This window comes from Pseudoalteromonas sp. CuT4-3, assembly GCF_035666335.1.
GTDB classification, from domain to species: Bacteria; Pseudomonadota; Gammaproteobacteria; order Enterobacterales; family Alteromonadaceae; genus Pseudoalteromonas; species Pseudoalteromonas atlantica.
The window spans coordinates 2246831-2304501 of sequence record NZ_CP142030.1; the positions used below are offsets into that span (position 1 = coordinate 2246831).

At 39.5% G+C, this 57671-nt stretch carries 57 protein-coding genes, 4 pseudogenes and 1 other annotated feature (1 of these 62 cut by a window edge); of the genes and pseudogenes, 23 read left to right on the forward strand and 38 right to left on the reverse strand.

Translation table 11 applies throughout. From position 1 onward, the window contains the following. Nucleotides 1–85 precede the first annotated feature (85 nt). From VOI46_RS10260 to nth, 8 genes are all read left to right on the forward strand, one after another. Nucleotides 86–2029, forward strand: a complete 1944-nt coding sequence (locus VOI46_RS10260; protein WP_324738000.1) for a GGDEF domain-containing protein — start codon at nucleotides 86–88, stop codon at nucleotides 2027–2029. A 214-nt stretch (nucleotides 2030–2243) separates the two neighbouring features. Next, entirely contained in the window at nucleotides 2244–2825 is a 582-nt protein-coding gene (gene rsxA / locus VOI46_RS10265; protein ID WP_004589478.1) for an electron transport complex subunit RsxA, read from the forward strand. Between the two features lies 1 nt (nucleotide 2826). Continuing rightward, nucleotides 2827–3381 (forward strand): electron transport complex subunit RsxB, encoded by a 555-nt coding sequence (gene rsxB, locus VOI46_RS10270; protein WP_324738001.1) that lies wholly within the window; start codon nucleotides 2827–2829, stop codon nucleotides 3379–3381. A gap of 8 nt (nucleotides 3382–3389) precedes the next feature. Next, nucleotides 3390–5633, forward strand: coding sequence for an electron transport complex subunit RsxC (rsxC, locus tag VOI46_RS10275; protein WP_324738002.1), 2244 nt, complete (start codon nucleotides 3390–3392; stop codon nucleotides 5631–5633). Beyond that, nucleotides 5630–6688: an electron transport complex subunit RsxD gene (gene rsxD / locus VOI46_RS10280; protein ID WP_004589481.1), complete on the forward strand. Its 1059-nt coding sequence runs from the start codon at nucleotides 5630–5632 to the stop codon at nucleotides 6686–6688. The genes rsxC and rsxD overlap by 4 nt, the downstream gene beginning before the upstream one ends. After that, nucleotides 6685–7323, forward strand: coding sequence for an electron transport complex subunit RsxG (gene rsxG / locus VOI46_RS10285; RefSeq protein WP_004589482.1), 639 nt, complete (start codon nucleotides 6685–6687; stop codon nucleotides 7321–7323). The genes rsxD and rsxG overlap by 4 nt, the downstream gene beginning before the upstream one ends. Then, nucleotides 7320–8018, forward strand: coding sequence for an electron transport complex subunit E (locus VOI46_RS10290; RefSeq protein WP_004589483.1), 699 nt, complete (start codon nucleotides 7320–7322; stop codon nucleotides 8016–8018). The genes rsxG and VOI46_RS10290 overlap by 4 nt, the downstream gene beginning before the upstream one ends. A 44-nt stretch (nucleotides 8019–8062) precedes the next feature. Continuing rightward, nucleotides 8063–8725 carry an endonuclease III gene (gene nth / locus VOI46_RS10295; protein ID WP_004589484.1) on the forward strand — a complete coding sequence of 221 codons (663 nt, stop codon included), beginning with the start codon at nucleotides 8063–8065 and terminating at the stop codon, nucleotides 8723–8725. A gap of 363 nt (nucleotides 8726–9088) precedes the next feature. Here the strand turns inward: nth and VOI46_RS10300 are convergent, their stop codons facing one another. The 3 genes from VOI46_RS10300 to VOI46_RS10310 form a co-directional block, all read right to left on the reverse strand. Next, a complete protein-coding gene (locus VOI46_RS10300; protein ID WP_076916053.1) occupies nucleotides 9089–9304 on the reverse strand; it encodes a GDCCVxC domain-containing (seleno)protein in 216 nt (71 codons plus the stop codon). Next, nucleotides 9292–9681, reverse strand: a complete 390-nt coding sequence (gene merC, locus VOI46_RS10305) for an organomercurial transporter MerC (protein WP_024601094.1) — start codon at nucleotides 9679–9681, stop codon at nucleotides 9292–9294. Before merC ends, VOI46_RS10300 begins: the two co-directional genes overlap by 13 nt. A 65-nt stretch (nucleotides 9682–9746) precedes the next feature. Beyond that, complete coding sequence (locus tag VOI46_RS10310) at nucleotides 9747–10124, reverse strand: MerR family transcriptional regulator (protein WP_010557530.1); 378 nt, start codon at nucleotides 10122–10124, stop codon at nucleotides 9747–9749. A 1033-nt stretch (nucleotides 10125–11157) separates the two neighbouring features. On the opposite strand from VOI46_RS10310, the gene VOI46_RS10315 reads away from it, so the two are divergent. Beyond that, complete coding sequence (locus VOI46_RS10315; protein ID WP_013463092.1) at nucleotides 11158–11730, forward strand: YolA family protein; 573 nt, start codon at nucleotides 11158–11160, stop codon at nucleotides 11728–11730. A 43-nt stretch (nucleotides 11731–11773) separates the two neighbouring features. On the opposite strand, the gene VOI46_RS10320 is transcribed toward VOI46_RS10315, so the two are convergent. The 3 genes from VOI46_RS10320 to VOI46_RS10330 form a co-directional block, all read right to left on the reverse strand. Then, complete coding sequence (locus VOI46_RS10320; RefSeq protein ID WP_013463093.1) at nucleotides 11774–12211, reverse strand: hypothetical protein; 438 nt, start codon at nucleotides 12209–12211, stop codon at nucleotides 11774–11776. A gap of 240 nt (nucleotides 12212–12451) precedes the next feature. After that, entirely contained in the window at nucleotides 12452–12832 is a 381-nt protein-coding gene (locus tag VOI46_RS10325) for a hypothetical protein (RefSeq protein ID WP_024606317.1), read from the reverse strand. Nucleotides 12833–13004: 172 nt separating this feature from the next. Beyond that, nucleotides 13005–14224, reverse strand: a protein-coding gene (locus VOI46_RS10330; protein ID WP_223230517.1) for an IS3 family transposase whose coding sequence is annotated in 2 segments (ribosomal slippage) — nucleotides 13005–13936 and nucleotides 13936–14224 — 1221 coding nt in all. Because the reading frame shifts where the segments join, the coding sequence is not laid out codon by codon here. Next, nucleotides 13830–13946: a sequence feature (AL1L pseudoknot), on the reverse strand. Its footprint overlaps the gene before it by 117 nt. 239 nt (nucleotides 14225–14463) lie before the next feature. Here VOI46_RS10330 and VOI46_RS10335 point away from each other — a divergent pair. Both VOI46_RS10335 and VOI46_RS10340 read left to right on the forward strand, forming a co-directional pair. Further along, nucleotides 14464–14955 (forward strand): hypothetical protein, encoded by a 492-nt coding sequence (locus VOI46_RS10335; RefSeq protein ID WP_282338754.1) that lies wholly within the window; start codon nucleotides 14464–14466, stop codon nucleotides 14953–14955. A gap of 106 nt (nucleotides 14956–15061) precedes the next feature. Then, nucleotides 15062–15781 (forward strand): hypothetical protein, encoded by a 720-nt coding sequence (locus VOI46_RS10340; RefSeq protein ID WP_024606314.1) that lies wholly within the window; start codon nucleotides 15062–15064, stop codon nucleotides 15779–15781. Nucleotides 15782–15819: 38 nt separating this feature from the next. Here VOI46_RS10340 and VOI46_RS10345 read toward each other — a convergent pair whose 3' ends face one another. Continuing rightward, nucleotides 15820–16005 carry a hypothetical protein gene (locus tag VOI46_RS10345; RefSeq protein WP_282338748.1) on the reverse strand — a complete coding sequence of 62 codons (186 nt, stop codon included), beginning with the start codon at nucleotides 16003–16005 and terminating at the stop codon, nucleotides 15820–15822. A 113-nt stretch (nucleotides 16006–16118) separates the two neighbouring features. On the opposite strand from VOI46_RS10345, the gene VOI46_RS10350 reads away from it, so the two are divergent. The 7 genes and pseudogenes from VOI46_RS10350 to VOI46_RS10380 all read left to right on the forward strand — a co-directional run bounded on the left by VOI46_RS10350 (nucleotide 16119) and on the right by VOI46_RS10380 (nucleotide 21890). Further along, complete coding sequence (locus tag VOI46_RS10350) at nucleotides 16119–16376, forward strand: hypothetical protein (RefSeq protein ID WP_282338746.1); 258 nt, start codon at nucleotides 16119–16121, stop codon at nucleotides 16374–16376. A gap of 4 nt (nucleotides 16377–16380) precedes the next feature. Then, a complete protein-coding gene (locus VOI46_RS10355) occupies nucleotides 16381–16971 on the forward strand; it encodes a DUF1629 domain-containing protein (RefSeq protein ID WP_024605456.1) in 591 nt (196 codons plus the stop codon). 21 nt (nucleotides 16972–16992) lie between these two features. Next, nucleotides 16993–17170 (forward strand): annotated as a pseudogene (locus VOI46_RS10360) (integrase); the annotation flags it as partial. Between the two features lie 247 nt (nucleotides 17171–17417). Next, a complete protein-coding gene (locus tag VOI46_RS10365; protein WP_039972460.1) occupies nucleotides 17418–18953 on the forward strand; it encodes an ISNCY family transposase in 1536 nt (511 codons plus the stop codon). 226 nt (nucleotides 18954–19179) lie between these two features. After that, on the forward strand, nucleotides 19180–20499 hold the full coding sequence (locus tag VOI46_RS10370; RefSeq protein WP_282338411.1) for a hypothetical protein: 1320 nt from the start codon (nucleotides 19180–19182) through the stop codon (nucleotides 20497–20499). An 8-nt stretch (nucleotides 20500–20507) separates the two neighbouring features. After that, a complete protein-coding gene (locus tag VOI46_RS10375) occupies nucleotides 20508–20702 on the forward strand; it encodes a hypothetical protein (RefSeq protein ID WP_282338409.1) in 195 nt (64 codons plus the stop codon). Between the two features lie 633 nt (nucleotides 20703–21335). Further along, on the forward strand, nucleotides 21336–21890 hold the full coding sequence (locus VOI46_RS10380; RefSeq protein ID WP_282338407.1) for a DUF4879 domain-containing protein: 555 nt from the start codon (nucleotides 21336–21338) through the stop codon (nucleotides 21888–21890). A 58-nt stretch (nucleotides 21891–21948) separates the two neighbouring features. Here the strand turns inward: VOI46_RS10380 and VOI46_RS10385 are convergent, their stop codons facing one another. Together VOI46_RS10385 and VOI46_RS10390 are read right to left on the reverse strand one after the other, a co-directional pair. Further along, nucleotides 21949–22392 carry a hypothetical protein gene (locus VOI46_RS10385; RefSeq protein WP_024604508.1) on the reverse strand — a complete coding sequence of 148 codons (444 nt, stop codon included), beginning with the start codon at nucleotides 22390–22392 and terminating at the stop codon, nucleotides 21949–21951. Nucleotides 22393–22807: 415 nt separating this feature from the next. Continuing rightward, a complete protein-coding gene (locus tag VOI46_RS10390) occupies nucleotides 22808–23440 on the reverse strand; it encodes a recombinase family protein (protein ID WP_263972598.1) in 633 nt (210 codons plus the stop codon). Between the two features lie 85 nt (nucleotides 23441–23525). On the opposite strand from VOI46_RS10390, the gene VOI46_RS10395 reads away from it, so the two are divergent. After that, nucleotides 23526–24038: a hypothetical protein gene (locus VOI46_RS10395; protein ID WP_024604506.1), complete on the forward strand. Its 513-nt coding sequence runs from the start codon at nucleotides 23526–23528 to the stop codon at nucleotides 24036–24038. A gap of 120 nt (nucleotides 24039–24158) precedes the next feature. Further along, entirely contained in the window at nucleotides 24159–24833 is a 675-nt protein-coding gene (locus VOI46_RS10400; RefSeq protein WP_013463096.1) for a hypothetical protein, read from the forward strand. Nucleotides 24834–25338: 505 nt separating this feature from the next. Here VOI46_RS10400 and VOI46_RS10405 read toward each other — a convergent pair. The 24 genes and pseudogenes from VOI46_RS10405 to VOI46_RS10520 form a co-directional block, all read right to left on the reverse strand. Next, entirely contained in the window at nucleotides 25339–26367 is a 1029-nt protein-coding gene (locus VOI46_RS10405; RefSeq protein ID WP_004589647.1) for an IS630 family transposase, read from the reverse strand. A 273-nt stretch (nucleotides 26368–26640) separates the two neighbouring features. Then, a complete protein-coding gene (locus VOI46_RS10410) occupies nucleotides 26641–26991 on the reverse strand; it encodes a hypothetical protein (RefSeq protein ID WP_004589646.1) in 351 nt (116 codons plus the stop codon). A gap of 50 nt (nucleotides 26992–27041) precedes the next feature. Beyond that, nucleotides 27042–27413, reverse strand: coding sequence for a hypothetical protein (locus VOI46_RS10415; protein ID WP_028834964.1), 372 nt, complete (start codon nucleotides 27411–27413; stop codon nucleotides 27042–27044). 10 nt (nucleotides 27414–27423) lie between these two features. Next, nucleotides 27424–27846 (reverse strand): hypothetical protein, encoded by a 423-nt coding sequence (locus tag VOI46_RS10420; protein ID WP_004589270.1) that lies wholly within the window; start codon nucleotides 27844–27846, stop codon nucleotides 27424–27426. Then, nucleotides 27830–28495 carry an isoprenylcysteine carboxylmethyltransferase family protein gene (locus VOI46_RS10425; protein ID WP_004589269.1) on the reverse strand — a complete coding sequence of 222 codons (666 nt, stop codon included), beginning with the start codon at nucleotides 28493–28495 and terminating at the stop codon, nucleotides 27830–27832. The genes VOI46_RS10420 and VOI46_RS10425 overlap by 17 nt, the downstream gene beginning before the upstream one ends. Then, nucleotides 28488–28823 (reverse strand): annotated as a pseudogene (locus VOI46_RS10430) (DUF2933 domain-containing protein). Before VOI46_RS10430 ends, VOI46_RS10425 begins: the two are co-directional and overlap by 8 nt. 9 nt (nucleotides 28824–28832) lie before the next feature. Next, the gene (locus VOI46_RS10435; protein WP_004589267.1) at nucleotides 28833–29186 is read right to left on the reverse strand and encodes a cupredoxin domain-containing protein; all 354 of its coding nucleotides are present in this window, start codon (nucleotides 29184–29186) and stop codon (nucleotides 28833–28835) included. A gap of 11 nt (nucleotides 29187–29197) precedes the next feature. Next, nucleotides 29198–31441 (reverse strand): heavy metal translocating P-type ATPase, encoded by a 2244-nt coding sequence (locus VOI46_RS10440; protein WP_004589266.1) that lies wholly within the window; start codon nucleotides 31439–31441, stop codon nucleotides 29198–29200. Nucleotides 31442–31542: 101 nt separating this feature from the next. Beyond that, nucleotides 31543–31956, reverse strand: coding sequence for a MerR family transcriptional regulator (locus VOI46_RS10445; RefSeq protein WP_004589265.1), 414 nt, complete (start codon nucleotides 31954–31956; stop codon nucleotides 31543–31545). Between the two features lie 306 nt (nucleotides 31957–32262). After that, on the reverse strand, nucleotides 32263–32685 hold the full coding sequence (locus VOI46_RS10450; RefSeq protein ID WP_004589264.1) for a hypothetical protein: 423 nt from the start codon (nucleotides 32683–32685) through the stop codon (nucleotides 32263–32265). A gap of 624 nt (nucleotides 32686–33309) precedes the next feature. After that, the gene (locus tag VOI46_RS10455) at nucleotides 33310–34170 is read right to left on the reverse strand and encodes a copper resistance protein B (protein ID WP_004589262.1); all 861 of its coding nucleotides are present in this window, start codon (nucleotides 34168–34170) and stop codon (nucleotides 33310–33312) included. Further along, nucleotides 34167–35990, reverse strand: a complete 1824-nt coding sequence (locus tag VOI46_RS10460) for a copper resistance system multicopper oxidase (protein WP_039972484.1) — start codon at nucleotides 35988–35990, stop codon at nucleotides 34167–34169. Before VOI46_RS10460 ends, VOI46_RS10455 begins: the two co-directional genes overlap by 4 nt. Nucleotides 35991–36017: 27 nt before the next feature. After that, nucleotides 36018–36488 carry a nuclear transport factor 2 family protein gene (locus tag VOI46_RS10465; protein ID WP_008467847.1) on the reverse strand — a complete coding sequence of 157 codons (471 nt, stop codon included), beginning with the start codon at nucleotides 36486–36488 and terminating at the stop codon, nucleotides 36018–36020. 15 nt (nucleotides 36489–36503) lie between these two features. Beyond that, complete coding sequence (locus VOI46_RS10470) at nucleotides 36504–37391, reverse strand: CopD family protein (protein WP_004589259.1); 888 nt, start codon at nucleotides 37389–37391, stop codon at nucleotides 36504–36506. 19 nt (nucleotides 37392–37410) lie between these two features. Continuing rightward, nucleotides 37411–37758, reverse strand: a complete 348-nt coding sequence (locus VOI46_RS10475; protein ID WP_004589258.1) for a copper resistance CopC family protein — start codon at nucleotides 37756–37758, stop codon at nucleotides 37411–37413. Between the two features lie 24 nt (nucleotides 37759–37782). Continuing rightward, nucleotides 37783–39615: a 2Fe-2S iron-sulfur cluster-binding protein gene (locus tag VOI46_RS10480; RefSeq protein WP_004589257.1), complete on the reverse strand. Its 1833-nt coding sequence runs from the start codon at nucleotides 39613–39615 to the stop codon at nucleotides 37783–37785. After that, nucleotides 39615–40226 (reverse strand): PepSY domain-containing protein, encoded by a 612-nt coding sequence (locus VOI46_RS10485; RefSeq protein WP_232311327.1) that lies wholly within the window; start codon nucleotides 40224–40226, stop codon nucleotides 39615–39617. Before VOI46_RS10485 ends, VOI46_RS10480 begins: the two co-directional genes overlap by 1 nt. A gap of 88 nt (nucleotides 40227–40314) precedes the next feature. Further along, nucleotides 40315–43479 carry an efflux RND transporter permease subunit gene (locus tag VOI46_RS10490; protein ID WP_004589255.1) on the reverse strand — a complete coding sequence of 1055 codons (3165 nt, stop codon included), beginning with the start codon at nucleotides 43477–43479 and terminating at the stop codon, nucleotides 40315–40317. Between the two features lie 14 nt (nucleotides 43480–43493). Continuing rightward, a complete protein-coding gene (locus VOI46_RS10495) occupies nucleotides 43494–45236 on the reverse strand; it encodes an efflux RND transporter periplasmic adaptor subunit (protein ID WP_004589254.1) in 1743 nt (580 codons plus the stop codon). After that, nucleotides 45236–46663, reverse strand: a complete 1428-nt coding sequence (locus tag VOI46_RS10500) for a TolC family protein (RefSeq protein WP_004589253.1) — start codon at nucleotides 46661–46663, stop codon at nucleotides 45236–45238. Before VOI46_RS10500 ends, VOI46_RS10495 begins: the two co-directional genes overlap by 1 nt. Continuing rightward, on the reverse strand, nucleotides 46663–47160 hold the full coding sequence (locus tag VOI46_RS10505; protein WP_004589252.1) for a DUF411 domain-containing protein: 498 nt from the start codon (nucleotides 47158–47160) through the stop codon (nucleotides 46663–46665). The genes VOI46_RS10500 and VOI46_RS10505 overlap by 1 nt, the downstream gene beginning before the upstream one ends. A 107-nt stretch (nucleotides 47161–47267) precedes the next feature. Next, a complete protein-coding gene (locus VOI46_RS10510; RefSeq protein WP_004589251.1) occupies nucleotides 47268–47627 on the reverse strand; it encodes a hypothetical protein in 360 nt (119 codons plus the stop codon). Between the two features lie 119 nt (nucleotides 47628–47746). Next, nucleotides 47747–48922, reverse strand: a pseudogene (locus VOI46_RS10515) (IS4 family transposase). 852 nt (nucleotides 48923–49774) lie between these two features. Continuing rightward, nucleotides 49775–49981: a hypothetical protein gene (locus VOI46_RS10520; protein WP_004589247.1), complete on the reverse strand. Its 207-nt coding sequence runs from the start codon at nucleotides 49979–49981 to the stop codon at nucleotides 49775–49777. Between the two features lie 808 nt (nucleotides 49982–50789). Between VOI46_RS10520 and VOI46_RS10525 the strand changes: the two genes are divergently transcribed. Next, the gene (locus VOI46_RS10525; protein WP_004589246.1) at nucleotides 50790–51668 is read left to right on the forward strand and encodes a hypothetical protein; all 879 of its coding nucleotides are present in this window, start codon (nucleotides 50790–50792) and stop codon (nucleotides 51666–51668) included. Between the two features lie 16 nt (nucleotides 51669–51684). Here the strand turns inward: VOI46_RS10525 and VOI46_RS10530 are convergent, their stop codons facing one another. The 3 genes from VOI46_RS10530 to VOI46_RS10540 all read right to left on the reverse strand — a co-directional run bounded on the left by VOI46_RS10530 (nucleotide 51685) and on the right by VOI46_RS10540 (nucleotide 54164). Next, nucleotides 51685–52653 (reverse strand): replication initiation protein, encoded by a 969-nt coding sequence (locus VOI46_RS10530; RefSeq protein ID WP_282338425.1) that lies wholly within the window; start codon nucleotides 52651–52653, stop codon nucleotides 51685–51687. Nucleotides 52654–53357: 704 nt separating this feature from the next. Next, a complete protein-coding gene (locus VOI46_RS10535; RefSeq protein ID WP_004589244.1) occupies nucleotides 53358–53642 on the reverse strand; it encodes a hypothetical protein in 285 nt (94 codons plus the stop codon). Nucleotides 53643–53771: 129 nt separating this feature from the next. Then, complete coding sequence (locus VOI46_RS10540) at nucleotides 53772–54164, reverse strand: hypothetical protein (protein ID WP_004589243.1); 393 nt, start codon at nucleotides 54162–54164, stop codon at nucleotides 53772–53774. Between the two features lie 578 nt (nucleotides 54165–54742). Here VOI46_RS10540 and VOI46_RS10545 point away from each other — a divergent pair. Beyond that, entirely contained in the window at nucleotides 54743–54946 is a 204-nt protein-coding gene (locus VOI46_RS10545) for a hypothetical protein (RefSeq protein ID WP_004589242.1), read from the forward strand. A gap of 77 nt (nucleotides 54947–55023) precedes the next feature. Here the strand turns inward: VOI46_RS10545 and VOI46_RS10550 are convergent, their stop codons facing one another. Next, nucleotides 55024–56673, reverse strand: a complete 1650-nt coding sequence (locus VOI46_RS10550) for a recombinase family protein (RefSeq protein ID WP_004589241.1) — start codon at nucleotides 56671–56673, stop codon at nucleotides 55024–55026. Between the two features lie 71 nt (nucleotides 56674–56744). On the opposite strand from VOI46_RS10550, the pseudogene VOI46_RS10555 reads away from it, so the two are divergent. Beyond that, nucleotides 56745–56984, forward strand: a pseudogene (locus VOI46_RS10555) (endonuclease III); the annotation flags it as partial. A 49-nt stretch (nucleotides 56985–57033) separates the two neighbouring features. On the opposite strand, the gene VOI46_RS10560 reads toward VOI46_RS10555, so the two are convergent. Beyond that, a protein-coding gene (locus VOI46_RS10560; protein ID WP_004589240.1) for a hypothetical protein crosses the window boundary here: on the reverse strand, nucleotides 57034–57671 show its 3' portion. It continues 22 nt past the right edge of the window; the window shows 638 of its 660 coding nt (coding positions 23–660); its start codon lies beyond the right edge, outside the window; it ends in the stop codon at nucleotides 57034–57036.

The following is a 57671-nucleotide window of genomic DNA, read 5'->3' on the forward strand; positions in this document are numbered from 1 at the left end:
ATAATATCTATTCTAATATGTTGCTATTAGTTGAATGATCAAGGACCTGATTCCTTTCCTTTTGAACTATTAAAAGATTGATAACATGGCTGGCTTTAAAAAACTTATTTTTATACAAATCCTGTCTTGGCTTGTATGTGTTGCGGCTGGAAGCTACTTCATATCTGTAAGCTTTAATAATGCAGTAAGTGAAGCACAAACTTCAGCGCAAACCAGTGTAACACGTTACATTAACAGCTTAACAAGTGATGAGCTTTCGCCTGAAAGTATAAAAAAAGCGATTGGCGATGGTAAAACGTTTTCAAGCTTTATACTAAGAGATTATCAAGGGGCTGAGGTATTTTCAGTTAACTCCCCTACCCAGCTACCCATGTTTGCTGAATTTATTCAATCTAGCTTTAATTCGGTTCGCTCACAGTTTGCCGTTAACGACGCTGCAGATATAAAAGTAGAATTTACCCTCAACATTGAACGTTTAGCGCAGCAGCTACAAACCTCGTTATTTATAGTTATATTTATTTCTGCTTTTTTAGTGATTATTCCTATCATATTAATGAAGTCTATTTTTCATAGCTTAAATAAAAATATCAGCATGACCGTTGCCGATGTAATAGACATTTACATTAACCAAAATCAAATTGGCGACGACTTAGACACCGCACTTGATGCAAGTAAAATGAAAAAGCTTGGTAAAGATTTAGTCCCGAGCTTTAATCGCCTTTCGCATTTTTTAAAAAATAAAAATGATGATATTCAAAACGCTGCCCTAAGTATCAAACAAGAAGCCTATAAAGATGTAATTACCGAATTAGGTAACCGTAATATGTTTGTTGAATATTACGAAAAACACATCGAAAACAGTGAACGCAGTACGTTTGGTTCGTTAGCGCTTGTACGCTGTAGTGAGCTGCAAACTATAAACCAAAGCCGTGGCTACCAAAAAGGTGATGACTACGTTAAAGGTGTGGCGGATATAATTAAGCATATAAGCGGCACTTACACCGGCAGCCAAGTATTTAGGCTAAATAGCTCAGACTTTGCCATTGTACTACCTAATACCCCACTTAAAGAAGCTGAGCGTTTTGGTGAAAACCTGCAATCGCGCTTTACTCAATACCAAAAAAATCAAGAGCTAAGCTCTGTGGCTAACACAGGTATTGTGGGCTACGAAAAAGGCAAACCGCTGGGTGAGCTATTATCGGTTGTCGATAACGCAATGAGCATGGCGCAATCTAAGCAAGTAAATGCATGGCATGTGCAGCGCGAAACCGATTTGGTTAATAATGTTAGTGCTGGGTTTGGTAACCAAAACTGGCGTAAAGTGATTAACGAAGTGATTGAATCAAAACGTGTTCACTTAGTAATGCAAAATATTATGCCGCTGGGTAAAAGCATTAAGGCGTATGCAGAGATACAAGTGCGCTTTAAAACCGAAGATAACCAAGTGCTTCCTACGGCTTCGTTTTTAGCCATGGCTGAAAAACTCGATATGGCCATAGAAATTGACCGCTTAATTATTGACTCATCACTTGAAAAAATTAAAAGCCGTAATCTCTCTGAAAAGTTTTTTGGCCTGAATGTAACCGCCTCAAGTGCACATAACGATCAATTTGTTATTTGGTTAGAGCGCCGCTTATTAAAAGATACGCATATAGCCTCTAAATTAGTATTTGAAGTAAGTGAGTTTGGCCTACAGCAAAATATTAAAGCCAGTAAACGCTTTATTGATATGGTGCATCGCGTAGGTGCCCGCGTAACGGTTGAACGCTTTGGTGTAGGACTAACGTCGTTTAAGTTTTTCCGTGATTTAAAACCAGACTTTATTAAAATGGATGCAAGTTACACCCGCGGCCTAGAAGATGATAAAAACAATCAATACTTTATGCGCCTAATGGTTGATTTAGCCCACCGCATTGGTGTGAGTGTGTTTGCTGAGGGCGTTGAAAGCCAAGAAGAAAAACACATAGTAGAAACGCTTTGCCTAGACGGCGTACAAGGTTATTACATAGAAAAACCTAAAGATATTTAGCACCTCCCCTTAATTAAAGTAAAAAAGAGCACATGTGCTCTTTTTTGCGTTTAGCTGTTTAATTTTTCGCTTACTTTAAAATCACATAAATTTTACAGCTTTGTGATCGCTTAATTATTTTACTGTGTTTATTTAACTGATAACGACTCGCATATGTTGTTTATCGGGGCAGAAAAAAGGATAATACACAGGATTTTAATAGCGCGAGGCACACATGACAGAATATGTCTTGTTATTGATTGGAACCGTTCTAGTTAATAACTTTGTATTAGTACAATTTTTAGGCTTATGTCCATTTATGGGTGTATCAGGCAAGCTTGATACCGCTATTGGCATGTCTTTAGCAACCACGTTTGTGCTTACTCTTGCCTCTGTTACAAGCTATTTAGTTAATCAATATATTTTAGCGCCGCTAGATATCGAATTTTTACGCACCATGAGCTTTATTTTAGTGATTGCCGTTGTGGTGCAATTTACCGAAATGGTTGTGCGTAAAACTAGCCCGACTTTATACCGTTTACTGGGTATATTTTTACCGCTGATCACCACTAACTGTGCGGTATTAGGTGTTGCGCTTCTTAACATAAAAGAAGATCACACCTTTTTACAATCGGCCGTGTATGGTTTTGGCGCAGCCGTTGGCTTTTCATTAGTACTTGTATTATTTGCAGCGCTGCGCGAACGCCTTGCTGCTGCAGATGTTCCTACCCCGTTTAAAGGCGCCTCAATAGCTATGATCACCGCCGGCTTAATGTCGATGGCGTTTATGGGTTTTACCGGATTAGTGAAGTTTTAATATGACCTTAATGTATGCCTTGATAGCGCTTGGCTCGCTAGCGCTTGTTTTTGGACTTATTTTAGGCTTTGCAGCTATTCGCTTTCGTGTAGAAGGCGACCCAATTGTTGAGCAAATAGATACCATTTTACCGCAAACCCAGTGTGGCCAGTGTGGCTATCCGGGCTGTCGCCCCTACGCTGAGGCAATTGCCAACGGGGATGAAATTAATAAATGCCCACCAGGCGGAGAAGCAACGGTTAAAAAGCTAGCCGATTTAATGGGCGTAGAGCCTAAACCGCTTGCCGGTGGCGAACAAGCAGAGCCGATAAAAACAGTGGCCTATATTCGCGAAGACGAGTGCATAGGCTGTACTAAGTGTATTCAGGCATGCCCTGTGGATGCCATTGTTGGTGCTACACGCCAAATGCACACTGTACTAATAGAAGAATGTACCGGCTGCGATTTATGTGTAAAGCCCTGCCCTGTAGATTGCATTGATATGCTGCCTGTAGCCGAAACAAAACAAAACTGGAAATGGCAACTTGATGCTATTCCTGTCACGCAAATAGATTAGAGGTTTGAGTGGAAAAGTTACTTGAACAAATTAAAAAAGGCACTGTTTGGGCATTCCCGGGCGGCGTGCATCCACCACAACAAAAAACACTCTCTAACAGTGCGCGTATTGCTAGGCTTCCTCTACCTGATAAGTTAGTTGTACCAATTAAACAGCACATTGGTGCTAACGGTAAATTAATTGTAGAAAAAGGCCAACAGGTATTAAAAGGCCAAGCACTTACCGTACCCGTTGCGAATTGGTCTGTGCCTGTACATGCGCCCAGCTCTGGCACCATAACAGATATTGCTTCTATGCCTTCGGCACATCCATCGGCTTTACCTGAGCTAAGTATTATTATTGAGCCTGATGGCAAAGATCAATGGTGCGAACTAACCCCAACACCTAACCCAAGTGAGCTTAGCCACGATGAATTAGTCGATATAATTCATCAAGCAGGTATAAGTGGTATGGGTGGAGCAGGCTTTCCTACTTATGTAAAAGCCGATATAAAACAACCTATTGAGTTTTTAATTGTTAATGCTGTTGAGTGCGAACCATACATAACAGCCGACGATGTGTTAATGCGTGAACATGCCAAGCAAGTAGTGCAAGGCATTGAGCTAATGCAACAAATTTTAAACCCGACACTGTGTATTGTTGGCATTGAAGATAATAAGCCCGAAGCCATAGCGGCTATGAAAAGTGCCGCAGAGCACAACGCCAATATTGTTATTCAAACGGTGCCTACTGTTTATCCATCGGGTGGCGAAAAACAATTAATTAAATTACTTACAAACCGTGAAGTACCCAGTGGCGGTATTCCTGCCGATATTGGTATTTTAGTACACAACACAGGAACTTTGTTTGCTGTGCAGCAGGCAGTGTACGAAGGTAAACCGCTTATTGAACGCGTTGTTACAGTAACAGGTAACACCATTCATAATGCGGGTAATGTATGGGCATTATTAGGCACCGAAGTTAAGCACCTGCTTGATTGCCAAGGTTTTTCACCCGTACCCCAGCAGCGCGTTGTAATGGGCGGGCCGATGATGGGCTTTACCTTACCGACTGTGCGTATTGGGGTAATTAAAACCACCAACTGTATTTTAGCTCCCGATCATAAAGAGCTGGCAGAGCCTGGCCCTGAAAAAGCCTGTATACGTTGTAGTGCCTGTGCAGATGCCTGCCCAGCTTCGTTATTACCCCAGCAATTACAATGGTTTGCAAAATCAAAAGAATACGACAAATTACAAGAGCACAACTTATTTGATTGTATTGAATGTGGCGCGTGTGCGTATGTATGCCCAAGCGAAATTCCACTGGTGCAGTATTACCGCGTAGCAAAAGTAGAAATAAAAGAGCAACAAGCCGAAAAAATTAAAGCCGATAGAGCAAAAGAGCGCTTTGACGCCCGTAAAGAACGCCTAGAGCGCGAGCAACAAGAACGTCAAAACCGCCATAAACGTAAACCAGCGGCAAAAACATCAGATGAAAAGCAAAAAGTAGCGGATGCCCTTGCCCGCGTTAAGAGCAAATCATCAGATGGCGATGAAAAATCAGCTGTAGCCGCTGCAATTGCCCGCGCCAAAGCAAAAAAACAGCAAGGTGAAGAGCTAGAGCCAGATAACAGTGAAGTAGCTAAAGAGCGTGCACTACGTAAAGAAAAAGCACGTAAATATAAAGAACAAAAAGCTGCCGAGGGCGAGTCATCACCAGCATCTGATGATAAAAAGTCAGCCGTAGCTGCTGCTATTGCCCGCGCTAAAGCGAAAAAAGCGGCGCAAGCTGAGCAAAATGCTGAGCCACAAAACGATGAAGCAACCGCCCCAGCTGATGATAAAAAAGCTGCGCAAGCTGAGCAAAGTGCAGAGCCACAAAGCGATGAAGCTCCCGCCCCAGCTGATGACAAAAAAGCAGCAGTAGCTGCTGCTATTGCGCGTGCTAAAGCTAAAAAAGCGGCGCAAGCTGAGCAAAATGCAGAACCACAAAGCAATGAAGCCCCCGCGCCCGCAGATGATAAAAAAGCAGCGGTAGCTGCTGCTATTGCCCGTGCTAAAGCAAAAAAAGCCGCTAAAGAAGCAGAGCAATCAGCAGCAAGTGAACACAGCGCACCTGAACACAGCAATGAGCCACAAACCAGCAGCGGTTCAGACTCTGAGAAAACGGCCTCTGAGCAAACTGCAGCAGAGAAGAAAAAAGCCGCCGTGGCCGCCGCAATAGCGCGCGCCAAAGCTAAAAAGTTACAAAAAGAAGGAAATGATCAGTCATGAAATTAACCATGGCCAGTTCGCCGCACAACCATAGCCATAAGTCGTTAACGCGATTAATGCTAACCGTAATTGCTGCGTGTATTCCTGGGCTAATAGCGCAAGTGGTATTTTTTGGGACTGGCGTACTTATTCAGTTAGTACTGGCACTTGTTGCTGTAAGCGTATTTGAAGCAGCCATTATGTTAATGCGTAAACGCCCTGTTTGGCCTGCATTGAGTGATGGTAGTGCTTGGCTTACTGGTGTGCTGTTAGCACTGAGTATTCCGCCGCTGGCGCCTTGGTGGGTCATTATTATTGGCTGTTTATTTGCCATTGTGATTGTAAAGCAACTTTATGGTGGGCTTGGGTTTAACTTATTTAACCCAGCAATGGCCGCATACGTACTACTTTTAGTCTCGTTTCCGGTGCAAATGACCGCTTGGTTACCCGTTACCGATTTACTTAATGCCCCAATTGGCTTTATTGACCAATTACGCCTTATATTTACTGATTTTACCGCTCTGGGCTTTAGTGTTGATCAAGTCCGTGCCGGCGTTGATGGCCTCACCATGGCCACCCCGCTTGATACAGTTAAAACCGATGTAGCTCATGGTCTAACTGTTAGCGAAAGCATGCAAAAACCGATTTTTTCTCAATGGGCTGGGCTTGGTTGGCTATGGGTTAACCTAGGCTTTTTAGCCGGTGGTTTATACCTTTTAAAAGCTAAAATTATAAACTGGCATATTCCAGTAAGCTTTATAGGCTCACTAGCGCTGTGCAGTGCCATTGGCTATATTGCCGCGCCGGGTACCGAGCCGGGTATGGTATTTCACCTATTAAGTGGCGCGACCATGATGGGCGCATTTTTTATCGCCACCGATCCTGTTTCGGCTGCAACTACCAATAAAGGGCGCTTAATTTATGGCGCATTAATTGGCTTGTTGGTGTATTTAATTCGCACCTTTGGTGGCTTCCCTGATGCGGTAGCCTTTAGTGTATTATTAATTAATATTGCTGTACCGCTGATTGATTACTACACCCAACCACGCACTTATGGCCACGGAGCAGTAAAATGATTATTTCATCAATGGCTAAAAATGGCGCGATATTAACCGCCTTTGCACTGATAACAACAGGCTTAGTTGCCTCAATTGATGCCTTTACCGCCGATAAGATTGCCGAGCAAGAACGCTTGCAACTAACCTCACAATTACAAGAGGTATTAAACCCAAGCAGCTACGATAATCAGCTCAATACAAATTGCGTAATTATGAGCGATGAACAACTGGGTCCTTACCCCGAGCAAGTTATTTACCGCGCTTATAAAAATCAGCAACCTGTTGCACTTGTAATAAGACACATAACACCTAGTGGTTACAGTGGCGATATTAACTTATTAACCGCCGTACTTGCTGATGGCACTATTGCCGGCGTTCGTACTACTAAGCACGAAGAGACGCCCGGCTTAGGCGATAAAGTAGAAGTTAAAAAGTCGCTGTGGATCACTACATTTAACGATTTAACGGTTCAAAGTGAAGACGATGCCCGTTGGGCGGTAAAAAAGGATGGTGGCCAGTTTGACCAATTTACCGGCGCAACAATTACCCCTCGCGCCGTGGTAGGCTCGGTAAAAAATGCCGTATTATTTGCAAAAACTAACTTTGACGCCATTTTTAAACAGCCTAATGCTTGCCAAGAGGTAACACAATGAGTGAGTTAAAAACCTTATACAAAGAAGGCGTATGGGCTAATAACCCCGCGCTAGTGCAGCTACTCGGTTTATGCCCGCTTTTAGCTGTTACATCAACTGTAACCAACGCGCTCGGCCTAGGGTTAGCCACTTTATTAGTTTTAGTAGGCTCTAATATTACTGTTTCAGTTGTGCGTAATTGGGTGCCTAAAGACATTCGTATTCCGGTATTTGTCATGATTATTGCAGGCTTTGTGACCATAGTTCAGCTACTTATGAATGCGTACACCTTTGGCTTGTATCAATCATTAGGCATATTTATTCCACTAATAGTAACTAACTGCGCCATTATTGGCCGTGCAGAGGCATATGCCTCTAAAAACCCTGTTCACCTGTCTGCATTCGACGGCCTAATGATGGGCTTAGGCTTTATGGCCGTACTGTTAGTGCTAGGTGCAATGCGCGAACTGATAGGCCAAGGTACATTATTTGATGGGGCCGATTTGCTCCTAGGGCCATGGGCACAAAGCCTACGCTTGGAAATATTTAGTTTCGATAGCCAGTTTTTACTCGCTATTTTACCACCCGGCGCCTTTTTAGGGCTTGGGCTGCTAATAGCAGCAAAAAATGTTATTGACGCACAAATAAAATCAAAACAAGTAACGCCGCCAGAAGCCGAAAAAGGCCCACGCGCACGTGTTACTAGCTTAACTTAAGGGGAAAACGCATTAACGCTATTAGCTAATGCGTTTTAAGTTGCATGAATAAAGAAAAACGTCACCAAATACTCTCGCGCTTGCGCGAGCAAAACCCGCATCCAGAAACCGAGCTTGAATACTCGAGCCCATTTGAGCTACTAGTAGCCGTTACGCTCTCTGCACAAGCCACCGATGTAGGGGTAAATAAAGCCACCCGTAAATTATTTCCGGTTGCTAATACGCCACAAGCCATTTTAGATATTGGCCACGATGCGCTTCGCGATTATATAAAAACCATTGGCTTATTTAATTCAAAAGCCGCAAACGTGTACAAAATGTGCCAAATATTGGTTGATCAACATAACGGCATTGTTCCCGAGAACCGCGAAGCTCTAGAAGCCCTACCCGGTGTTGGCCGAAAAACCGCAAATGTCGTGCTCAACACAGCCTTCGGCTGGCTAAAGGATAATGAAGGTAGATACTTTTTAGCAGTAGATACTCACATCCAACGTCTTGCAAACCGTTCGGGTTACGCTAAAGGTAAAACTGTTGAGCAGACAGAACAGGCCATAATTAAAAATACGCCAAATAAAAAAGAGTTTATGTTTAACCTCCATCATTGGTTTATTTTACATGGGCGCTATACGTGTACAGCGAGAAAACCAAAATGTGGAAGCTGTATAATCGAGGATTTGTGTGACTATAAAGAGAAAACTGAGTCATAGCTAAGAGTAGTTACTTTTTAGTTAGTATAAACCTTTTAACAGCCACATTTTTTAGTTTCCATTTAATAAGTTGGCTATTTGGTTCTCATATGAGCCTTTATTAGGCCAGCACCAGTTAAATTGAAAATTTGCGTTAACTTAAGAATAATTTGAATTTAAGCAAGGTGTTGCAATTAGATTATGATTTATTAATTAGAGCCCAGCTTAAACCTAAAATTTAAATACAGAATTCATTGGAAGCTATTTCTGGTTTGTGCCAAAAGCAGCCCTTGAGTGACTTAGTGATAAAGGCTGCAATGATACGATTGCTGACATTTCACTATTTCTTTTTATGCCTTCTCATTGCCATTAATAGACTGTCATTTAGCTATCGCAACAACTTTGACCTTCTTGAATTGGCGGGCATTTCACTGTTCCATAAGAGCAATATACGCAACAATCGCCTTTCAAAGGCTTTAGGAGAACTTTGCAAGATTCACATTCATAATACCACTGGCAAGCGTTGGTTGGCATTTCTTCAGTTTTACTGAAGCCACACTCAGGGCAAGTAATGGTAGAATTTAACTCTATACTTTGCATGTTTGCTCCTTCAAAGGTTTAACAATGTCTAATACGGACATTACAATCATCAAACAAATACCTACATAAAACAAATAAGTGCTCCATTCGTATTGCCATAGTGGATAGAGGGTTAACAAAACCGCTATAGGGCCAATAACCCCAAGAATACCTCTCGCATGATTTTGGTTTTTATACCAGTTATACAAATTTACCAACAATGCCAGAGTTGCAAATATAGGTAACAAGGTATTTACAGCAATTCCCTCAAAGTGAGAGAGAAAGCCTAATCCTAATGCTGATGCTAACGAGCCGAGTGCGGGGAAGCACCCCGTACAACTAAGAGCCGCAAGCCAAACACCACCTGAGCTAACTTTATCTAAAATCTTATTAATCATTTTTAACGTCTAACATTATTTGAATGATTTGAGTATGAACTCCGTAGGTAGGTACGGAGTCAATACTATTTTAGCGAATCGATTATTGGGCAGTGGGATTGATCGTTATTGTTGCGGCATGAATTAGTCATTTCTTTTATGACGACTTCTAAGCGTTGAAGGTCAGCTATCTTATTTTGAATTACGTTCAATTTCAGCAAGCCTAGGGATTCTACTTTGGCACAATCGCCATCCATTGACATCAATGAAGCCACTTCTTTTAGAGTAAAGCCAAGTGCTTTGGCCTTACAGATGAATTGTAATTGTTTGGTGATTGAGTCGTCATAGACACGATAACCATTTTGAGGTTTTTGAGGCTGTTTTATCAAGCCTTCCCGCTCATAAAACCGTATAGTTTCTACGCCTATATCAAGTTCTTTAGCCAACTTGCCTATTGTTTTCATCGTCCAACCATAAAATCAACTTTAATCATGACATTAGTATATCAATACGAAGTAAAATTGCTCGAACTACAATGACTGGTTTTCGCTCTTTTGAGGCATTCGCCTCAACACGTTTTGGGGCAAAGGTGAGTTATATTGATAAATCGTCGATGGACAGAAACGTGTCAGGGACTTTTCTAAATTAGCAACGCACAGATAGCAATACGTACGGCTGTGTTTATCAGACCTGTTTATTCAATAACTTTATCGAGTCCGTTCAAAAGTACCGTTCACATCACGCGTGTAACTTTCCCGTGTGCAATTCGTTATTAGCGCTTACATGGCAAGGCCTCTAGGTTAATACGACAGTGTAACCTAGAGTGCCGCCGCACCTGTTTTTAATGTGAAATGGTAGATACACCGGCAATTATTTTAATAAATACTCACCTTTTGCTTATTCGTAAAAGTGCTATGCGTTAAATTATGATTAAGCGGAACTAAGGCGACAGGTTAATTTTTTCAGCGCCGCAGATAGTTAAAAAATTTTGTTAGTATCAAAGAAACATAAAAAATGAAGGTAACCAGGCACGAGGCCTGGTTGAAAATCAACGATAGTAAAATGGCATGGATGCCACGTTCTAACCGCCAATCTTTTACGGCAATTTAAGATTACACTGCGGTTGGGGCACTATCAATATTAATGAGCACGCGAATGAAAATAGATATTCATTATAAAGTGAAAGTAGAAGGAAGGTTTTCTATTAATTTAATTTCCCTAATTTCTGTAGCCCAATTGGTTATAAGTTTAATAGGTTAATTGTTAGGTAGGGGGTATTGCAGGTCAAAGTGTGATACCCCATTATTTTAGCCGCTAAAATTAAAGTTTCACCGGTGAAACTCAGTTGTTGGATGAAGGTCTTGTGTTTGATTTTCTGCTATCAGTTAACAAATATAAAAATTAATTATTTATCATTATGTTTTCATTTTTTGACAATGCTAAAGGCGTGAACTATAAATACCTTTCAATTGATATTAAAAGGGAAATTCAAGGACTATGAAAATAAATTTAATTAATTGCCTGCTATCTGTAGTCATAGCAACTGGTGTAAGTAATATGAGTTATGCTGAGGAAGTTCCGCGCAGTCAACAAGTAATTACCTCCCTTCCTGTACTCACTAGTCAGAATGCTCCAGCTCCTGCCGAAATCAAAAACATCCGCATGGAGTCTGAATTAATGGCTCGAGCATCAGCTCCGCCGCTATCTTCAATGTGGGTATATGCTGTTGGTTCAACTGATTGTGGGTGGGAGTCCACTGTTGGTATGACAACAACTGCATGTGATCATGGGGGAGAGCAGCTGCGTACTGCTGTTTTAGAAATTGGTTATGGTTATAATCATATTGCTTGGATGAACGGTGGGTTACTTCCGAGTTCCACAATGTACTCAAGTACGCCTGTTTGTGTGACTGGTAGTAATTACACATGGCCTTGTACCGCTGGGCAAACTGTCGTGGGTTTCCTCAATGAATACAATGTCGATGGTCATCAAAACGGATTATTCAAATACCAAAATACTTCGACTAATTCGCCATGGAATACTATGTCAGTCCAGATCAGTATTCTTTGATTTATTAATGATGTAGGCCAGACATTCTGGCCTTTTTATATTTCTAAATACGAATGTTAACACCAGTACTTTTGTCTTGCATGATAGACATAGCTGATTCTAACATCTTCAAAGTAGTCTCGTCATTGCGTGACAGTGCGCCTTGGATGCCATCACGCGTTTTTTGAATGAAGTTATATCGTGTTTCATCACTGTGTGCACCTGCCAGTTCGCCTCCATTTACGGGTATTTTCATAGTCATAGCCATGAAAGGCCTGCCGTCATCGAGAGACATTTCTCCATTGCGGATTTGAGTGTTGGCCCAGTCCCGCATTTCTTGCCGGGTCATACTAGTGAAATCCGCCTGTTTTGTGCTGCTGTCAGTCTTATCATTGTCTGTTTGTGCTGCTGTTAATGCAGCCGAAAATGACGTTGAGGCCTCTGTTGAAGGCTTGGTACGCTGGTTCCCATTAAAATAATGTACGTTTGCATCAACTCGCATAGGTTCTTTTCCTTAGTATGATCGTATGAGTGATATTAACTGCAAAACCTGCGCCATAATTATACACTTATAGTCTTTTGAAAACGCCTTTAAAAAGTTTATTTAAATTAAGTTGTTGAAGGTAATTCATCGTAAAGTGAAAAGCTTAATACAGAGGTGTTGGACGGCAAAGGCTTTCCGGTAACTGGAATATTTACTAATAGGCTTGGCTCATAGGCCTTAAATTATTCAGGATAAAGCCTAATAAAAGAAGGTTTTGAAATAAGCAATATTAAAGTGAAATATTGGGATCGAGATTGATACAAAGATGAGGGATATAGAAATCAATATCCATTTCAATTTTTTGATTTCTTTTAAGTGATTTGCATTTTTAAGCGATTCATTTAGCCGCTGAATATTTAGTTCAACTTCGTGTACAGTCTCCTGAGAGACGAGCGCTAAATCTTTAATACTATCAACAGAGCTTTTTAAGTTTTTCTCTGTTGCTAGTATATGAGTATCAACGCTCTTAATTTCCAGTGATTTCTTCACATATTCAGATAAAGAAATACCTTCCTTTTGCGCCTCACTACTTAAAGACTCTTTTAATTTATCGTCAATTCGGATGCTTAGAATAGCCATTCTAAAATACCTCTGATGTATACGGGTGTAAACAAAGCGTATACGCCTATTTTTAAAGGCGCAACAGGTTATTTTAGATGAAAACTGTGTATGACAAAATGAGATAATAGGCACGCTGTCGAATGTATACAAATGAATCGCCCCGAGTTCATCGGAGACCAGTTTGTTTAAGTCAGGCCACTTTACCTGACTCGTTTAAATTATCATAGTAGTCTGTTTCATATTGAGCTGGTGAAATATACCCAATTGAAGATAATAAGCGTTGATTATTAAACCAATTGACCCACTCTAACGTTGCGTATTCAACAGCATCAACATTCTTCCACGGGCCATTTCTGCGAATAATCTCTGTTTTAAATAATCCATTTATTGTTTCAGCCAATGCATTGTCATAAGAGTCACCCACACTGCCTACAGACGCTTGAATTCCAGCTTCAGCAAGTCGCTCAGTGTATCGTATAGACAAATATTGGCTGCCTCTGTCGCTGTGGTGAATTAACCCTTCGGGGTTGCCACGATGCCAAATAGCTTGCTCTAACGCATCAAGAATAAGCTCTGTGTGCATTGTCGTTGATACACGCCAACCTACAATGTATCGTGAAAAAACATCTATCACGAAAGCGACATAAACAAACCCACTCCATGTGGCAACATAGGTGATGTCAGCTACCCAAAGTTGATTTGGCTGCTCAGCAGTAAATTGACGATTAACTAAATCAAGTGGCTTATCTTGTTGCTCGTCAGGTATCGTTGTCTTATGTGCTTTACCCCGACGAACACCTTGAATTCCCATAACTCGCATCAATCGTTCGACTGTACAGCGGGCGACTTGATGGTCGTCAAGCTGTAGCTGCTTCCATATTTTTCTTGCACCATAAACTGACATATTATCCTCCCACACTTCGCGAATGAGTATTATCAGCTCAGCATCACGCTTTTTGCGGTTAGACAGTCGCTCAGGCTCTCTTTGTATCTGTTTATGAGAATAATACGTTGATGGTGCAATCGGCAATTCCTTGCAAATTGACTCGACACCGTAATGCTCTCTGCAAGCATCAATAAAATCCACTATTACTTCTGTTTGCGGTCGAGCTCCGCTTGGGCGAAAAAAGCGGCAGCTTGCCTCAGGATATCATTCGTTCGCTTGAGCTCTTTATTCTCGCGCTCTAAGACGGCAAGGCGTTCTTCAGTTGATTGCGTATTAGAAGAGGGTTTAGACGGTTGAGCTTGAGATTTCTTGACCCATGCTCTAAGTGTTTCTGGGGTACATCCCAGTTTATCTGAAATCGATACTAGCGCAGCCCAAAGAGAAGGGTATTCATGCTGTTGTGTGGTAACAAGCCTAATTGCACGTTCACGAAATTCTGATGTATAGCGATTTGATTTTTTCATAGTTCCAGTTTCTCAAGTTATTGAGTCTCTGGCAAACACGGGGCGATTCAGGTCAGCTACGCTGGATAACACCGCTTAAATTATATCATCGTACTCATACAGGTTTTGGCATGCAGTATTGTCCCCTATGCTTAGCTGAAAGTACAGACGCTTATTATCGAATTGCTTGGCGAGTGGCTTTTTATACTTTTTGCCCAAAACACTTAATACTCATGGAAGATAGGTGTAGACATTGTGGAATGGCAGTTGCTTTTCACCGAATAGAGCTTGGAAAATATCACCAGTTAGATGCTCCAGATCTAGCGGTGTGTTGGAAATGCGGGGTAAGTTTAACTGATTTCACTCCTATTCCTGTTAATATTTGGCACCAGAACGTACATCGAAGGTGGAAATGGAAGTTAGCGGTATTAGACCGTGGTTTTGTTAATTCAGGTCAAGTAAAAACTCAGAGGCTTAATTTACTGCATCAGCTTTGTAGAATTATTGCCTCACACTCATTGGCTCCCGATTTACAACAATACTTATGTGACAAAACAAATATGCCGTATCAACATATAAGTGATGTAAAAATAGCATTTGAGCAGCGCTCTTTATCTGAGCGGCATTATATTTTAGAGCTCGCATGGTGGTTAATCGAAAAATACCCAAGGAAGATAAATGAAGCCATTAAGTATAAAAAACTACGCCCACATTACCTCTACAAAGATATGCCGAGTCTAAGATTTAAGTAATGCTTATTATCTATGTATATTAAGTTAATTTTTCTTATTAGAAACAACTAAAGTAAGATAATAACCTGCCGATAACTAGTAATAAATAACGAACAAGGAAAATGATATGAAAGTTAATTCAAATGATACTAATCTAGCATCGCAGTTTATATCGAACGGTTCAGAAGTGAAAATTAATAAACCTGTAAATGGTAAAGAACAAATAAATAGTGAAATGGAGCGACTAGCTAAGGACATATATCATAATGATCAGCCTAAAGAGCCTAAAGCGACCTATGATAAGCCAATGAATATATCAACAAATAATGTTGTATCAACAAGGGAAGCAGAAGAAAAAGCGTTAAATAATATTCGAATCGCTACTGTGAATCTTTATATGCCGGGTGGTGAAGTTTCCAACTCTGTTGAAAAAATGTTTACTCAGTATGACAATATTGTGGCTGAAATAGCGGCCGAACAACCATCATTAGCGAATAAAGACTGGGGGATATCAATCAGTCAATCAGGTGAGCTAGAAGTTACAGGTTCTATTAATGATAAAGAGAAAAGTCTGATATCTGAAAAATTAAATGACAACGGGGATTTTGTGGCCGCAGCTAACGAGTTTAAATCGAGCTTTCTAGAGCACATTGACTTGGGAGTTAGGGGGTGGTCAAGTTACGACGTAAACGAAGATAATTTCTCAAAAATATTTGATTTAAAAGAAATTCTGGATAATTCACAAGGAGGAGAAAGCTTTAAACAGGCTTGGAATAAGGACTTTAGTTGGCTTGAGTTAAACGATAATATCTCATCTCAACTTAGAAGAAATGCAGAACGAGAGTAATTTATTGCGAAAGGGCCTCATTTAGAGGCCCTTTTAAATTATGAAGGTTCGCTAGAAATTAAATCCTGATCGCAAATATGACCAAAATATACATATGGCACATTATCGCCACCTATCCCAATAGTGTCTATTTCTCCATTTTCATCAAGGCCTCTATTTGTTGGTATTACAATTTGCCAAGCACCAACTTCGACATCTGATTCCCAAACATTTTTATACCCCAAGCTATATTCCGTATGTAAAATACCCTTAACATTCGGAGTGCAAGAGTTTAAATTTATTTGATCTGATATCTTTCCGTTAGTATTTGATAACGCTTGATATGAGGTTGAAGTATTTGCTTGATCATGAAGCTAATGGCGTATATTTACCATTACATAAAGCTCACGTTCCTCTGGAGTCAATGCCTGACGCTTATGCACACGCAACCATCCATACGAAAAAATATTATTTGAATGTAGAGTTTCTTCTTGACCAGTCAATCAACAAGGGATTAGGACACAGAGGGATAATTGAAGCATTACGTCAAATTTCAGATGGCCTTGAAGATGGTGAATTCCCAATCCATACAAAACTAAGTGGAACTCAGGTTTAATAATATGAAAAGTTTTAATAAAGTATATGGTTTTAATATAAACCCTGATTTATACCTTTACCTCAATGAAACAGGTTTCGAGCAAACGATGCAATTAACAGAAGGCCAAATTTTACTTTTTGATGGCCATTCAATGACAGATAACTGGCGCACTCTTGGAGTTAACTGGCTCATTGATGAGCATGATGTAAACGCTGGGCTTCAAATACCAGATATTGCAGGACTAGGAGCTACTTCTTATGTTTTATCAAAAGAAGTTAAAGCAATAATGGAACCTAATTTAGGACACAATGTTGAATATCTTAAATGTGATTTGCAAGGTGAAACTTGGTATGCGCTAAACCTAGTTGGTTTTGAAGATGCTCTAAACCACGACCTTACTGAGCACAATTATAATAAACGTGGTGAAATAAAAATGATAAAGCCGTTCAAGCGCTTAGTAATAGATAAGTCAAAAGTAGAAAATACAGCTTTATTTCGCACAAAAGAAACGGGATTGAGTTACATAACTACAGATGCAGAAAATAGTTTTTACTCTTTAATAAAAGAGAATAACCTTACTGGAATCGATTTTCATGAAATAGAAGCTATCTAGCTTTACAAGAAGCTCAAACATGTAGATAAGACCCAATATGGTACTCATTCAATGAGACGTACCAAAACATCACTAATTTATAAAAAACTAAAAAGCCTTTCAGCTTCTACTTGGCCATAGAAAACTAGAAAGAACTGTCAGGTACTTAGTAATAGAAGTTGATGATGCGTTAGACCTCTCAGAACAGATCGAAGCTTAATTTGAATCTAAGTTAAGATCTGGCATGTGCCAATCTTTGACTGTCAGATTTAATTGAGCCCTGTTAATCGAATCTGAAAGATGAAACTAAGACTTATGCATTTTAGTGTTAACACCAAGCGACTTTGTCGTATCTTAATTACCAAGCGATTCTGTCGTAATCGCTAATTACCAAGGGAATTTGTCGGTCACTTTTTTACGTGTCTGTTAGTGTTTTGTTTTTGGAATACTAATAAGGCATGTTGAGGATGATTGTGATGGATTCAAAAGCTCAACTCACTGTTGATATTATTGCTAAAGTAGCAGAAAACAGAATAACAATTGGCAATGCAGCAAAGTTACTTAACAAGTCACGACGTACAATTGAACGCTACGTCAAACAATATCAGCAAGTCGGTATTCAATTTGCTATTCATGGTAATCGTGGCAAAGCCCCGCCAAATAAAACACCAGTATCAATTAAAAAAGCCGTGCAAACTCTGATTAAAGAAAAGTATTTCGACTTGAATCTGCTTCACTTAGCTGAGCAGTTAGCAATCAATGAAAACATCGTAGTTAAGCGCGAGACCCTACGAAGTTGGGCGCATGATATCCACCATGTTAAACGCGCTAAACGAAGACGTAGTAATGTTCGCAAACGCAGAGAACGCATGGAAGCTCCGGGGTTAATGATGCAAATGGATGGTAGCCCTCATCGTTGGTTTGGTGATAAAAAGCACTGTTTAGTTATCATGATTGACGATGCTACTAGTGAAGTATACGCCGAGTTCTTTCCTTCAGAAACGACCGTAGGTTGCTTAAAGGTAATGCGAGACTGTATTGAAACCCAAGGTGTGTTTAAAACGCTTTATGTAGACAGAGCTGGTATATTCGGCGGGCCAAAGCGTTGCAACTTCTCTCAAATGCAACGCGCCTGTGAAGAATTAGGTATTGAAATAATTTTTGCTAATTCACCACAAGGTAAGGGGCGTGTTGAGCGTGCGTTTGATACCTTCCAAGACCGACTTGTGCCGGAGCTTAGGTTAAATAATATCAATGATATTGCTGGGGCTAATGCTTACCTTAAACATGTCTTTATTCCTCAATACTGGCAAACTAAAATACAAGTGAAATCGAAACAACGTTCTGAGTTCACACCATTATCAAAACACACCAACCTAGACGATATCTGTGTCATCAAAGATCACCGTAAAATACGTAATGATCATACCTTCAGCTATGACAACAAATTTTACTTGATTGATTCACCGCTCAAATACTCGATTGCCAATCAAAAAATAGAAATTAGAAAAACGAGCAAGAAAGAGTTTACTGCTCACTTCGCTGGACGACAGCTTAAAATATCAGAGGTAAACGAACCAAGTAAACTTGCATCAGAAGACTTGGCTGTACAGAAAAAGCTTGAAGTATTAGCGCTAATTGAGGAGCTTGGAAGTGTCAGTGCAGCCTCACGTCAAAGTGGCGTATCGCGAGATACTATTCACCGTCACTTAAAGCTGGTTAAGCAAGGAGGGGCTGATGCTTTAAAACGTCAAGAGACTCCAAACCTGCGACATAAAAATTGTGTAGATCAAGCGATAGAAGATGCGGTTGTGCAATTCTCAATTGAGCATCCACATCTTGGTCAACAGAAAGTCGCAATGAAGCTGACTGAGTCACTTGGTGTTGATATTAGTGCAGGTGGTGTGCGCAGCATGTGGCTTAGAAATAACTTGAACACTACCGCACTGAGAGTTGAAAGATCGCAAGTGTTACAAGAAACCGCACAAACTGTAGCCCGTTAAATAACTGGCTGGTATGCTATTTACGTCAAAGTCGCTCGGTAATTAGACCGACATAATCCCTTGGTAATCACACTTATGCATTTTAGTGTGCATTTTAGTAGATTTTTACATTTTTGTATTTATTTCTAGACAAAAAAGTATGTTTAGTACCTAAAATAGGTTTGCATATTAATCATGTGAGAATATGGTGGTTTAGGAAATAAAATTAACTATAAGGACATATCATATGAAAAAAATATTTCTCCCTTTGATTTTACTATTTGGAGCTAGCTTTCAGACTCAAGCTCTAGATGTAGAGCCTATGAATAATAAATACTCTCAAACTAAGAATATGGAATCGTTTGAGTTAAACATCTTACAAAGAAGCACGCTGGAAGATATTATACAGAATGCTAATTCAGATAAACGAATTGATGCTGAAAGTGAAGATGGACTTAAAGACACATTCGGAGATTTAAGTCGAAAAGTTTCTTATTCGGGTGTTGAAATGCTAAACATGAATTTGAAATTTGAGGGAATAGCTTCACCTAACATCTCTTTAAAGCCAACTAATCTAACGTATGGCAGAGATTTAAAGTTAAGAAGTGTTGAGTTCAAATCACAAAACAAAAAAATAAAAGCTAGGCTGTATTCATTCGAGGAGAGTAATGAAAGTGCTGAGCCATCTGAGCTTTATTATGAGTTAATTGTTAGCACTAATGAAAGTGAAAAATTCATAAGGTTTTCAGCGGATTGGGAAGTTATTAGTGCTACAGAGACAAAGCGACTGCAAAAGCCCTCCCAATCGGGTGATCACACAATAGAAGTAAGTGATGGGTTAATTAAAGACAACTTAGTTGCTGCTCCTGTTAATTCTTATGCATCAAAGTCTATTAATGGCTGGGCTGTAAAAATGCCGTTAGATCCAAAAACATCTCTAGAAAACACAATAGGTCCTGGCGTCTTGTGGTTAATACATCCAAACATAGCTAAAAGAATGAAAGAATATAAATTCAGACAGTATATGCCTGTCCCTGTTTTGAGAGGCATAACTGATATTATAGATGGAGAAGGTAATATCAGTGGAATGAGGTACTATACAGCTCATGAAAATACTAAATTCGGTACTGAGCGGTACGCGTATAGTTTACCGCCGGAGGATGTTTGTCCACAAGGTAGATGCAGTAGGAATTTTTCTCAGTTATTGTCTAAAATGGCCAATAGTCAAAAGCTAAGAGAGATGCGTAAGGCATGGAAAGCAGACGTAGTGCTATTTATTCACCCTTTCTTTGATTCAGTAAGTGGGGTCGCCGGAAAAGCCTATAAGCCAGTTAGGTCGGGTGATAGAAATAATAAACACTTGGCTTTTGCTGTAGCCAGCTGGGGTTTTAACACTTATGCGAACGAATACTACGCTATGCATGAGTTATTTCATTTGATTGGTTTAGGTCATTCAGCGCATAGCTCAGGACAGCCAGGCGTATCTCCGGCAAGGGCTTTTATTGGTAAGTACACAGACAGTGACAAAGATAAAACCACTTATGGCGTAAGAAGTTTTATGGCGTAAGAAGTTTTATGGCGTATGAAGATGTATGCAAAAGGGTAGCAAAAGCAGATATTTGTGAGAGGCATGATCATTTTTCTTCAACTAGTAGATATATTGAGTTAAGTAACGGAAAAAAGCTAAAGCTTGGATCAAGTTATGATGACAATAGCTTTACAGCTATCAAGTTTATAAGGGAAGTGGGAAATTATAGCAAAAAGTTGTAGATATAACCCTTGTGCTCTCTGTATTTTTTAAATTGATAGCCAAGAATAGTGGTAACTTTTATTTATGGCTATCAATATAACCACCAGCGGTGAGTGAAAAAACTAATCAAATGAATTAAGAACGTAAAGCCTTTTTATTAAGTAGTTATTTAAATTAACCTTACAGCTCTTGTTGATGTACTGTTTCAATGGTGATATCGCTGCGGGTGCATCTCCAAATATGATTGTTGGGGTATGCGCATATAGCATTACGCCTTTAGTGTCATCTTTAAATGAAACATTCAGCTTGGGAGCTACGGGTAAAGGTCGTTTAATTTTTATTGTTTCTGCTCTTTCTGCCTTAATAAGCTCTATCTCTTTAGAAACATAAGGTTGCCATTCCGCTTTATTTGGGGTTTTGTGCCCATCCCCTCGAAATGAACCTTAAGCCTGTTTTTCAACCAATTTTTGAATTTATAGTTAATATGATTAACCAAAATAACAGTTCAAGTGAAAAGGTTTTTCTGCTTTAATAAAAATTGAGATATTAACCTCATATCTCAAGATACTTTCCCTTAAATATTTAAGGGAATAATTTAACATGGATAAAAGGATGTTTGTTATGAAAATGAAAAAACGTTATTAGCTCTTGCTTTGCTTTCTAGTGCTTTTTCAGTAAATTTACTGGCTGCTGATATTGAAGCAGGTGTTGTGAAAAATGTTGTAGACCACTCTGCTTTAATACAGAATGATACACTATATTTTTCACCTTCAGATTTGCAAGGCATTGAAGTTGAAGCTCCAAAGCTAGCCACAAGTGTCAGTACAAGAGCTGCCGCACAAGGAATTACTTATTTCGAAATTGGAGCCGTACAATCGGTTTCCTATCCTAATATAGACCCTGTATCAGCTAATCAGTTCTCAACCACTCAAAATCATGGCGGTGGCCAAGTTAGAGTTTATGTATTTCAGTTCGGTTACGGTAATACAAACAACGCAACGTTTGCAGGTTCTAGTGTATCTGCCACATCTAGCACTCCTAGATGTGGAGCAAACCTAAGTACTTGTAGTGCAGGCCAAACAGTTACTGGATTCCTCCATCAATTCGATTTTTTTGGCGCATCAAATATAAGTGGTACTGTTAATATTTCAGCAAATTCGATAGCATCACCATTTGGTTTTTGGAGTGATTCTGTTTTCGTTCAATAATTAACACACAAGAATTAGAGCACAACCCATGTTCACAATGACACACGAACATGGGTATTTAACCAATAAGTTTTACAATATCAAACACTCTAGACTTAGCTTCAATTGCATTTCTCATTTGAGCTGACCCGTCACTATGTAATTTTAGGCTTTCCAATTCCTTAGTCACGTGAGCTACATAATTAACTTTTTCATCTAAATTAAAATCAATACTTGGTGGTGTATACATATCAAGCATTTGACCGCTAGAAATTAACTTATTGTCATAAAGCTCTTTAGCCATTCCCATTACTTCATTTCCAGAAATATTGGTCATATCGTATTTATTTGCAATTTCTTGCCATTTAGCTTCAGCATTGCGACCGGCAGAGCTGATTGAAACGGTGTCTGTTTCGGTTTTCTTGGTTGTGTTAGTAGCCTGTCCATCATTTATTCTTGTGCTTAACGCGCTATGTTGGGCTGACTCAGCATGATTAACATACGGTGTATTAGTAATTTGCATATTTGCTCCCTTATTAAATATTGCAACGACAATGCTTATATCAGAGCAAGTAGCAGGCCAACAAATCGAAACCTGTTATTTGCAACAGGTTTTTTAGAAGTATTAATACTAATCTCACAAACTAAGTGATCATTTATATGGGTTAAAACCACTAACTACTGCGTTATTTATTTAATTATTAGAACAGCTAGTTATGTAAAAAAGCCTTGTGTTTAATGATTTTCCTCCGCCTAAAATAGATCACTTAATTAATGAAAGTGGTATAAGCACGAAAGTACACATCGAGGTAGAAATGTCAGTGATTTTAGCCAACAGAAGCGGCAAATGGGAAATAGTATGGTTTAATAACGGCAAACTATTGCCGATTAAATAAGGGGATAATTAAGTATTCATTTAAATCTCGAATGAATGAGATCTAGCCTAGCGATAATTTTGTTGCTTCAGTTGATACTTTTTCAAATACATCATTCAATATTCTATAAATCGTAGCCGAACCCAAGTCATAATCTTTTGCCAATTGACCAATGGGTACACCTTCTTTCCTTTTATTATAAATTTCTAAATCTATTTCATCGGTTCTTTTTGTTGGTCGACCAAATTTAACGCCGTGCTCTTTAGCTTTAGCAATACCCTCTAGTTGCCGCTCAGAGCGTAAATCAGTTTCAAATTCGGCAATGGCTGCTAACATGTTAAACATTAACCTTCCAGTGGGAGTAGATGTATCAATTGCTTGGTCAATTACTACTAGATCAATATTTTCTGCCTGAAAGCGCTCCGCAACTTGTGATAAGTGAATAACGGAACGCGCAAGACGGTCTAATCTGGTGATAACAAAAGTGTCCCCTTCCCGAAGATAATTCATGCACTTTTGAAACTCTGGTCGAGCCGCTGTTTTACCACTTTGCTTTTCATGATAAATTTTATCGCAGCCAACTTGATTTAACTTATCAAGTTGCACTTCTAAACTTTGACCTGTTGAGCTTACTCTCGCGTATCCAATTTTTGACATTTTTTTATCGTATACTTTAAGATGTTTTGATAAAAACATTATGAGAGTACTTTTGATAATAGTCAAATATAGTTATCATAAAGTATAGCTTTTTGTAAACTAACTCAATAAAGGATTTTAAGTTATGAAATATTCACATTTACTCCCTGCAACAATGTTTGTTGTTGCTGCTGCAAGTTTTTCTTTCAATGCAATCAGTGCTGATACTTCGGTTACAGAGTCATCTTCGATTCAAGTACAAGAGCAACATGATCAAGTTGCATCATTGAATTCTATTCTTGATTTTGAAGAAGCAGCTAAAAATGAGCAAACAACCAGTGAATATGAACGTTGTAGCCCTACAATTTACACTAGATACACTAGTCTTAAATTGGAGCAGACTCGAACTATTGCAAGCTTTACTTATGATGGTGGTAATTGCCGTAGATACGGTTTTGCAATTTTAAGAAACTATGACGGACATGATTTCAAAGTGACTTTGGTTGATAGCAATGGAGATAGAGTTGCTGGCGGATATAGCGTAGCAGTTTCCACTTCTATCTTTAATGCAGGCACTTATTATTGGGAAGTTGAAAATAAAACAACAACTGGATCTACTTATGGTGGAATTACTTATGAAGTAAGATCTGGTGGCTAGTTAAACTTTCTATTAACGACTCAGCCCTATGAGTCGTTAATAGAAAACAATCTAAAATAAAAGCTTAAGTTTTATAAAATTATGTCGATAAAAGAAAACGACATATGAAAAAGGATTTTTATGAAAATCAGCACCAATCTACTACCTACTCTATTTGAAAGTAAAATATCTATTTTTACAAACAGTGATGATGAAAAAATAAAAAGCTTTTCTACTAAAACAAGCGAAAGTGGCTTAAAAATTAATATAAACACAACTCACCTTGATCCTAAAGTTAAAGAAAAAAAAGACAATAATGCTTTTGATTCATCATTAATTGAGGGAAGTGCATATGAAAAAGTATTTAAAAAAGAAGAGCTCAACTTTTCTAATATGAGTATAAAAGAACTTCATAGTATTGTTAAAAATGTGAATGAAATGGAACGAGAATACACACAAAAATACGATAGTGATGAACCAGTTAGATTAGGTAAGTCAGGAAACCCCATAATATCCAAAAAAAGAGAAGATATGAATAGTTTAGAGTCTAAACTTAGGATCCTTTCTTATGGTGGAGGGGATGTAGATCCTGATAAAAAAATTAATGTTATGGAGTATTTTTCTAATAGTTCAGAGAAATTAGATGGACTTGCTAAAGAATATCCTGAACGTCAGACTTATCAAGTAAGAGCCTCTTACATGAAAGAAATAATTAATACGTTTGATAAATTTATATCAGACGATACTTTTGATTTATATCAAGAAAAGGCTGCTTTATTGTTAACCGACAAAAAGAAAGTCGATGTTTTTATTTGAAAAAAGCCTAGAACATAGCAAAACAGCTTATTGAACACCATTTTGGTGGTTTATAACACACCGAAACGGCGTATATTACATACCCTGATAATTTCACCAATAATTACCTTTGTAAACAAGTAATTAAAACAGCTAGGAATTAAGCATGTTATTTTGCCCCAAAACGGCGTTTAATAATGTTATTGGACAAAATTAGATTTCTACTTAAAACACAGGAATAAATTTAACTTTTTCAGTGTCCGGTTATCGCTCAAAGCCGACCTATAGAATAATTGCTTTAACACGTTTTGGGGCAGAAACGAGTTAATCATGAATGACTGCTCATGGCACTTAGCCAAACTTCGGCAAAGAGCGAATAGCGGACATCAACGTTCACTTCAGCATTACCGAATACTGAACGGTTTTGAGCTAAAGTTTTTGCGCGGCACATGGAAAAGAACTGCGTAGAGTTTGGTGCCAGATGCAAGTCCATGCTAGGGATTTACTGCTGACTAAATAACTGATCCTAATTGTGATACACCTGCTTCAAGCCATGCTTGCCACCTGGGAACGGAGCCGCTGTGTCCATAAAGTGGTATACCTGCTCCAGTAAGTCATCCATGTTCTTACACTGATGGTTACGGGTTATCGTTTCATGCAACGCATGCCATAGCTTTTCAATTTTGTTGTGCCACGGGCTGTATACCGGTAAAAACAAGAGCTTGAACTTTGGGTTCTCATTCAGCCATTTCTGCGTTTTTTTGCTCTTATGGATGATGTAATTATCCACAATTAGCGTGATACTTTTCGCTCGCCGGTATTGCCCTTTCAGTTGCTCCAACAGCGCAATAAACAAATCACTGGTCTTGCGCTCACCACCAACATAACTGATTTGTCCTGTCTGGCTGTGCAGTGCCCCCGCCAGATAGTGTTTCTTATTCTGGCCGGGTGTAGCTACCTTACGCTGTTTACCTTTAAAGCCCCAGTCGGCACCAATCTTCGGATTCAGGTGGATATCCACCTCATCCTGATAAAACACCGGATGGTCCACGCTGCAATTTTCAAGTGCCTCCCGCATGGCTGCTAACTTAGCTTCTTTATCTGGGTCTTGGATATACAGCGTCGGTGCCGCACGACGCCAGACGATGCCGACTTGTGGCAACCACCGCCTGAGAGTTGAGCTATGAATAACGATACGGTAAAGCTTATGCAGTAGCAGTGCGAATAATTCACTACTCCAACGCGACCGCTGATAACCCAGTGTCCTCACCAACAGTTTTAAAACACCGCAGATAAAGCCTTTGGGCTGACTTGGTGGTCGCCCAGCACCCTTGGTTTTAAGGCCATCTATACCTGCTGCTTCATACCAGGTTACCCACCGGTTTACTGATGAACGGCCTGCTTGCAAAACACGGGCTACTTGCGACTTGGTTTCACCTTTTAGCACCAATAACACCGCATTTGCCCGGCGGCACAGGTCTTTATCTCGGGTTTTATGTACAATTTTCTTCAAGCGGCGGGTTTCTGCGCCGTATAAAAATGCTATTTTGTTCATACTCAATGCGGTTGTTGATTGGTTATGTTTGGCGACTGATCTGATCGCGCAAACCGCATTGAGTTCCCTTCCTCGGGTGATCTACTATTTGGAACAGCTATTTAGGATGCCAGCCCATACCTTTCTAATTCATATGTAACATTTTTTCTGTCGTACTGGCATCAAGATAACCAGAACTGAGCAAACAATCTCAAAGGTTGTACAAAATAACACTAAAGTTTTTTCATTAAGTTTTATTGTTATGCTCTTGTGGTGGCTTTCGCCACCACTTTATTAGTTTTCAAGTTCCACCATATCTTTCGCTGCAATGTCACCAGACACTAGCTTTACAGTTGCGAAATGATCATTCACAATTTTAGTAATTTGTACCGTTCCTACCTTTTCGATAGTGTAGGGATCTTCACCTTCACTCAATACTATTCTTTCATGGAATCTAATAACACTGTATTTTTGCCCAACCTCTGCGCCATGCTTAGCACCAATACAGATTAGAGTTCGATTATCAGAACTTTCTACTACCTGACCTCTCATCATGTATTTATGATAAAAAGTGGTATTGGAACAACCCACTAAATATAAACCGAATGTAAGCAATAAAAGAGCTTTTATATAGGGTGTTTTCATCACTGTTACCTCATTTGACTAACTAATTATCTATACACTTTTTTATGAATTCATTTGTTTTTCCGGCCAGCCCCCGAAGGTGCTTGATGACAACTCCAAGGCTTATGAACAGAGTTATCTTTGATGTTCCGATCAACAAATTTATAGTAACTTTCTTTAGTATGTGTCCACCAATCATCATGAACATCTGCGCCATACTTACGGATTACCTCCTCAATCCCATCAAGGCTTACGTTTGCGGCATCATAGGCAAGGTGTATTTCACCTTCTTTGATGTTGTAACTAACTTCATCTATACCAAAAAGCTGATCTATTTCTTTTACTAACTCGTCACAGCTTTCTTCTGTGACATTGCTAAGCTTTAGATTTCGAACAACTAAATTTTGCTCTCTAACGCCAACTCTATGATTTAAATCGCTCATAATTTTTCTCCTAATGTTTGTGTGAATGCTGTTGATTGCTATCTTTCATTTCTTCCATTTTGCGGTTCATCTGCGGCATCATGTTCCCCATCATTTCTAAATGATGTTCAGCCATCTTGATTTGTTGATGCATTGGCATTTCTTCCATGTTTTTATGCATGGATTGCATCATCTTCATCATTGAACGGTGATGTTCAACCATCATCTGCTGTTGCTTTTCAGGATCTTTTTCAGTTTTAATGACATGGACTTCCTTTTTCATTTCCATCATCTTTTTGTGCATTTCTCCCATGTTCTCATGTGGTATTGCCATGCCTTGATGCATATCAGCTTTGTTCGCACCTTCATGTTTATGCTCATTGTTTTGGGCAAATGAGCTAGTGGTTATCAGTAGTGAACTAATAAATAAAATTGATTTAGTTAACGTTTTCATGATTTTTACCTTCTACACTTTTATTAAAATTTGGGATCCAACTTGGTGTCGATTCCATATACCTGTGGTACTCCGAACCAAACTCAGCAATCGCTTGTGCTTCTTCGCGTTTCGCTAGCTCGACGTAAACAACGACTAAGATCGGAAACATCGCAAGTGTTGGGATTGTCGGCCACTGCAATAAAAAGCCGAACATGATTAGAATGAAAGCTACATACTGTGGGTGGCGACACCTTGCATACCATCCAGTTGTAGCCAATTGATGATGTTTTTGCGCGTGATGCAATACATTCCATGCTGAAGACAACATAAAGAAACCTGCAACAATAAACACCATACTCACTATATGAAATGGGTCCCAATGGGCATCACCTTGAAATCCAAAGAAAGTATGTAATAAATGCCCATTTTCATGCGCAAAGAAATTTACTTCTGGATAGGTCTCCGTCAGCCACCCCGACAGAAAATAGATAGTTAAAGGAAAGCCATACATTTCAGTAAATAGGGCAACAATAAAGGCAGAGAACGCGCTTAGACTTCTCCAATCAGTTGATGTTTTTGGTTTGACAAAACTAAAGGCAAAAAAGATAAAAATTGCTGAGTTCAGTATCACCATTGACCATAAGCCATAATCATATGTTTCATTCATCACTGCTCTCCTTTTTATGTGATTCCTTACGTGCCTTTTCTAACCCTTGTATGTAGCCATCGTGATAGGCTGCATTTTTATCCGTGAGTTCTTAAGAGCTCTCTTCCTTTTTTTCATCAGGCGCATGTGAATGATCGTGACCATGTTTACCATGACTGCCATGCATAAATACGTGCATCAAGGGGCATAGCAATAAAATCAAGTAGGGAAGAAATTGCAGCATATGTTGACCATGCTCAAGCACTAAGAAGTAGGTCACTGCGGCAATAAGTGCCAGTGCAGCCCAGCCTGTAGGTGTTGACCAAAAATTAGGGTGTTGATTTTTCATATTGCCCTCCTAAACGACTTTTAAGACACCGCGATACATTTGCATCTGACAGTGAAACTCATGCTCTCCCGGTGATAAGTTCAATAGGGTAATTTGAGTAATTTCATTTAATTTAAGCTGTTCGCTTATATCCAATGAAGGAATAAGCATTGTTTCAGCGCAGGGGGATTGATCTTTGCGCATAAACTTCAGAGTGACAGGTTGGCTAGCAGACACCTGAATTGAGGATGGGGAATACACACCATCCCTCACTTCAATGAGTACTTCATTACCTTGAACGATTGTTTTATTGGGTTTATATAGCCAAAACCACCAAACAATCAGCGCGATTAACATTAAGCCTAATAAGTTAATAACCATCATTGTGATTCTCCTTAATGCTCTTTTGCTTTAAAAAAGCGAAGTCGATTTGCATTTGACACTACAGTCAATGACGAAAACGCCATTGCAGCACCTGCAATTACAGGGCTAAGCAGAATGCCAAAGAAGGGATATAGAACCCCCGCAGCAAAAGGAATCCCGGCTACGTTATAGACAAACGCGCCAAACAAGTTTTGTTTGATATTTCGTAAAGTAGCTTTGCTTACCGCTATGGCATCAGCAAGGCCATGAAGTGAACCACGCATTAGGGTAATGTCAGCACTTTCGATAGCTACATCAGTCCCTGTGCCTATGGCGAAGCCAACATCGGCTAACGCTAGCGCAGGAGCATCGTTGATGCCATCTCCTGTCATACCAACAATTTCGCCGCCTTCTTGTAGCTCTTTCACCTTGTTGGCTTTATCTTCTGGCAGCACTTCAGCAAGAAACTCACTAATACCCACTTTTTTAGCTACGGCGGCAGCGGTTTCCTTGTTATCACCCGTTAACATGATGACGCGTATACCATTAGCCTGAAGCCGTTTGATAGCAGAGATTGAGTCTGACTTGATAGGATCTGCAACAGCAATGATTGCTGCAAGTTCACCATCTACAGCAAAGTACATAGGTGTTTTGGCTTCTTTGGCTAAAGACTGTGCTTGTTCAACAAAGCCTGTGAGGTCTATGCCTTTTAACTTCATTAGTTTATCGTTTCCGAAAAGCAGGGCTTTGTTGTTGCAGCTTGCTTCTACACCAAAACCCGTAATGGCGTTAAAGGCTTCAATTTTTAGTAACTCAATATCCTGATCTAACGCACTTTCAACAATCGCTTGCGCTAAAGGATGCTCTGAGCCGCTTTCTAAACTTGCTGCAAGCTGTAGTACGTCTTTTTCGTCAGTAGCTTTTGCTAAAATAATATCGGTTACCTTAGGTGCCCCTTCAGTAATAGTGCCCGTTTTATCTAAAATCATGGCAGTGATTTTAGAGGCGGTTTGCAGTGCCTCACCGTTGCGAATAAGCACTCCGGCTTCTGCTGCTTTTCCTACTCCCACCATGACAGACATGGGTGTTGCCAAGCCTAAAGCACACGGGCAGGCAATAATAAGCACAGTAGTTGCTGAAACGATGGCAAAAGCAATGGCTGGCTCAGGTCCAAAGTTAAGCCATGCTAGCGCACTTAACACAGAGGTAATCATCACGACAGGTACGAAAAAAGCTGAAATAACATCGGCCAAACGGCCAATCGGCGGTTTTGAATTTTGTGCTCGTTTCACCATATTGATGATCTGTGCAAGCGCCGTGTCTTTACCAACGCGTGTGGCTCTAAATAAAATCATGCCTGATTTGTTCAAAGTACCTGCGACAACCTCATCTTCTTCAGCTTTTTCAGCAGGCATAGGTTCGCCTGTCAGCATGGACTCATCAATAGAGGTGTGTCCTTCCAATACCACGCCATCGACGGGAATTTTTTCACCCGGTTTTACCTTCACAATATCGTTAAATAAAACCTGCTCAATACCTATCTGAACTTCTTTGTTGTCACGAACCACGGTTGCTGTTTTGGCTTGCAAGCCGATAAGACGTTTAATGGCCTCAGAGGTTTTACCTCTGGCTTTGATTTCTAATGCTAAACCTAAATCAATTAAGCCAATGATCATGGCGGTAGCTTCAAAATAAACATGCCGTGCCATCAATGGAACAGCGTCAGGTGCAAACACGACAACCATCGAATACAACCAAGCCGTGCCTGTTCCTAAAGCAATTAGGGTGTCCATATTGGCTGAATGATTTTTGAAGCTCTTCCATGCTCCTACATAGAAATGCTTGCCTGAAAAATACATAACACCAAAAGTTAAAATGCCTACAACCAACCAAGAAATTCGTTCAAGGTTTGTTTCAACCGTCATTTCTCCAACTACAATGCTGTAGATCATCAAAGGAACGCCGAGTGAAAGGGCAATAAACGTATCGCGCATTAGCTTCTTATAATATGCCCAATCAGCCGCCTCTTTCTCATCAAGCGCATCTGTTGCTGAGCTATCATCAATTGGCTTCGCGTTATACCCCACTGACTCAACAGCTTTGATCAATTCTTTTGTTTTAGCTGTCCCATAAACTGTTACTGTCCTATCAGCAAAATTCATTTCCGCACTGACGACTCCAAGAGTTGCCTTCAACGCCCCTTCAATTTTGCCTACACAGCTAGCACACCCAGCACCTTCAATGATAAGCTGTTGGTTATGTGATACTTTCTCCAACGTATTCTCCTTACTTTTACACGAAGAGGATTGAGCTTTTGCCTGACAGCAACAGCCTGATTCAGTTTTTATATTTGTGTTAGTAGCCACCCTTTTTCCTCCTATGCTTTTTTAATTTGCTCAAAGTTTTCGATGAGATGACAAACCATGTTTGCAGTCGGTGCTTTGTCTTCCATTTCTTCCCATCGAGAAAGCGCAGAAGACATTTTTCCTCGAAGTGCCAACATTGCTTGAAACTGCTTTTCTGTTTCTTCAAGCCGCTCTTTGATCAGGCTTCTGACTAATGGGCACGCACTTTTACCATCTTCAGATTCATTAATAATTTCCTTGATATCTGCAACAGAAAAACCAAGGTTTCTGGCACTTAAAATGAATTTAAGTCTCGATACTTCTTTATTCGAGTATGACTTGTAGCCGTTCACTGACTTAGCAGGTTTTAACAATCCCAATCGCGAGTAATAGCGCACCGTATCAGCAGTCGTTCCAAGGCTTTTTGCCAGCTCTGCAACTTTCATGTTCACTCCTTAGTTCTTCACCTAAGTTTGTAATCTCACCTACAGCTTAGACCTGTGTCTAAGACACAGGTCAAGTGATTATTCGTGATTAATAATGCAAAAGCTAAAAACTAATTTTTGGTAAAAAGAGGAATCTCGGCCAAAATCGACAGTATTAATTACTGTAAATGGCAATAACTTGAGCATTTTCATAATGCCTTTCCAAATATCGTACTAATCGTTCAAAACAATTGATTATTTAAATCAATGAATAAGTCATTCTATTTTTGATGGGAGTGGCGAAAAAAAGACGCACTGATCCTGTGATTAGCCAATAATTGGTGGACGATAAAGTAAGAGATGGATACCAGATTTTGGTAGGGGTGTACGCTGTAGAATTAGCTCAGAATGAATATTGCAAATACCTTCGTCTTGCGCTTCCACAAGATAGGCATTTAAATGAAAGCTTGTACAAAAACCGCCTTCACAACAAACACAATCACCAGCTTTACATTTTTCACAGTCTTCATCACCATGACGGTTTTTAGAATCTTGCGAATTTTCAGTGTGATAGTGACTATTGTCAATCATTGATTGATGATGCATATTTTTGCTTGGTTGTATAATATGCGTGTCGGATGAGCCATTATGATGCTCTTCACAATTCATTGGTTTAGCAATAGCAAAGCCATGCTGCGTAAGCAACACAGTTATTATTACTATTTTAAACCACCTGAAAAGTCCAAACATTATCATTCCTTCTTTAGCACCTACAATATTAGCCACTTTGTAAAAATAATTTTATGATCTTGATCAAACTTTGAACTAAAACCTAAACTTTTTACTTTTTACTTTTTACTTTTTTAAACAGCTTAAACTTAACAAGTATAAAAGGGGTGTCTAATTTATACTCATGAGATTGAAGCCAAGCATGAGCACCATTAAAAAAAATAAAAACCCTACGCTCATAACTAGGTATTGAGTAATGGATCATTTTTCCAATTGTTCAGCTTTAAGCGCAGTACTTTGCAACAATCGGTTCTATCCCGGGCACATCCTATTCCCGTTCATCAAAAGTGATAAAATGGCCTATTGTACGTCTTTCAATGGCGATGTTTTTTGGCTTGACTCTTTAACCTTAAACATTCGCCAACTTTACTTCTTAGCTGATATTCCACCTTGATAGGTATACACCAGACTGGCACCGACTGAAAACAAGAAGTAGCTTACTATTACTGCTCTTAGTTCTTTCCAAAAAAACTATTAGCTAGGCCTTTCCTAACATAACTAAAATGGTTTAAATCCCAAAAAACGAAAGCTACCATCAATATAGTTGCGGTAGCTCTCATCAAGTCAATATAGTATTTCTTCACATCAGAGCCAGAACTTGATACCTGCAACAAAAGCAGTATCACGCGTACTTTGCCCATTTAACTTCGCAAAGTCGGCTGTATTACCAAATTTATTTGTCCACTCAACGCCAACATAGGGAGCAAACTGGCGGGTAAACTCATAACGAACCCGAAAACCAATAGCACTGCTAGATAAGCCACTACCAAGGTTATTTTGGACGTCATCCTTACCGTAAAGCGTCAACTCTGCTCGTGGTTGAACAATTAACTTTTGAGTAAGTAATAGCTCATACTCAGCTTCGATCGAAAATGCACTATTACCTTGCTCTCCTAAATACGCAGTCATATCAATTTCAAACCAGTAGGGGGCTAGACCTTGTAAACCAAAAGCTAGCCATTTGCGGTTTTCACCTTCGTTATTGTAATCAAGTCGAATACCGACTTGTGTATCCCAATAAGCAGATATTGCGTGGCCCCATAGAAAATCTGTTTGGTTCTCCTCTAAATTACCTTCGCTAAAATCTCCCTCAGTTTTGATGACTAATCTATCAAAAGTAGTGCCATACCATGCCTGAAAGTCAAAAACACCTGCGTTTGTTTGCTCATTATATTCAAGACGATCCCCTAGTAGCGCGTAAAATGAATGCTCATCTGCCAAAGTCAGTCGTTTGTCGCTACTGAGTGCATAAGGACCTTCAGTCAAAGTTGTACCTGCTGCATAAGCATGGGGGTCTCTAGCATCTTTAGGTGCATCTCCACCTTGTGCTTGCATTTTAGAATCACCCATCTCAGTCATCTCATCTTTTGCAGATACAGATACACTTATAAGGGGCAAACCTATTAATAATAGTCTTAACGTATTGGTTAGTATTAATTTTTTCATGATACAACTACCTCTCTAAACATACCTGCATCCATGTGGAATAATAAATGGCAATGCCATGCCCAGCGACCTACGTCATGAGGTGTTGTTAAAAAACTAATTCTTTGCGCTGGTTGTACAGGGATAGTATGGCGACGAACCTGTACATCACCTTTTTCATTCTCCAAATCGCTCCACATACCATGCAGGTGCATGGGATGTGTCATCATTGTATCGTTTTGTAAAATAACTCTTAAACGTTGATTATGCTTCATGTGAACTGGCGTGCTTTTTCCAAATTCCAAGCCATCAAATGACCAGCTATAACGCTCCATGTTTCCAGTTAAATGTAATTCAATTTCAGCCTCTGGCTCTTGCTGGTTTGTAATTCCCTCAAGAGAATGTAAATCTGCAAGTGTTAAAACACGGCGTCCATTTTTACGTAAACCTATACCGGGATCATCAAGGTTTGTTCTAGGCATATCAACACGCATATCAACAGAAGCTCCATACTCTGTTTTTGCATGACGCACTTTAGTGCTAGCAACAGCTAATGGGTTTTTAGTCATTCCATGTTTACTATGATCCATTGCCATCGCTCCATGACCCATTGCACTATGATCCATTTTATTAGAATTCATGCCCGACATGTCTGCCATACCTGCCATCGCGGAATGCTCACCACCTTGGGCCATATTCCCCATCATATCTGTCATCGTTAACCATTCAACGGGATCTAGAGCAGGTACTGGTGCATCAATATTAGGTGCCATTGATAAAGTACCTTTAGCATAACCTGAGCGATCCATGCTTTGTGCAAAAATCGTATATGCATCATTTTTTGGCTCGACAAGTACATCATAAGTTTCACCGGGACCAAATCTAAATTCATCTACTGTCACAGGTTCAACATTTTGTCCATCAGCTTGTACAACTGTTAACTTCAGCTCAGGTATTCTTACATCAAAAAACGTATTGCTAGAACCGTTAATAAATCTAAGCCTAACCTTTTCGCCAGCTTTAAACATTCCACGCCAGTTTGTCAAAGGCGCACAACCATTCATTAAAAAAGTCATTGCAGATGCTGATAAGTCTGCAAGATCTGTAGGGTTCATTCTCATTTTATTCCACATTTCCCGGCGTTGTAGCGCATTTGAAACGCTGCTATTTGAAATGTCATCAAAAAACTCTGGAACAGTAGGTTGATTAAAGTTAAATACATCGCTCTGTACTTTTAACTTGCGAAACAAATCCATTGGGTCATCATCAGTCCAATCAGACAATTGGATGACATGCTCATTGTCAGCACTAATAATATCCTTTTCTCTTGGCTCAATAATTAATGCGCCGTACATACCTGTCATTTCTTGAAAACCACTGTGTGAGTGATACCAATATGTGCCGCTTTGTTGCAGCTTAAATTTATAAACAAAGGTTTCACCCGGCATTATACCTTTAAAGCTAATACCCGGTACGCCATCCATTTGATACGGAAGAATGATCCCATGCCAATGAATTGAACTCGGCACTGATAATTTATTCGTTACCCTGATAGTAACGTCATCACCTTCTCTGAGGCGCAAGGTAGGAGCTGGTATTGAGCCATTGATTGTTGTAGCCATTCTTACAACACCTGTGAAGTTTACTGGTGACTCATCTATCACCAGATCTATGACTTCCCCACTTAGTTCGGGCGCAGTACCTGTTGAAGTTCCAGCAAGCAAAGATGAAGCTGCATGAAGAACACTTGGAAAAGCAGCTAATACACCGCCAGCAGCTAATCCTTGTACAAAGCGTCTACGTGGCGTAGAAACTTGATGTAATGGATTGTTGTTTCTCATTTTACTCTCCGTTGTTTGACCAATAAATTAATGTGACCAATGAATGTGCTTAATCTTCCATTCACCATTTTGTTTTTCCAGCACCATCGTTTCCATGCCTTGATAATCGCGTTCAACACCTTTATGAGTACCTGTAGTTTGACTGCGCGACGCAGAGATAGCGGTATTTCCAAGTATCGTCACTTGATGTTCAAGTGTGTCGCTCTTCATCGCTGCTAAATACTTCATATCCGACAACATATGATGATGAGCATATTCATCAGCGCTCCTTTCAACGCGGCCTCCCTCGAAAATGGTGACATCATCCGCTAACTGCGCTCTAGCCTGTTTTTGATTGCCAGTTTCAAGTGCTTGATGAAATGCCAAAACAACTTTTGCGGCTGGGGTATCTATACCTTTAAACAAACCTTTGTCTTTGTTCTTATCACCATGAGCGTTTGCTGCGAAACTAAACGTCATTAATAAAACGAGTAATATATTTATTGTTTTCATTTTCATTCTCTCTTTTAGGTTTTAATTTGCAGGGCCAACAACACTAGTAAGCCCAGCCGTTACAGATAAAATGGCAAAAGCTACTACCATTTCTATCGAGATAGATTTAGATAAAGCCTCTCTGCCTTGACTATTTTTAAGTTGTGGAACGAGTATTAGTTTATGTTTAGCAGCAAGTGCCAAAATAGACACTACAAGGGCCAATTTAAACAACAGTGTTTGTCCGTAACTTGAGCTTATTAGTGCATCAAGACTTCCGACCAATTGAATCACGAGCCAGAGGCCTGCTACCAACAATAGGCTCAATGTAAAACTTGCTTGTTTGCCAAAGCTTTCCATCAGCAAATGAAGTTCTGCATAACTTAGCTGTTGGCAAGCCTGTTTTAGTGGCAATAACGCCCCAAACCACCATGCCATAACGAGCACATGCAAAATAAGCAAGCCTTTTTCAATTGTGCCTAACTCAGAAATATGACCCAGTAACGTGAATGAGTATGCAAGGATTAATAAACTCAACATTAAAGCGCTTTGTTTTAAGTACGAGTTCACAGCGAGTTTGAACCTTAAAGCTAAAGCGATTATTGCGGTAACTAGCCCAAGCGCTCGAAGCAAAGCTCCAGTGCCGACAGAGGAGTCCCACATAATAGCCAATATATCAGCGTCTATCGCCCCCTGAATTCCCTCTTCTGCCATTGCACCAGTACTGGCAAAGAACCAAGTAATATTAGCGATCAAAGCCATAACTATATAAGTTCTTGTCCACGTTAAATTCGCTATTACAGCATTAGTATGAGATTCATTATTCTCAAATATTTGCCTGAAAAATGTATAACCAGCAATACAGGCAAAGCCGACGTAAAATACAATTTTTGACAGTACAATGACTGTATTCCAGATATACATTTCCATATCAATCACACCGCCTATTTTAGTGAACCATAAAGCCGAAGCTATGTTTCATTTTATGACCATCGTTACCTAAGAAGGTTACATCCACAGCATAGTTTGCAGGAGCTAATTTAGGTAGTTTCCATGTAAATTTGCTAGTAGCGACTTTAGAAGGCTCGAATCCAAATTTAAATTCTTCGCCTTGTTTATTGGCCAATGAAACTTTTACAACCCGTACCTCTTTGGTGAACACCAAAGTTAACTCTTCTGGAGGATTCATTAGCATTGCATTATCAGCAGGCACACTTTTTTCAAGATGCACATGCGCAAATACCGCACTACTAAAAACGACACTGATTACGGTTAAAAATTTAATTAATGTTTTCATATATACCTCTATTTATTTAATGGATTAACGACTAAATTTATCTTTGAAAATTTTATTACTTGGAATCCCAGCATCTGTAATTATTTTTTCCACTTCACTCATCATTGCTTCTGGACCGCACAAGTAAAACTCAGCCAAAAGCAGTTCTGATTTTTGGTTCATATACGGCAGAAGTACTTTTTGAACATAGCCTGAGTGCCCTTGCCATTCTTCTGAAGGATTAGAAAGAGTAGGAATATAAGAGAAGTTTTTATGCTTCTCACTCAGTGACTTCAATTCATTATGGTATAGCAAGTCATCTTCAGTTCGCGCACCATAGATAAGAGTCAAACCACTTTTATCTTTATGCTTTTTCAACTGTTCAAAAATAATAGACCTCAGTGGTGCAAGTCCTGAACCCGCACCAATAAACACGCGACTAACTTTTTTATTTGAAGTGGCATAAAAATCAGAAAAAGGGCCTTTTGCAGTTATCGTTTCACCTACTTGGAGTGAACCTAAATAACTTGAACCTATTCCTGCTTTAAAACCATTCTTTGCGGTCTGCCAACGGATATTAAACATTAACTCATCAGACTCCTCGTCAAAGTTAACTAATGAGTAGTGGCGAGTTACACCGTTATGAGAAAATTTTCCATGATAGTAGCTATCCCAGTATTTTTCATAGCACTCTGGCATATCATCTGGACGTAAGCTATTCATCCCTGCTGGCACATCAAATTGCATATATGCACCAGCTTTAAATGCCAACTGTTTGCCTGATTTCAGCTTAAATTTCACTTCCTTGATAAAAGGAGTAATGAAATTAGTCGCAACCACAACTAGCTCATGATTTTCAATATTGCGATCAGTATTAACTTCAATCGAACTAATTTCAGAGAACCTATGCTGACATCCAAGCCGATAACCTTCCTTAAGTTGCTCCTGAGATAAATGTTCCTGTTCAGATAGTGTGATAGGTAATTTAGTTGAACTTAAGAACACGCATTTGCCACAAGTACCGCCACCACCGCAACCTGAAGGAAGGTATACATGTGAACTAGCTAGCCCTTCTAGTACAGTTGAGCGACCAACTGCTGAGATGTCAGTAATAGTATTTTCATTGGAAAACGTCACTGCCACTTTTTGCCTGTTAGTGCCCCAACCTAGCTTCAGTAAACCACTTCGATACTGTTGTATCAGCCAAGTAACACCAGTAATTGAAAGGAATAGCGTTGCAAAAGCAAATGCAATGATCAACCAATGGTTAAATCCTCCAGAATTGCCATAGTCCATAAAGTGAAGCTTCATCATCAGATCTTTCAATCTGAAATCATCATTGGCATGGCGAAGTACTTGACCTGTAATACTATCTAAATAAATAGTTGTATTGTTCTCATCCTCAACGGCAACTTGCCACATAGGATTTTGCTGCCTTACGTGATCAGAAAACGGAGGTTGAGATAACACTGGAGTAGTTAACTTACCCTGTCCTGAGTAGGAGTTTTTTGCCAAAGTTAGTACTTGTTCTTCAGACAAATTAAATGGCTTTCCTGTTACAGCATCAAATAGCTTTGAGTGGCGTTCTTGATAGCTATGCTGCCCCTTATCGAACACAAAATGATAGTAAGGCTGATGTAAAACCCATATAAGGTTTACTTCCTGCGGAGCATTACTAGTAATGTCTTTAATAGGGAATAGGTCAAAGCCTGTAATGCTACCTTCATGATGAGAATGAACTCTAAGTTCATTACCACTGGCTTTACTGTGATCCATCAAATTGAAGTAAAGGCCCGTTCCCAACCAAATAAGCAGTTGTAAACCAACAAATAAAGAAAGCCACTTGTGTATCGTTGTATTTAACTTAAATAGTCGCATCAAATGACTCCCTTTTTATTTGGGGAAAGCACTCGGTAATAAGTCAATACTGCGCCAGTAATTGCTCCCATTAGACCTAGAGTTGCGACCAAGAACAAAAACCAGTTAGATACGTTTTCTCCATCATAGTAATCCATAATGTGGAACCGCCACATCCAATCAAACAATCGCCAGTAATCATGACGCTTGGCAACAAGTGATCCTGTTTGTTGACTTATATAAAATGTCGGTGTGGAGAATTGCTCAAACGTCACTCTCCAAACAGGTAAATGCCTTGGGGACAACTCAGCAGGCAAGTTTGTCGCTGACTTAATCAACCTTACGCTGTCGATTTGATGATTCAGCGCATAATGGTATTGTGCGATTTCTTTAGCCTTGATTTCATCTACAAGTGCCTGAACAGCTCCAGTTTTAGCATCTATTGCTACTTTTCCATTTTCTCCATTAATAAAAGAATACAAAGGACGGCCCATACTTTGAGTAAGTGTAACTTGGCTAGCTTTAGGATAATCCGCAGCTAGCTTTACAATGGAGTAATCCATACTTGCTAAATCTATTTTGGCTTCCTCACTCTTAGCCAAGGTTTCGCCGTGTATATAGTGAATATCCATAGTCACCATATACACGCCTGTAATAGACCAGAAGAGGAATTGTATTCCGACAAATGCCATTAGCCATTTGTGATATTTTCTAGCCGTGCTAAGCATTACTTTTTAGCTCCGCCTTAGAAAGCTCCTTGTTAAAGGCGTTTAATTCTGGCTTTTTAACGATTGAGTAAATTACTGGGAGCACAATAAGAGTGAGTAGCACAGCACTTGTCATTCCGCCTACCATAGGTGCAGCAATACGACTCATAATCTCCGAACCTGTTCCTGTACCATATAAAATGGGCATCAAGCCGATAATGATTGTTGCAACTGTCATCATTACTGGACGAACTCGTAAGCCTGCACCGTGCAATAATGCATCTTGATATGCATCATCAGAGATAGGTTCAGCTCGCTCTTCAGCTTTTTCCTTAAGCTCAGCAAGTGCCTGATTGAGATAGACCAACATTATCACACCAATCTCAACCGCTACCCCAGCTAGAGCAATAAAGCCCACGCCAACAGCCACAGAGAAGTTAAACCCTTCCAGATACATCAACCATAAGCCACCAATCATCGCCATCGGCAAGGTAACGATAATGATAGCCACCTCACTAAACGCTCTGAAGTTTAAGTAAAGTAGAATAACAATAATGGCGAGTGTTAAAGGCAATACATAGGTGAGCTTTTCTTTCGCTCTTTCCATATATTCGTATTGCCCAGCCCAAGTAATTGAATAACCTGCTGGTAGTTTTAGATTATTAGCCAAGTGTATTTTTGCACTTTCAACATAAGTACCTACGTCAACACCGTCTATATCGATAAACGTCCAGCCATTTAAACGAGCATTTTCACTCTTAATTCCCGGCGGACCGTTCTCAACTCGAATATCTGCGACATCACCTAGTGCAATGCGTTGACCACTTGGTGTTACAACAGGTAATCGTGATAGCTGCTCAGGAGAGTCTCGATAGTCTTGCGGATAGCGTAAGTTAACAGGGTAACGCTCTTGACCTTCTACCGTTTGGGTAACGTTCATACCACCAATAGCTGTAGAAACCACTTGTTGAACATCTTCGATGTTTAACCCAAAGCGACTTGCCTTATCGCGTGAAATATCAACCTTGATATATCGTCCACCTGCAACTCGCTCTGAGTAAACTGATGCTGTGCCTGTAACTTCGGGTAAAATTTGCTCTATTTGTTGGCCGATTTCCTGAATCACATCAAGCTCTGGTCCGGCGACTTTAATACCCACAGGCGTTTTTATGCCTGTTGCTAACATGTCGATTCGGGTCTTGATTGGCATAACCCAAGCATTCGTTAAGCCCGGAAACTTAACCAATTTATCAAACTCAGCTTTTAACGATTCAGTAGTCACACCTTCTCGCCACTGCTCTCGTGGCTTCAATTGAATAAAGGTTTCAATCATGGTTAAAGGTGCAGGATCGGTTGCAGTTTCAGCTCTTCCTACTTTACCAAATACAGTTTCAACTTCTGGCACAGTGCGAATAAGCTTGTCTGTTTGCTGCAATAACTCCCTTGCTTTACCAATTGAAATACCGGGATAGGTAGTAGGCATATACATGAGATCGCCTTCATCCAATGGCGGAATGAATTCACTACCAATTTTATCGACAGGCCAAAAGCCAACGATAGTCACTAATATTGCTGCTACTATTGTCGATTTTGGAAACTTCATGACTTGCTTTAAAACAGGCATGTAGATAGCAATCAATAATCGGTTTAACGGGTTTTTCTTTTCAGAAACAACTTTGCCTCGAATAAAGTAGCCCATCAAAACAGGCACCAATGTGATCGCCAAACCTGCTGATGCCGCCATTGCATAGGTTTTTGTATAGGCGAGCGGAGAGAACATTCTTCCTTCTTGCGCTTCCAAGATAAATACAGGTAAGAATGAGACTGTAATGATCAGTAAGCTAAAAAATAGTGCAGGGCCTACTTCACTCGCAGCCTTAGCAACAATTTGCCAGCGATTTTCATCTGTTAGTGGTGTTTTCTCCATATGCTTGTGCATATTTTCAATCATCACTATTGCACCATCAGTCATCGCACCAATCGCAATAGCGATACCGCCTAAAGACATAATGTTGGCATTGATGCCTTGCATATACATGATAATGAACGACACCAAGATACCTAATGGCAGAGTAACAACTGCCACAATAGATGAGCGAAGATGAAATAGGAAAGCCACACAGACAATAGCAACGACTGCAAGCTCCTCTAGCAACTTGCTCCAAAGATTATCAACAGCACGATCTATTAACTTCGATCTGTCATAAACAGGGACAATCTCCACCCCCTCTGGTAGAGAAGATTTAAGCGATTCAAGTTTTTCTTTTACCCCGTTTATGGTTTGTTGAGCGTTTTCACCAAAGCGCATAACGACAACACCACCAACAACTTCGCCTTCACCATTAAGCTCTGCGATACCACGGCGCATTTGAGGCCCTAAATTAACGGTAGCAACATCACCAATACGCAATGGCGTGCCTTGTTCGTTAATACCAAGTGGGATTTTCTCTATATCACTAACTGATTGAATATACCCCGTTGCGGTAACCATATATTCAGCTTCAGCCATTTCCACAACGGATGCGCCAGTTTCTTTGTTCCCTTTTTGTAAGGCTATTTGTATTAAACTTAGAGGAATATCGTAAGCTCTCAATTTATCAGGATCTACTTGCACTTGATACTGCTTAACCATACCACCAACGGCGGCAACTTCGGACACGCCCGGAACAGTTTGTAGTTCATACTTTAAGAACCAGTCTTGAATGCTTCTTAATTGGCTTAGATCATGGTTTCCAGACTTATCTGTTAAAGCGTAAATGTATACCCAACCCACACCTGTTGCATCAGGTCCTAATTGAGGTTTTGCCGAATCAGGCAGGCTTGATGCTACTTGGCTTAAGTATTCAAGTACTCTGCTTCTAGCCCAATACAAATCAGTATCGTCATCAAAAATAATGTAGACGTAGGAATCACCAAAAAATGAGTAACCACGAACAGTTTGCGCCCCCGGCACTGATAACATCGCTGTAGTAAGAGGAAATGTCACTTGATCCTGCACTACTTGTGGTGCCTGTCCCGGATAGCTCGTCTTAATTATCACCTGCACATCAGAAAGATCGGGGAGTGCATCTACTGGTGTTTTTTGTAATGAATACAAACCACCAAACGCGATAATTAAGGTAATCAACAAAACAAAGAAACGATTGCCGATAGACCATCTAATAATTGATTCAATCATTATTTTTCTCCCACTTAATGATTAGAATGATCAACAGCAGCTTTATTTTCCTTGCCGTGTTGTTCATCTGATTCAAGAGAAATGTCAGTGATAACTAAGTCATCTCTAACCTCAAAAGTGAAAGTGACATTATCACCGACATTGAAATCAACCATTTCTATATTGTCCGCGACGATAAAATCCATCGTCGCAGCAGGTCTATCCCATTTCTCTATTGGGCCTCTGCTAATATTTAGAATCCGTGTATCAATATCAATCGCATTAATCAAACCAGATACTGTTGCTGATGATACTTCAGGCTCACTCATGATATGAATTCCAGTAATTTCATATCCACCGTCTTCGGTTTTGCTCACTTCAAAGTGCAAAGATTGACCTGACTTTAATGAGTCAATATCGACTTTTTCAGCCACAGTAAAATCCATAACCATTTCAGGCCAATCCCAAGCTTCAGCAGGGCCATGTGAAATATTAACCATGCGGTGCCCTGCCATAACACTATTAACATCCCCTTGCATCCAAACAGAGTTAGGCACTTCATCATGAGTCATTCGTTTAAAGTCAGAGCTTTTACTTGATTCAGAATCAATCAAGAATTGGGCAGATGTCACCACAACGTCATCTTCATTTAAGCCGTCTAATATTTCGATGCTGTCGATATCAACCCGGCCAATAGTCACTTCAATAGATTTAAATTGCCCATCACCTAACGCAAGTACTACTCTGTCCTGTTTACCTGTTCTAATAACGGCTTCTTTAGGCACGAGGATGGTGCTATCAGCTTGATTAGCGTGAATAGAGACTTGTGCAAACATATTTGGTTTTAATTGATAGTCTGTGTTATCAAATTTCAATCTCACTCGGAGTGTGCGTGTTTTACTGTTCAATGTTGGATAAACATAATCAACGACACCAGCCCAGTCCTCACCGGGTAAATAATCCAGTGTCATTGATACAGGAAGTCCTTTTTTAATTAAGGCTGCGTCACGTTCAAACACTTCTGCTTCAACCCAAACTTGATCTAGCTGGCCAATGCTTAATAAGGTGTTTCCCGGCTTTACATAAAAACCTTCTCTAACCTTCAAACCATCGACAACACCTGCTTGTGGTGAATAAAAGGTAATTGTTTGCTGAACCTTTCGTGTCTTTTCTAGCTTTTGAACAAAGTCTGCTGAAAGCTGTAACGCTTTTAGGCGATCTTTGGCTGCTGAAATTAAAGAACTATTGTTGCGCTTTAACGCTATTAACAGCTCTTCCTGAGCATTAACTAACTGAGGAGAATATAGTGTATAAAGAGGCTGCCCTTTCTCTACAGGGTTACCTGCTGCTTTGATGTAAAGTTTATCAATCCAGCCATCAACCCGTGGATGGATATGAATTAGCTTATCTTCATCATATTGAACATAACCTACCGTTGAGATTTCAGTATGCATATTTTTCAGTTCAACAGGTGCAGTGCGAACCCCAAGGTTATTCACTACATGAGGCGCAATTTTTACTGCTCCGGGGCCAAAGTCATCACCAGATGATCCTTCCTCATACACTGGAATTAGATCCATCCCCATAGGCGACTTACCGGGCTTGTCCCGGCGGTAATTAGAATCCATCGGTGCAACCCAATACAGAGGCTTTTTTTCTCCTGATGTTGCTTCATTACTATTACTGTTTGAGCCAGTACCTTGATATAAACTCAATGCTCCAGCACCAAGTGCTGCCCCAATGATGATGGCAATAATTGTTTTTGTATTCGTTGACATTATTTTTCTCCAAATTGCTGACTGGATAAGTGCTGATTAGTTTTGTGTGAAGTTTGCATCGACTTATGTTCAGCATTTGAGTTAGATTGAGAATGTGCAAAGAAATAGTTGATACGAGCAACTGTTTTAAGTGCGTCAACATCAATTCTTAAAGCTGATATTCTGGTATTTAATTCGGCAATTCTTGCTCGAACAACTTCGGCAAAATCGCCATCATCATTTGTGTAGGCTGTCAATGACGCTTCTGCTTGGTCATGAGTTTGTTTAAGGAGTTGTTCTTGATAGATAGATTGTCTATCTGATAAGCGTTTAAGCTGTCTTAGTTCTTTTTCTAAAACACTGATCATTTGCTTTGTCAGTAATAGTTTCTCGGTTTTAATAGTCTCTGAATCTGCAATAGAAGCTGCAACTTGCTTATCTTGTCTGTTCTCGGTAAACAAGGGTAAATCAAACGTTACCCCAACAGAAAATAAATCAGCTCGGCTATCACCAGAGGGCATATTGTCGCGATAGGCATAACTAGCATTAACGCCCCATTGCGGCTCATATTGCTGTTTGGCTAACTCAATTCCTTTTTCTGAAGCTTTGCGTTTTATATCAATCGCAAGTATGGCTGGGTGATTCGAAAGCTCCTGAGCCAATAGATTTCTTGAGTAATTAGATGCTTTTAGGACTGTTGGATTATTCAATTGAATCGAAGGCAATTCTTTTGAGACGCTAAACTCTAATGGTTGCGCGTCAAAGTTGAATGATTCATTCAAACGATCCGCATCGTAAATATGAAGCCACTCATTGAGACGAGCGATTGTCGTTTCTAGTTTCTGCTTTTGCGAAGTTAATCTGTCATCTAACTGCACGATTTCCAACTGAGCACGAATAACATCTTGCTGTCTAGTTTTACCAACAACGTTTGAATAGCTAGCTTTAGCCACTTCCGCCATCTGCTCAAAGAGAGACCAATCATCTTCAATCAATTTAATAGTTTGTTGGGCTAAGTAAGCATCTAACCAAAGTTGTGACACTTGGCTTTTCAACTTAGCTTTACGATCCTCTCGTAACAGTGGAAATTTCGTGGACTCAATTTGTAACTGGTCTTTCTTGATCTCTAGACTGTCGCCTCTCGGAAACATTTGAGAGACGCCAACCTTTAGCTGAGTCATTCCTTCCTGATCTAAATCCCAAGTATCTGTTGGTAAATTCATTATCCCTAGCGATACTTTCGGATCAGGCAAAGTACCTGAAGCAATACTTCTATTTTCAACTGCACTTTGTTTCAATCGGCTACCATGAAGCCAAGGATCATTTTGCTGAGCTAAGGTGATAGCTTGTTCAAGCGACACTACTTTCTCAGCTTGAGCTGAGAATACAGATAAGCCGAGTATTAATGCAGTTGAAAGTGAAGTAAGGTTTGAAGAGTTCAATTTCATTAGAATTGCTCCTCGTATGTCTTAACTTTTGCATAGACTTTGCTCGTTCCATCTTTAAATAGAATTAACACGTTGTATGGCATAAAGCGGTCATCGACTTCCATACCGGGAGAGCCAACTGGCATTGCTGGAACTGAAAGCCCAATCGCATTGGGATGTTCTTCTGATAAGAACTGCTGAATAAATTTAGCAGGTATATGACCTTCAAAGGCAAATCCATTTCTACTCACTGCCGTGTGGCATGAACGGTAATTAGGTTTGATACCATACTTAGTTTTGATGTTGCCGATGTTTCGGAAATCTTTGGAATGCGCAACGATCCCTTTGTCTTCAATATGAGTTATCCATTTTTTACAACACCCACAAGTAGGGGTTTTATAAACGATTAACTCCAAAGGTGTTACGTCGTTATTGTGTGCATGGTTATGTTCGTTGGCGTTTGCAAACGCAGGTGAAAGCAGCATTACTACTGCTATTTTTAAATACTTATTGATCATTTTTGCCCCCAGACATCGCTGGAAAATATCTATAGCGCTACGACGCTATATTGACTAACAGAAAAATTAATTACATGTGCGAGAAATTTGGACACACTAATCCTGTATTAGGCAAAAATTGGTGGACGATAAAGGGAAGTGGAAATTGAATGAGGTTGTTTAGATTGCAGAGCAGCTACAGATTCACTGAATATTTGAATATCTGTCGAATCAATACTGGAATTTAGGACTGTCGTAGATGAGCAAGCATTTGCAGGACAAATACATTCAACGTCACAACAATCTTCTGATTGACCATTACTGCTTTTATTCATATCACCATGATCCATGTTCATGTTCATGTTCATGTGTGATTCGTGAGAACCTGATGACATTTCGCAAGGCATAGCAGAATACGCAAATGCTTGCCCTACAAAGGCAACCAGCATAAGCGTCATTACTAAGACTTTTGAAAATGCTTTAGACATAAAATTCTCTTACAAATATACATCTCCAATACTAATGCAAATTTTTGACTAAGTCAATTGATGCTGTATAAACATTTATGAATATTTGCTGAGGGATCCCCTCGAATTTGACCATAGTATCAGCTCTTTTCCAGTTTGATGACACCCCAGTCAAACTCTGCGGCCCAGAGCGTGACTTGCCGTCTTGCCGCTTGTATCTCTTCTTCAGTTAAGCCCAGCTGGGCGGCCTTTGATAATCGCATTCCCAGGTAGTTAAATGAGAGTACTCGCCGATGTTTGATGCTGTTAGCCTGAAACTGCAAGTGCTTCCCGGCCAGCTCTGCCGCCAGCCCTATCATGTAATGCAACCAATTTGCCAGTGCCGCCAATAGCAACAGCACTTCCAATCGTTCGCGTTTATAAGTACGGTGGGCTTCGCTACCTAAGCCATAGGTCTGGCTTTTCTGGTCGCGGAAGCTCTCTTCTATTTGCATGCGTTTGCCGTAGCATTTGGCAATCTTCGTCGCGTAATCGAAGCAATTGGGCAAGGATGAGACCAACAACCACGGCTCTTTATATTGCTTGTGTTTGTCGGATTTTCGCAGCTTCCAACCGGTGCCCACCAGCACGGCTTGAGTGCGATATTGCTGGGCTTTGGTCAGCTTAACCTCACCCAAGACTTGGGGCGTAGGGCGTGCTTTTTTGTAGGCTTTGGCAACCGTGATATAGGCATCCTGGCCGGGTAGTTGCAGTGTCTGGTTGCCACGAACTCTGGCAATGTAATGCCAGCCGAGCTTACGTATTTGCTTAAACCACGGCACTTTAAAACCCGCATCGGTAATAATCACCGGCTTAAAGTCTGCCGGCAGTACCTGCTTTAACCGGTATAAAAACGCCCTGTGTACGTGTGGGCACGTATACTCGTCCATCGGCACAACAACTTGATGTAACGTCAGTGGGCGACCTTCCAGCGCCAGGCTGGCACGCAGGATAAAATGGCGCTTTTCGGTGTCGGCATTGCTCCAGTCCACTAAAATCAGCGGCTGTTTGCCCTGACGTAGCAAGCGGGTCATTTCGCCATAAATAAGCGGCGCCTCTGCTTGAAGCGCTTCATTTCTTAGCAAACGGTCAGCTCGTTTGATGCCGTGTTTTTATGACGTTTCACTGTCAAAATTACGGCCGATAGCCGTTACCGTGCATTGGCCATTCTGCATCAAGCTTTGTACTGCCGCCCCCACAGCTAAAAATCGGGCTTTGTGCATACATTTGGGGGTGACAAATGAGAGGAAATCGGCGAGCATTGTTTTTACATTCATGGCAGCATTCATGGTTAGGTGTTTTTGGCGAAAGATCAGATCGGGAACTGCCATGAATGTTCCCTTCGCCTCTAACTATTTGTTTTATCTACGCCATTCGTGGGGATTCGTCAGCTATATTGCTTTAATTAAACTTACAAATACTTTTAGGTACATCTGATATTTGTGCAAGCTATAAATTCGTTGCTCACCATTGACTAGAAGTGTCCGCTTTTGGCACTCTCCAGCCACTCGACAACATAATAATTGGTAAAGTATTTTACTGTGTCTGATGGCGCTTAGCTTATCCGACCTACTCTGGCACTAACTGAAAATACTTTTACTCTAAATTAAAATTGAAGCTCTAATCAAAAATATCAATTTTTGTGCCCTGTTTTACTTCAAATTGTAGTTATTCTCAAGCTGTGGCTCAAAATCATCTGAAATGATGGTACCCACAAGCCCACACTTGATATCTAATATTTCATAATTTATACGTTGATGTTTGTCGAATCAAAATATTTTAACTAGCTTAAAGGCAGACTGGTCAAAAACTTAAATACTTATAAAACTAAAAAAGCGCCTGATTAACTCGGAGCGCTTTGTGTTTAGGACAAATAAACAGGTTTTATACAAATTTAAATAACAAATATTTGAGCGCTATCTTCATACTACGCTTATTGCTTTGGCAATATTGCTCATAGTTAATTATGCCAATAGCCATTTTGCTACAGAATAAAGTGAGCGAAATAAACCACGCAAAATTTTGAGTTGATTGATATTGAAAAAATAGTATAGCTGAGCCAATGAATGCAATAGTCGAATAGACGACTTCTATTCGATATTGATTAATAGTTTTCAATATTTTGTGCATTAAAAACCATCATCAAACGAGTCAAATGCATCAAAACAGTCATCATTGTTTGAATCGGCTATCGAATCTTCAATCTCATAAACAGTCATTACCCTGTCTGGCTGGCCCACCACATTGCCACCAACATCTACGATATTAGTACTGGCATTTGTGATAGGTAATCCTGTTGAGGGGTTAATTGCGATATCAATAGCGTCGTTTTTCATTTTTTAAACCTTATTAATCATTAATTACAACTTCACAATTTAATGATTTCGTGATAAAAAAACTCGTTTGACTGCGCAGCTCAGCAACAAACAGTTTGGATTAAGTAATTAGCCCTTCCCTTACTTCACCTAATTTTATTAAGTAAAAACCCCTTATTATTTTCTAAAAAACTTTATTAATTAGTTTAATTTGAAGGCGGTTTTTGTCTGCAAGACAGGTTTTTTAAAACGCATTTTTCGGCACGAAAAACTGCAAAATAGCGCCTCAGAATGAGGCCAACAAGCGCGTAATGTGGTGTAGGCGAAGCCGTAGACACATGGAGAAAGCGCGAATGTACAGCTGGTCTGTACTGACCGCGATAGTGTTTCGCATCAGCGAAATTCGATTAAAATTTGGCACAAATTGATATCGAACCATCTATTTTCGTAGAAAATAAAAGCGAAGAAAAATGCGGATAATGGGGCACCCATCGCATTGTCTGAAGCGGCAGTATGGCGGTCAGTACGGAGCGTAGCTCGTACATTCGCGCGGGGTCTACAACGCTAGCGCGATAGCGCGTCGAGTCAGCTCGTTGCGGAGCAACACCAGAGCTGGCGGGCGTTTTAGACCCTATGGTTGAACAACGAAGTTGAGAAACCATCCGCTGACAGCGGTTTTTGTTGCGATAATTATCGCGACAATGATTCCGTGCATGCTGTCAGAGCATCTCGGAATGAAAAACGGAAATACATTTATAAAATGATGATAATTTTTGTGTTGCGGTGCTAGTTAATTTTAACAATTAACTCACCAAAAGGCTTTTGTGAATTGACTCAGCAACCATCAAAAGATTTAGAAACGAACAACTTACTTCTCACTCACTACCCTCGCTATTTTGATATTGATATGCGGTATTATCCAGGCGCAAACAATCATCAAAAAGGGGTTAACCGAACTAGGTTGACCGTATTAATCGCGATTCGATTTTCCATTATTACCCCAGGCATTGTTCGTTGGTTATATGGCATCAATCATCGGTTGGCATTAGAGCATTTAAACCGGCAAGAAAAAGATGGGCTATTGCGTGTGGTAAAAACACACCGCAGTCCAGATGGTCGTGTCTACGTGCCTACCTATACTGCAGCCAAATTTGCCGAGGAGTTAATGGGCATTGACGTGCATTTTAGGAGCAACAAAAATCCTTCTTTGCAGTTCAATCAAAATAATATAATGCATAATCTAATTAACGCATTTGTCATGCTGCGCGGTATACATAATTACCACAGTGATGAAACGTACGCACCAATGTGGAATGGGTTTATTACCGAGCCTGAATTTAAACGTATTAATAACCTATCTGATACACGAACCGTGGATGGTGCTGTGCGACTCTTAGATGGCTCTATTGCAGCAGTTGAAATTGAGCACTCATTTAAAAATAAAACGGCACGGCAGGCTATTTTACTAAAATATTTGGCCTCGTTAAAAAATAAGGATTACAGTAAGATTTTTTTATTCTCTCAGTCGGTCAAAATTTTTGATGATATAAAACGATTACATGAGCAGCTACTTACGGAGCTACCTGAACGTTACGACAAAAAAACACGAGCACCACTTCTCAGTGAAAGTGATGCTGAGCTGCTGCGTGCCTCAATAATATACCGAACTAAATTGTGTGAAGAAATTAATGAAATGTTTTACTCGTAATGCAGTAGTATAAACATTAAGGCGTTATGGTTTTTTTGCTCAATTGTTTAGAGTAAAAAACCTTAGTTTCATCGTCACTAAGGATTTTTGCATACGTTATACAGCGCCTTATATCGACTTTTGCCAACCTAAAATCAGGGTTTTGATTCTGTTTTAACAACTCATAGGTTCTTAATAGCTTGAGGTTTTCACGAGCCCAGACACCTTCTTTAGCTGACCCTTTTTTGACTTTAGGGCGGCGAAATAGATTCGGCCGTGCTATATGTTCACTTTTACTAGGGCATTGGGTGAAGTACGCAAACTCAATCGCAGTAATACAATTGCCCATTTTTTTTGGCCTAAACGTTACGCATATATCTGTATGAGCATTGATTTTTTCAATAGCGGGTATGAGTACGCGAGCCTTAAAATCCCGCCATGCTCCATATGATTCGGATAAAAATAATTTTTGTTTCATCTCTGGTAATTGAAAATTCACAACTACCGCGCCCCGTCGTTTGTAATTGTGGTAATTTCGCACCCGATTAAGGAGTGCGTATAATCGAAATGATGCCAGACTGTTTAATTTTACTGTGTTATGAAAAAATAACTCTGTGAAATCACCCTCAATATTAAAAATATAGGGCTCGATGTCTTTTGAGAACTCCAATGTGATAAACGAGCCCTGATTTTTCACCTTTTCATATCTAGCATTGCTCACCCAGGGGATTGAAAGCGACGTCCCACTATCGTCTAAAATAGTGACAGATTTATCTCTTAGTGACTCTGCGGCAGAACTCAGCTGCTCATAAACGCTGTGCTTACTCAGACCGAAACACTTGGCATATTCCGTTGGATAAATCACAATTTTTCCTGGGTTAGGCTTTTTTGAATTTACTTTAGACAGCGCTAGATTTATTAATCGCTGCTCATTAATATCGAGCGAATAACCCGCATGTAGTAATTTATTAGCGAAAACAATTTTTGGAGAATTTTTACTGCTCATCTCTCTACCTCATTTCTAATTGATGGTGTTATGCTAACCGCGACCCAACCAATAAAAGAAATTTCGGTAAGTTTTTTGGTAAATAAAATTTTTATTTATTCACGGTAAAGGTGTCCCCCTAAACCGTATAAATTGCCTACTCATTTCGTATAAAGTGCCACAATAAACATATAAATTGCCCACCAAACACTTAAATATTTCATTTCATTCACAAGCTTATGACCCTCTAAAAGTATTAAAATAGAAAAAGATAAAATAAAGACTCATTTGGCACTTTTATAGATTTATTAATTCATTTCTGGCGGTTAAAATATAAATTAATTATTTTTTTAATTTTTTACCACGCCACTATGATTTGTAATGAGGCTACTGAGTGAACTAACTGCCTTACTGAAATACGCAAAAGGGAGGTAGACGTATCTACCTCCCTTTTGCATTTGACCTATGCGCCCTGCCAAACATGATTACAATGACTGCGCTTTTGAGCCACCGTAACGAAATCCTGTATTTGCGCAGGACCTCCTCCCAGGTTTGATACTCAGTAACTGAGTAAAATGCCCTATTAAACGCTATTGCAGTTAGGGCAACGAATCAGCAAATAATGATTCACGGCATATTTTGGGAGACATGATCAGGCTGTTACTTTTTAATTTGAAAATAACCATTATGACCTAGTTCAACTGCTAATTATTTCCAATTTCACACTAAGCAAAAACATCATCTTCAAAGTCGCACGGCAGCTCCACACGCTCTATTGGGTCGCTAATTAGAGCATGCATAATCTCGTAGGTGAGTTTTCGCATAGCATACTGGTTGAGCGCTCTATTTGCTGTAATTTCAGGGCCAATAACCTCCCACAGCTCATCTAAATTCGCATTATCACTGCGTAATTCTAATAAGTTTATCTGGTGGTCATTAGCGGTGATTACTCGGCTAAATGAGTGTAATAAATTTAAAAAATCCAATGTTGATACGTATGTATGTTTCATTTTTTCACTATCCTTGTGTGTTTTGTTATCAAAATCGATAACGTATTAGTAAATAAAATCAGACATGGGTATTTAAAACGGTTTACGAAAAAAATTTTTAAAAAAGCGAACAAATGTTCGCTTAGGGGGTTATGCATTGTCGATAATATCGACCCAATCACTTTCTGTTGCTGCAAAAAATGCAGTTGGCGTTTGCATAAATATTTGCTGGAACTCTTCAGAGAACAGCTCACAAAACTGTGTTATTTGCTCTATGTAGATAAGTAAAAAAAGCGTCATGTCGTGCCCTTCTAAATACCTATTCTCAAAACTTGGATTTTTTTCCAACATACTATTTGAAATACTAATGCCAAGTATTTTTCCAACGCTATCTCTATGTAAATAGATGTAATTATTGAAATTTAACTCTAATGTTTGTTCATTAACTACATCTGCTAACAATAAAATTGTAGAGCAGTCATCCCACGGAGATCTACTGGCTCGAACGTATTGGCGAATAAATTGAGATTTAATATTTTTCATGATTTGTCCTCGTTAATTGTCCTGAAATTAACTAGGGCCATGCGATGGGTAAAAATAGAAAATCACGTTTATGTAGGCTAAATTTGCAAAAAGAATAAAAATCATTAAGGTTAAAAAAGTTCCTAACTTTGAGGTAGAACAATATGACTGATTATATTTGGCTATTACCTGCGACCATACTAACAATAGTTTTAGTCAAGCTTATTAAAAAGTCCAGAAAGTAAACCTACACTTTAAGTGCATAAATAATTCAGTGTGAAAAATAACTTAAGCCTACCTATTGATAATAAAAATATTGAACAATTAATGAACCAACCCTAACGATCGCTTAAAAAAAACACAAATAAAATTACTTTATCCTCCATTTATCTAAAAAAAATTAAATAAAATTTTGTATATTTTTCTGAATTTTAATCAAGATGAAACGTAAATCTCCATTTGGCGGAGGTATTCAGAAGTTCATCAAAAAAATCACTAAACTTTTGAAATTTATTGAAATTAGTTATCATAGTACTATTAGTTTGATTAATTAAAACTTCAAGCTAACCAATTCTTTTTTTAATAAATTAAAGGTTTCTATGCAAATTATTTTTTCTAATAATGATGGACTTCAAATGCAAAAAGGATTTGCGCTAGCGATAATTACCAATCAAGGTAAGATTATTCAGTCAGGAATGGTTGTTGAGTCAATGGTCTTTGAAGCCATGTTGGCCCACACTATTGAAACCTTTTGTTCTAAGTTTACAAGTATTGACCCTAATTATTTTAAAGAACCTCAATAGCTAAGCCCTTTAGCTAAGTAATATTAAGTATGGCCTGTTGCAAGGTTAAACTTGCAACTGACCTCTTCGTAATTACGTCAAAAGTCATAACCACTAACTAGCTCACCAGTATGTTTATGCAGACGTAACAAACGCCTCTTATCATTATGAAATTCAAGTAAAAGCTCAAAGTAATCAGCATTTGAGGTACCTAACAGACGCTCAAATACATTATTGAGGCCACCTTTATCGCCGCTAAATGTATTTAATTGTAAACTGATGCTTTTAAAAGTGTCTTTAACTAGTTGACGAATAGCTAGACGTTCGTCGTTGGAAAGTTTTATAAGGTTTTTAGTAATTGATAACCACCGATCAGTTACTTCATCACGAAATGAGTTATCAATTCTAGCTAACTTATTTTTACTAATACTAATCTGCGACTCAACATCACGTGCCTCAGACTCAAGTTTGGATATTTTGTTAGCAATGGCCTGTGGCGGAGTTCCATTTAAAGTCAGAAGAGCCTCAGTAAATAAATCTATATCACCATTAATTTTAACTAAACGCGCCCTAAGATTAGCCTCTTGGCTGTTAATGGCCTCCCTATCTCCACCTTTTAACAAAATACGCTGTAGGTTAACCTTATCTTGGCAAAAAGTGACAACTGCTTTTTCTATCACATCAATTTGGACGGTTGAATTCATTTCACAGTTATTTTTTCGCCGTGCTTCAACACAGCCATATCGTTTATGGCTGCTTTTTACTTCATTCAAACATTTGTTTCGATAAACAACATGTGAACCTACAGACTTTCCGCAATTGCCGCATTTAAATACACCTACCCCAGATAAAATACCAACAAACTTCTGTGATTGTTTAGTAGCGCCACGCTTAGATGAATCAGCGACTAAAAAGTTAAATTCAGATTCACTCATCAGCGGAGGATAATAACCTTTAAGGCCATACTCTGCATTCCCTACTTTTACATTGAGCTCACCAATAAGTGAACGACGCTTAACCTCTTTATATACATTGGCACCAGTATGATGAATAGTGCCTGCACCAAACTCACTATTAATTAACATTGCTATTTTTATGCCGCCATATCCTTTTTTAAAAAGCTCTATTTTGCGGAGCATAATTTTTTTATGATGTGGCTCAAATTCAAATATTTTTTTATCATCATTCCACACAGTCCAACTAGGCGGCTTACCACAATTTACTCTGAATCCACGCTTGCCCGCACTCCAATCATCACACTGCTGTTTCAATACATCTCGTACACGTTGAGATTTGGTTTCACTCTCTTCATTTGCTCGCATGAAGATCATCAACATGGCAAGTAACTCAAACGGGTTTTCATCAATAAGTTGGCTGTTATATTCTTTGTTGTCTATTGCGGTTATTACTGTAATACCAGCATTGATTATCTGAGTTACAATACTTGCGCATTCTGAGACCTTCCTTCTTGACATTCTATCTAGACTTTCAATAAGCAAAACTGAGCCTGAAGGGATATTACCGTCCTCTATCGCTTTTAAAAATACTCCAAATGCACCTTTTTTAATATTATTTCCATGATATGCACTAAGGCCTAGATCTCTCATTGTAAGAGACTCATCCAATAATAATCCTCTTTCCTTAGCTACTTTATTTGCATAATCTAATTGCCTTTTAAGGGAATGTCCCTTGGCTTGCTCTTGAGTAGAAAATCTCACATAGCTGAACAACAAAGGTTTTTCTGACATAGGGCTTTTCAAATCGTTAGTTATCTATTATGAAAGGACTGTATCACAATCTAGTTTAATTATACATTGTCTGGCCAACCATTGCCGTAGACACGCATATTTTTCGTGTTTCAAACCGCACCAAATTTGCGATGGGCAAAGATGTAGTCGCCGTTGAGCAAAAGCTTGAAAAGGTCGTCCCTAAAGAATTTAAAGTAGACGTACACCACTGGTTAATACTACACGGGCGCTATACCTGCGTTGCACGCAAGCCTAAATGCGGCAGCTGTATTATTGAAGACTTGTGTGAGTTTAAAGAAAAAACAGAATAACCTCGAATAACTCTATTTTGGGTATTTTGAAAGTTAGACAGCTAATTAATTAGCTGTCTGTCGAGTCTATATTATTTATAAATTGCGCCATATTTACTAAACGCTCACCGACAATAAATGCAATGGTGCGTTTAACCCAAGGCGCTTTAATATTTGTGTAGTTTAGTTTAGCTAATACGTAGCTTGTAATTATTAAAAGTAGAAGCGATGACACGCTGTAAAACCAAACCATGTGTTGATCTAGGTGTGCATACAAGTCAATTTCAAATAGCACATCAAAGCCAATAAAAACATAAGCCATATAAAAAGGTGCAGACATAAATAACAACTTAGTTAGTTGTAATTTATGTGAGCAAAGGCGGTAAACGTCTTTTTGAAGTTGGCTAATTGGCTTTGCATAATCAATGTTAGCAATATGCACTATTTGGCCAATATTACCTGCAAGGCCAGCAATGGAAAATACACTCAGTATCAACGCAGATATTGAAGGCGCTGAAACACTAAAGTTATTTGCAATATACTGCCCTAATAAAAAAATAATAAAAAAGAAGGCTGCGCTTTCAATAATACGTGCCCACTTCATAGCATTAAGCTCTTTCATTTGTTTATTCACTTTTGTTTCGCTCAGCAGTGATTGGTTTATTGTAATTGCCGATTCGTTAACACTATTTTGCTGCTGCCATGTGT

Coding starts and splice junctions, on each gene's coding strand:
- VOI46_RS10260 (WP_324738000.1), top strand. CDS start 86: ATGGCTGGCTTTAAAAAACTTATTTTTATACAAATCCTGTCTTGGCTT.
- rsxA (WP_004589478.1), top strand. CDS start 2,244: ATGACAGAATATGTCTTGTTATTGATTGGAACCGTTCTAGTTAATAAC.
- rsxB (WP_324738001.1), top strand. CDS start 2,827: ATGACCTTAATGTATGCCTTGATAGCGCTTGGCTCGCTAGCGCTTGTT.
- rsxD (WP_004589481.1), top strand. CDS start 5,630: ATGAAATTAACCATGGCCAGTTCGCCGCACAACCATAGCCATAAGTCG.
- rsxG (WP_004589482.1), top strand. CDS start 6,685: ATGATTATTTCATCAATGGCTAAAAATGGCGCGATATTAACCGCCTTT.
- VOI46_RS10290 (WP_004589483.1), top strand. CDS start 7,320: ATGAGTGAGTTAAAAACCTTATACAAAGAAGGCGTATGGGCTAATAAC.
- nth (WP_004589484.1), top strand. CDS start 8,063: ATGAATAAAGAAAAACGTCACCAAATACTCTCGCGCTTGCGCGAGCAA.
- VOI46_RS10300 (WP_076916053.1), bottom strand. CDS start 9,304: ATGCAAAGTATAGAGTTAAATTCTACCATTACTTGCCCTGAGTGTGGC.
- merC (WP_024601094.1), bottom strand. CDS start 9,681: ATGATTAATAAGATTTTAGATAAAGTTAGCTCAGGTGGTGTTTGGCTT.
- VOI46_RS10310 (WP_010557530.1), bottom strand. CDS start 10,124: ATGAAAACAATAGGCAAGTTGGCTAAAGAACTTGATATAGGCGTAGAA.
- VOI46_RS10315 (WP_013463092.1), top strand. CDS start 11,158: ATGAAAATAAATTTAATTAATTGCCTGCTATCTGTAGTCATAGCAACT.
- VOI46_RS10320 (WP_013463093.1), bottom strand. CDS start 12,211: ATGCGAGTTGATGCAAACGTACATTATTTTAATGGGAACCAGCGTACC.
- VOI46_RS10325 (WP_024606317.1), bottom strand. CDS start 12,832: ATGGCTATTCTAAGCATCCGAATTGACGATAAATTAAAAGAGTCTTTA.
- VOI46_RS10335 (WP_282338754.1), top strand. CDS start 14,464: ATGGCAGTTGCTTTTCACCGAATAGAGCTTGGAAAATATCACCAGTTA.
- VOI46_RS10340 (WP_024606314.1), top strand. CDS start 15,062: ATGAAAGTTAATTCAAATGATACTAATCTAGCATCGCAGTTTATATCG.
- VOI46_RS10355 (WP_024605456.1), top strand. CDS start 16,381: ATGAAAAGTTTTAATAAAGTATATGGTTTTAATATAAACCCTGATTTA.
- VOI46_RS10365 (WP_039972460.1), top strand. CDS start 17,418: ATGATTGTGATGGATTCAAAAGCTCAACTCACTGTTGATATTATTGCT.
- VOI46_RS10370 (WP_282338411.1), top strand. CDS start 19,180: ATGAAAAAAATATTTCTCCCTTTGATTTTACTATTTGGAGCTAGCTTT.
- VOI46_RS10375 (WP_282338409.1), top strand. CDS start 20,508: ATGGCGTATGAAGATGTATGCAAAAGGGTAGCAAAAGCAGATATTTGT.
- VOI46_RS10385 (WP_024604508.1), bottom strand. CDS start 22,392: ATGCAAATTACTAATACACCGTATGTTAATCATGCTGAGTCAGCCCAA.
- VOI46_RS10390 (WP_263972598.1), bottom strand. CDS start 23,440: ATGTTTTTATCAAAACATCTTAAAGTATACGATAAAAAAATGTCAAAA.
- VOI46_RS10395 (WP_024604506.1), top strand. CDS start 23,526: ATGAAATATTCACATTTACTCCCTGCAACAATGTTTGTTGTTGCTGCT.
- VOI46_RS10400 (WP_013463096.1), top strand. CDS start 24,159: ATGAAAATCAGCACCAATCTACTACCTACTCTATTTGAAAGTAAAATA.
- VOI46_RS10405 (WP_004589647.1), bottom strand. CDS start 26,367: ATGAACAAAATAGCATTTTTATACGGCGCAGAAACCCGCCGCTTGAAG.
- VOI46_RS10410 (WP_004589646.1), bottom strand. CDS start 26,991: ATGAAAACACCCTATATAAAAGCTCTTTTATTGCTTACATTCGGTTTA.
- VOI46_RS10415 (WP_028834964.1), bottom strand. CDS start 27,413: ATGAGCGATTTAAATCATAGAGTTGGCGTTAGAGAGCAAAATTTAGTT.
- VOI46_RS10420 (WP_004589270.1), bottom strand. CDS start 27,846: ATGAAAACGTTAACTAAATCAATTTTATTTATTAGTTCACTACTGATA.
- VOI46_RS10425 (WP_004589269.1), bottom strand. CDS start 28,495: ATGAATGAAACATATGATTATGGCTTATGGTCAATGGTGATACTGAAC.
- VOI46_RS10435 (WP_004589267.1), bottom strand. CDS start 29,186: ATGATGGTTATTAACTTATTAGGCTTAATGTTAATCGCGCTGATTGTT.
- VOI46_RS10445 (WP_004589265.1), bottom strand. CDS start 31,956: ATGAAAGTTGCAGAGCTGGCAAAAAGCCTTGGAACGACTGCTGATACG.
- VOI46_RS10450 (WP_004589264.1), bottom strand. CDS start 32,685: ATGTTTGGACTTTTCAGGTGGTTTAAAATAGTAATAATAACTGTGTTG.
- VOI46_RS10455 (WP_004589262.1), bottom strand. CDS start 34,170: ATGAAAAAATTAATACTAACCAATACGTTAAGACTATTATTAATAGGT.
- VOI46_RS10460 (WP_039972484.1), bottom strand. CDS start 35,990: ATGAGAAACAACAATCCATTACATCAAGTTTCTACGCCACGTAGACGC.
- VOI46_RS10465 (WP_008467847.1), bottom strand. CDS start 36,488: ATGAAAATGAAAACAATAAATATATTACTCGTTTTATTAATGACGTTT.
- VOI46_RS10470 (WP_004589259.1), bottom strand. CDS start 37,391: ATGGAAATGTATATCTGGAATACAGTCATTGTACTGTCAAAAATTGTA.
- VOI46_RS10475 (WP_004589258.1), bottom strand. CDS start 37,758: ATGAAAACATTAATTAAATTTTTAACCGTAATCAGTGTCGTTTTTAGT.
- VOI46_RS10480 (WP_004589257.1), bottom strand. CDS start 39,615: ATGCGACTATTTAAGTTAAATACAACGATACACAAGTGGCTTTCTTTA.
- VOI46_RS10485 (WP_232311327.1), bottom strand. CDS start 40,226: ATGGATATTCACTATATACACGGCGAAACCTTGGCTAAGAGTGAGGAA.
- VOI46_RS10490 (WP_004589255.1), bottom strand. CDS start 43,479: ATGATTGAATCAATTATTAGATGGTCTATCGGCAATCGTTTCTTTGTT.
- VOI46_RS10495 (WP_004589254.1), bottom strand. CDS start 45,236: ATGTCAACGAATACAAAAACAATTATTGCCATCATCATTGGGGCAGCA.
- VOI46_RS10500 (WP_004589253.1), bottom strand. CDS start 46,663: ATGAAATTGAACTCTTCAAACCTTACTTCACTTTCAACTGCATTAATA.
- VOI46_RS10505 (WP_004589252.1), bottom strand. CDS start 47,160: ATGATCAATAAGTATTTAAAAATAGCAGTAGTAATGCTGCTTTCACCT.
- VOI46_RS10510 (WP_004589251.1), bottom strand. CDS start 47,627: ATGTCTAAAGCATTTTCAAAAGTCTTAGTAATGACGCTTATGCTGGTT.
- VOI46_RS10520 (WP_004589247.1), bottom strand. CDS start 49,981: ATGAAAAACGACGCTATTGATATCGCAATTAACCCCTCAACAGGATTA.
- VOI46_RS10530 (WP_282338425.1), bottom strand. CDS start 52,653: ATGAGCAGTAAAAATTCTCCAAAAATTGTTTTCGCTAATAAATTACTA.
- VOI46_RS10535 (WP_004589244.1), bottom strand. CDS start 53,642: ATGAAACATACATACGTATCAACATTGGATTTTTTAAATTTATTACAC.
- VOI46_RS10540 (WP_004589243.1), bottom strand. CDS start 54,164: ATGAAAAATATTAAATCTCAATTTATTCGCCAATACGTTCGAGCCAGT.
- VOI46_RS10545 (WP_004589242.1), top strand. CDS start 54,743: ATGCAAATTATTTTTTCTAATAATGATGGACTTCAAATGCAAAAAGGA.
- VOI46_RS10550 (WP_004589241.1), bottom strand. CDS start 56,673: ATGTCAGAAAAACCTTTGTTGTTCAGCTATGTGAGATTTTCTACTCAA.